Origin of the sequence: Noviherbaspirillum sp. (assembly GCF_035254685.1) — a bacterium.
In the GTDB taxonomy this organism is placed as follows: Bacteria; Pseudomonadota; Gammaproteobacteria; order Burkholderiales; family Burkholderiaceae_D; genus Noviherbaspirillum.
Genome location: NZ_DATFAI010000037.1, coordinates 113,130 through 170,170 on the forward strand (window position 1 = coordinate 113,130; position 57,041 = coordinate 170,170).

56 protein-coding genes (2 of these 56 cut by a window edge) are annotated in these 57,041 nt (G+C 58.5%); 36 read left to right on the forward strand and 20 right to left on the reverse strand.

Annotation, left to right across the window (positions count from 1 at the left end):
* From VJ698_RS16620 to dapC, 10 genes are all read right to left on the reverse strand, one after another.
* A protein-coding gene (locus tag VJ698_RS16620) for a Rossmann-like and DUF2520 domain-containing protein (RefSeq protein ID WP_324103900.1) crosses the window boundary here: on the reverse strand, positions 1–514 show its 5' portion. It extends 332 nt beyond the left edge of the window; 514 of the gene's 846 nt are visible here — the first part of the coding sequence; the start codon lies at positions 512–514; the stop codon falls past the left edge of the window.
* Positions 515–534: 20 nt separating this feature from the next.
* Positions 535–1,101 carry a GNAT family protein gene (locus VJ698_RS16625; RefSeq protein WP_324103901.1) on the reverse strand — a complete coding sequence of 189 codons (567 nt, stop codon included), beginning with the start codon at positions 1,099–1,101 and terminating at the stop codon, positions 535–537.
* A 26-nt stretch (positions 1,102–1,127) separates the two neighbouring features.
* Positions 1,128–2,216, reverse strand: coding sequence for a CaiB/BaiF CoA-transferase family protein (locus VJ698_RS16630; protein ID WP_324103902.1), 1,089 nt, complete (start codon positions 2,214–2,216; stop codon positions 1,128–1,130).
* 25 nt (positions 2,217–2,241) lie between these two features.
* Entirely contained in the window at positions 2,242–4,218 is a 1,977-nt protein-coding gene (locus VJ698_RS16635) for an ATP-binding cassette domain-containing protein (RefSeq protein ID WP_324103903.1), read from the reverse strand.
* Positions 4,215–5,102 (reverse strand): 50S ribosomal protein L3 N(5)-glutamine methyltransferase, encoded by an 888-nt coding sequence (gene prmB, locus VJ698_RS16640; RefSeq protein WP_324103904.1) that lies wholly within the window; start codon positions 5,100–5,102, stop codon positions 4,215–4,217. The genes VJ698_RS16635 and prmB overlap by 4 nt, the downstream gene beginning before the upstream one ends.
* 82 nt (positions 5,103–5,184) lie before the next feature.
* Positions 5,185–6,312: a succinyl-diaminopimelate desuccinylase gene (gene dapE, locus VJ698_RS16645; protein ID WP_324103905.1), complete on the reverse strand. Its 1,128-nt coding sequence runs from the start codon at positions 6,310–6,312 to the stop codon at positions 5,185–5,187.
* Positions 6,313–6,315: 3 nt separating this feature from the next.
* Positions 6,316–6,669 (reverse strand): ArsC family reductase, encoded by a 354-nt coding sequence (locus VJ698_RS16650; protein ID WP_324103906.1) that lies wholly within the window; start codon positions 6,667–6,669, stop codon positions 6,316–6,318.
* Positions 6,670–6,673: 4 nt separating this feature from the next.
* The gene (locus VJ698_RS16655) at positions 6,674–7,810 is read right to left on the reverse strand and encodes a PilT/PilU family type 4a pilus ATPase (RefSeq protein WP_324103907.1); all 1,137 of its coding nucleotides are present in this window, start codon (positions 7,808–7,810) and stop codon (positions 6,674–6,676) included.
* Positions 7,811–7,916: 106 nt separating this feature from the next.
* Positions 7,917–8,741: a 2,3,4,5-tetrahydropyridine-2,6-dicarboxylate N-succinyltransferase gene (gene dapD / locus VJ698_RS16660; RefSeq protein ID WP_324103908.1), complete on the reverse strand. Its 825-nt coding sequence runs from the start codon at positions 8,739–8,741 to the stop codon at positions 7,917–7,919.
* A 26-nt stretch (positions 8,742–8,767) separates the two neighbouring features.
* Positions 8,768–9,985, reverse strand: a complete 1,218-nt coding sequence (gene dapC, locus VJ698_RS16665; RefSeq protein ID WP_324103909.1) for a succinyldiaminopimelate transaminase — start codon at positions 9,983–9,985, stop codon at positions 8,768–8,770.
* Between the two features lie 189 nt (positions 9,986–10,174).
* Between dapC and smc the strand changes: the two genes are divergently transcribed.
* Complete coding sequence (gene smc, locus VJ698_RS16670) at positions 10,175–13,705, forward strand: chromosome segregation protein SMC (RefSeq protein WP_324103910.1); 3,531 nt, start codon at positions 10,175–10,177, stop codon at positions 13,703–13,705.
* A 69-nt stretch (positions 13,706–13,774) separates the two neighbouring features.
* On the opposite strand, the gene VJ698_RS16675 is transcribed toward smc, so the two are convergent.
* Positions 13,775–14,140, reverse strand: coding sequence for a hypothetical protein (locus VJ698_RS16675; RefSeq protein ID WP_324103911.1), 366 nt, complete (start codon positions 14,138–14,140; stop codon positions 13,775–13,777).
* Positions 14,141–14,268: 128 nt separating this feature from the next.
* Positions 14,269–14,526, reverse strand: coding sequence for a hypothetical protein (locus tag VJ698_RS16680; RefSeq protein WP_324103912.1), 258 nt, complete (start codon positions 14,524–14,526; stop codon positions 14,269–14,271).
* Between the two features lie 115 nt (positions 14,527–14,641).
* Between VJ698_RS16680 and VJ698_RS16685 the strand changes: the two genes are divergently transcribed.
* From VJ698_RS16685 to def, 4 genes are read left to right on the forward strand one after another with little or no spacing between them, the layout of a single operon-like run.
* Positions 14,642–15,724 (forward strand): cell division protein ZipA C-terminal FtsZ-binding domain-containing protein, encoded by a 1,083-nt coding sequence (locus tag VJ698_RS16685; protein WP_324103913.1) that lies wholly within the window; start codon positions 14,642–14,644, stop codon positions 15,722–15,724.
* A 3-nt stretch (positions 15,725–15,727) separates the two neighbouring features.
* Positions 15,728–17,800, forward strand: coding sequence for an NAD-dependent DNA ligase LigA (gene ligA / locus VJ698_RS16690; RefSeq protein ID WP_414691179.1), 2,073 nt, complete (start codon positions 15,728–15,730; stop codon positions 17,798–17,800).
* Positions 17,797–18,672 (forward strand): UTP--glucose-1-phosphate uridylyltransferase GalU, encoded by an 876-nt coding sequence (gene galU / locus VJ698_RS16695; protein WP_324103914.1) that lies wholly within the window; start codon positions 17,797–17,799, stop codon positions 18,670–18,672. The genes ligA and galU overlap by 4 nt, the downstream gene beginning before the upstream one ends.
* On the forward strand, positions 18,669–19,205 hold the full coding sequence (def, locus tag VJ698_RS16700) for a peptide deformylase (protein WP_324103915.1): 537 nt from the start codon (positions 18,669–18,671) through the stop codon (positions 19,203–19,205). Before galU ends, def begins: the two co-directional genes overlap by 4 nt.
* Positions 19,206–19,226: 21 nt before the next feature.
* Here def and VJ698_RS16705 read toward each other — a convergent pair whose 3' ends face one another.
* From VJ698_RS16705 to map, 3 genes are read right to left on the reverse strand one after another with little or no spacing between them, the layout of a single operon-like run.
* Positions 19,227–19,973: a pseudouridine synthase gene (locus VJ698_RS16705; RefSeq protein ID WP_324103916.1), complete on the reverse strand. Its 747-nt coding sequence runs from the start codon at positions 19,971–19,973 to the stop codon at positions 19,227–19,229.
* Positions 19,974–19,990: 17 nt separating this feature from the next.
* Positions 19,991–22,543: a [protein-PII] uridylyltransferase gene (locus VJ698_RS16710; protein WP_324103917.1), complete on the reverse strand. Its 2,553-nt coding sequence runs from the start codon at positions 22,541–22,543 to the stop codon at positions 19,991–19,993.
* A 2-nt stretch (positions 22,544–22,545) separates the two neighbouring features.
* Positions 22,546–23,379, reverse strand: a complete 834-nt coding sequence (gene map, locus VJ698_RS16715) for a type I methionyl aminopeptidase (protein WP_324103918.1) — start codon at positions 23,377–23,379, stop codon at positions 22,546–22,548.
* A 241-nt stretch (positions 23,380–23,620) separates the two neighbouring features.
* Here map and rpsB point away from each other — a divergent pair, with 241 nt between their 5' ends.
* The 16 genes from rpsB (at position 23,621) to VJ698_RS16795 (ending at position 39,166) form a co-directional block, all read left to right on the forward strand.
* Positions 23,621–24,370, forward strand: coding sequence for a 30S ribosomal protein S2 (rpsB, locus tag VJ698_RS16720; RefSeq protein ID WP_324103919.1), 750 nt, complete (start codon positions 23,621–23,623; stop codon positions 24,368–24,370).
* A gap of 127 nt (positions 24,371–24,497) precedes the next feature.
* Entirely contained in the window at positions 24,498–25,379 is an 882-nt protein-coding gene (tsf, locus tag VJ698_RS16725) for a translation elongation factor Ts (protein ID WP_324103920.1), read from the forward strand.
* Positions 25,380–25,653: 274 nt separating this feature from the next.
* The gene (gene pyrH, locus VJ698_RS16730; RefSeq protein WP_324103921.1) at positions 25,654–26,370 is read left to right on the forward strand and encodes a UMP kinase; all 717 of its coding nucleotides are present in this window, start codon (positions 25,654–25,656) and stop codon (positions 26,368–26,370) included.
* Positions 26,371–26,394: 24 nt separating this feature from the next.
* On the forward strand, positions 26,395–26,955 hold the full coding sequence (frr, locus tag VJ698_RS16735; protein WP_324103922.1) for a ribosome recycling factor: 561 nt from the start codon (positions 26,395–26,397) through the stop codon (positions 26,953–26,955).
* A 211-nt stretch (positions 26,956–27,166) separates the two neighbouring features.
* Positions 27,167–27,925 carry a polyprenyl diphosphate synthase gene (uppS, locus tag VJ698_RS16740; protein ID WP_324103964.1) on the forward strand — a complete coding sequence of 253 codons (759 nt, stop codon included), beginning with the start codon at positions 27,167–27,169 and terminating at the stop codon, positions 27,923–27,925.
* Positions 27,925–28,743, forward strand: a complete 819-nt coding sequence (locus VJ698_RS16745) for a phosphatidate cytidylyltransferase (protein WP_324103923.1) — start codon at positions 27,925–27,927, stop codon at positions 28,741–28,743. The genes uppS and VJ698_RS16745 overlap by 1 nt, the downstream gene beginning before the upstream one ends.
* Before the next feature lie 13 nt (positions 28,744–28,756).
* A complete protein-coding gene (ispC, locus tag VJ698_RS16750; RefSeq protein WP_324103924.1) occupies positions 28,757–29,926 on the forward strand; it encodes a 1-deoxy-D-xylulose-5-phosphate reductoisomerase in 1,170 nt (389 codons plus the stop codon).
* 11 nt (positions 29,927–29,937) lie between these two features.
* Positions 29,938–31,299, forward strand: a complete 1,362-nt coding sequence (gene rseP / locus VJ698_RS16755; RefSeq protein WP_324103925.1) for an RIP metalloprotease RseP — start codon at positions 29,938–29,940, stop codon at positions 31,297–31,299.
* A 59-nt stretch (positions 31,300–31,358) separates the two neighbouring features.
* Positions 31,359–33,698 (forward strand): outer membrane protein assembly factor BamA, encoded by a 2,340-nt coding sequence (bamA, locus tag VJ698_RS16760; RefSeq protein ID WP_324103926.1) that lies wholly within the window; start codon positions 31,359–31,361, stop codon positions 33,696–33,698.
* A gap of 29 nt (positions 33,699–33,727) precedes the next feature.
* Positions 33,728–34,258: an OmpH family outer membrane protein gene (locus VJ698_RS16765; protein WP_324103927.1), complete on the forward strand. Its 531-nt coding sequence runs from the start codon at positions 33,728–33,730 to the stop codon at positions 34,256–34,258.
* A gap of 18 nt (positions 34,259–34,276) precedes the next feature.
* Positions 34,277–35,326 (forward strand): UDP-3-O-(3-hydroxymyristoyl)glucosamine N-acyltransferase, encoded by a 1,050-nt coding sequence (gene lpxD / locus VJ698_RS16770; protein ID WP_324103928.1) that lies wholly within the window; start codon positions 34,277–34,279, stop codon positions 35,324–35,326.
* Complete coding sequence (gene fabZ / locus VJ698_RS16775) at positions 35,326–35,796, forward strand: 3-hydroxyacyl-ACP dehydratase FabZ (protein ID WP_324103929.1); 471 nt, start codon at positions 35,326–35,328, stop codon at positions 35,794–35,796. Before lpxD ends, fabZ begins: the two co-directional genes overlap by 1 nt.
* Positions 35,796–36,584, forward strand: coding sequence for an acyl-ACP--UDP-N-acetylglucosamine O-acyltransferase (gene lpxA / locus VJ698_RS16780; RefSeq protein WP_324103930.1), 789 nt, complete (start codon positions 35,796–35,798; stop codon positions 36,582–36,584). Before fabZ ends, lpxA begins: the two co-directional genes overlap by 1 nt.
* 13 nt (positions 36,585–36,597) lie before the next feature.
* The gene (gene lpxB, locus VJ698_RS16785) at positions 36,598–37,734 is read left to right on the forward strand and encodes a lipid-A-disaccharide synthase (protein WP_324103965.1); all 1,137 of its coding nucleotides are present in this window, start codon (positions 36,598–36,600) and stop codon (positions 37,732–37,734) included.
* A complete protein-coding gene (rnhB, locus tag VJ698_RS16790) occupies positions 37,731–38,381 on the forward strand; it encodes a ribonuclease HII (protein ID WP_324103931.1) in 651 nt (216 codons plus the stop codon). Before lpxB ends, rnhB begins: the two co-directional genes overlap by 4 nt.
* Positions 38,378–39,166 (forward strand): RNA methyltransferase, encoded by a 789-nt coding sequence (locus tag VJ698_RS16795; RefSeq protein WP_324103932.1) that lies wholly within the window; start codon positions 38,378–38,380, stop codon positions 39,164–39,166. Before rnhB ends, VJ698_RS16795 begins: the two co-directional genes overlap by 4 nt.
* 48 nt (positions 39,167–39,214) lie before the next feature.
* On the opposite strand, the gene VJ698_RS16800 is transcribed toward VJ698_RS16795, so the two are convergent.
* On the reverse strand, positions 39,215–39,577 hold the full coding sequence (locus tag VJ698_RS16800; protein ID WP_324103933.1) for a hypothetical protein: 363 nt from the start codon (positions 39,575–39,577) through the stop codon (positions 39,215–39,217).
* A gap of 183 nt (positions 39,578–39,760) precedes the next feature.
* Complete coding sequence (gene ppsR / locus VJ698_RS16805; RefSeq protein WP_324103934.1) at positions 39,761–40,609, reverse strand: posphoenolpyruvate synthetase regulatory kinase/phosphorylase PpsR; 849 nt, start codon at positions 40,607–40,609, stop codon at positions 39,761–39,763.
* A 244-nt stretch (positions 40,610–40,853) separates the two neighbouring features.
* Here ppsR and ppsA point away from each other — a divergent pair, with 244 nt between their 5' ends.
* The 3 genes from ppsA to VJ698_RS16820 all read left to right on the forward strand — a co-directional run bounded on the left by ppsA (position 40,854) and on the right by VJ698_RS16820 (position 44,877).
* A complete protein-coding gene (ppsA, locus tag VJ698_RS16810) occupies positions 40,854–43,211 on the forward strand; it encodes a phosphoenolpyruvate synthase (protein ID WP_324103935.1) in 2,358 nt (785 codons plus the stop codon).
* Between the two features lie 279 nt (positions 43,212–43,490).
* Positions 43,491–43,934: an NfeD family protein gene (locus VJ698_RS16815; RefSeq protein WP_324103936.1), complete on the forward strand. Its 444-nt coding sequence runs from the start codon at positions 43,491–43,493 to the stop codon at positions 43,932–43,934.
* A gap of 22 nt (positions 43,935–43,956) precedes the next feature.
* Positions 43,957–44,877, forward strand: a complete 921-nt coding sequence (locus VJ698_RS16820) for a stomatin-like protein (RefSeq protein ID WP_324103937.1) — start codon at positions 43,957–43,959, stop codon at positions 44,875–44,877.
* A gap of 18 nt (positions 44,878–44,895) precedes the next feature.
* Here VJ698_RS16820 and smpB read toward each other — a convergent pair whose 3' ends face one another.
* On the reverse strand, positions 44,896–45,345 hold the full coding sequence (smpB, locus tag VJ698_RS16825) for an SsrA-binding protein SmpB (RefSeq protein ID WP_324103938.1): 450 nt from the start codon (positions 45,343–45,345) through the stop codon (positions 44,896–44,898).
* A 67-nt stretch (positions 45,346–45,412) separates the two neighbouring features.
* On the opposite strand from smpB, the gene VJ698_RS16830 reads away from it, so the two are divergent.
* Positions 45,413–45,844 carry a type II toxin-antitoxin system RatA family toxin gene (locus VJ698_RS16830; protein WP_324103939.1) on the forward strand — a complete coding sequence of 144 codons (432 nt, stop codon included), beginning with the start codon at positions 45,413–45,415 and terminating at the stop codon, positions 45,842–45,844.
* Positions 45,837–46,133 carry an RnfH family protein gene (locus tag VJ698_RS16835; protein ID WP_324103940.1) on the forward strand — a complete coding sequence of 99 codons (297 nt, stop codon included), beginning with the start codon at positions 45,837–45,839 and terminating at the stop codon, positions 46,131–46,133. Before VJ698_RS16830 ends, VJ698_RS16835 begins: the two co-directional genes overlap by 8 nt.
* A gap of 37 nt (positions 46,134–46,170) precedes the next feature.
* On the opposite strand, the gene VJ698_RS16840 is transcribed toward VJ698_RS16835, so the two are convergent.
* Positions 46,171–46,827, reverse strand: coding sequence for a DUF4124 domain-containing protein (locus tag VJ698_RS16840; protein ID WP_324103941.1), 657 nt, complete (start codon positions 46,825–46,827; stop codon positions 46,171–46,173).
* A 1-nt stretch (position 46,828) separates the two neighbouring features.
* Here VJ698_RS16840 and guaB point away from each other — a divergent pair, with 1 nt between their 5' ends.
* The 9 genes from guaB (at position 46,829) to ldcA (ending at position 55,352) form a co-directional block, all read left to right on the forward strand.
* Positions 46,829–48,289, forward strand: coding sequence for an IMP dehydrogenase (gene guaB / locus VJ698_RS16845; RefSeq protein WP_324103942.1), 1,461 nt, complete (start codon positions 46,829–46,831; stop codon positions 48,287–48,289).
* A 54-nt stretch (positions 48,290–48,343) separates the two neighbouring features.
* Complete coding sequence (locus VJ698_RS16850) at positions 48,344–49,348, forward strand: GGDEF domain-containing protein (RefSeq protein ID WP_324103943.1); 1,005 nt, start codon at positions 48,344–48,346, stop codon at positions 49,346–49,348.
* Positions 49,349–49,365: 17 nt separating this feature from the next.
* Positions 49,366–50,946 carry a glutamine-hydrolyzing GMP synthase gene (guaA, locus tag VJ698_RS16855; protein WP_324103944.1) on the forward strand — a complete coding sequence of 527 codons (1,581 nt, stop codon included), beginning with the start codon at positions 49,366–49,368 and terminating at the stop codon, positions 50,944–50,946.
* The gene (gene queE, locus VJ698_RS16860) at positions 50,943–51,578 is read left to right on the forward strand and encodes a 7-carboxy-7-deazaguanine synthase (protein ID WP_324103945.1); all 636 of its coding nucleotides are present in this window, start codon (positions 50,943–50,945) and stop codon (positions 51,576–51,578) included. Before guaA ends, queE begins: the two co-directional genes overlap by 4 nt.
* Before the next feature lie 5 nt (positions 51,579–51,583).
* Positions 51,584–52,030 carry a 6-carboxytetrahydropterin synthase QueD gene (gene queD / locus VJ698_RS16865; protein WP_324103946.1) on the forward strand — a complete coding sequence of 149 codons (447 nt, stop codon included), beginning with the start codon at positions 51,584–51,586 and terminating at the stop codon, positions 52,028–52,030.
* Positions 52,031–52,036: 6 nt separating this feature from the next.
* Positions 52,037–52,531 carry a tRNA adenosine(34) deaminase TadA gene (gene tadA, locus VJ698_RS16870; RefSeq protein ID WP_324103947.1) on the forward strand — a complete coding sequence of 165 codons (495 nt, stop codon included), beginning with the start codon at positions 52,037–52,039 and terminating at the stop codon, positions 52,529–52,531.
* Positions 52,532–52,659: 128 nt separating this feature from the next.
* A complete protein-coding gene (locus VJ698_RS16875) occupies positions 52,660–53,445 on the forward strand; it encodes an esterase/lipase family protein (protein WP_324103948.1) in 786 nt (261 codons plus the stop codon).
* Between the two features lie 33 nt (positions 53,446–53,478).
* Positions 53,479–54,390 carry an alpha/beta hydrolase gene (locus VJ698_RS16880; protein ID WP_324103949.1) on the forward strand — a complete coding sequence of 304 codons (912 nt, stop codon included), beginning with the start codon at positions 53,479–53,481 and terminating at the stop codon, positions 54,388–54,390.
* 56 nt (positions 54,391–54,446) lie between these two features.
* Positions 54,447–55,352 carry a muramoyltetrapeptide carboxypeptidase gene (gene ldcA, locus VJ698_RS16885; RefSeq protein WP_324103950.1) on the forward strand — a complete coding sequence of 302 codons (906 nt, stop codon included), beginning with the start codon at positions 54,447–54,449 and terminating at the stop codon, positions 55,350–55,352.
* On the opposite strand, the gene VJ698_RS16890 is transcribed toward ldcA, so the two are convergent.
* Complete coding sequence (locus VJ698_RS16890; protein ID WP_324103951.1) at positions 55,335–56,231, reverse strand: aldose 1-epimerase; 897 nt, start codon at positions 56,229–56,231, stop codon at positions 55,335–55,337. The two genes, ldcA and VJ698_RS16890, sit on opposite strands and share 18 nt — an antisense overlap.
* A gap of 277 nt (positions 56,232–56,508) precedes the next feature.
* Between VJ698_RS16890 and VJ698_RS16895 the strand changes: the two genes are divergently transcribed.
* On the forward strand, positions 56,509–57,041 hold the beginning of the coding sequence (locus tag VJ698_RS16895) for an ABC-F family ATPase (RefSeq protein ID WP_324103952.1). Its footprint extends 1,069 nt past the window's final position; the window shows 533 of its 1,602 coding nt (coding positions 1–533); the start codon lies at positions 56,509–56,511; the stop codon falls past the right edge of the window.

A 57,041-nucleotide genomic window follows, 5' to 3' on the forward strand; every position in this document is an offset into this window, starting at 1 on the left:
CGCTCTTGAATTCGGGATCGATTTCAACCGGCTGCGCGCCGACCGCAGCAAATGCCGGACCGAGGACATCGAGCGCAAGCTTGTCACCCTCCATGCCGCAGAACGTACCGGCAAAGCTGGACACCAGCATTTCCGGGACGGCGAAGCTCCGTATCGGATGAATGCTGGCGACCGACGCACCGCAAGCGGACGCCGGTGCCAGTTCCGCCGCGAGCAGGGCGCCGCTGCAATGGAAGACGATGGTTTCTCCCGTGAGCAGGCCGGTCTTTGCCAAGGCCGCGCAGGTGTTGGCAATTGCATCGTCCGGCGTAGCGATCAAGTAAATATCGGCTGTCCGCATTGCATCGAATCCGGCGACGGCTTCGCCTGCTTCCATGAACGCTACGGCGCGCTCTCCGCTTTCCGGCGAACGGTTCAAGACCTGCCGGATGTCGAAGATGCCATTGGTGGCCCAGAGCTTTCCGAGGACCTTTCCCACGTTGCCGCAGCCGATGATGTTGAGTGTCCTGGGCATGATCCGGTTCCGTTCGTTCGTCATGATCCATCGGCGACGGCTCGCCATTCCTGTTCAAGAAGCGAATAGCAACGCAGGTCGTGGAACTTGCCGGCCCAGTAGGCCTGCTCCCGGTGCAGGCCTTCGAAGCGAAAGCCGAGCCGTGTCGCAAGGCCTATCGATGCGTGATTGTCGGGATGCGTTTCGGCTTGCACGCGATGCAGGTGCATGGTGTTGAAGCCATAACCGAGCACCGCCGTCAGCGCCTCGCGCATGTAGCCCTGGCTGGCGGAGGCGCGCTCGATTTCATAGCCGATCACGCAATTGCGCCAGCTCTTATTCCAGCGAAACAAACCGCAGGTGCCAATCAGTTGCCGATCTTCCAGCCGTTCCAGCGCCCAGCGGAAACCAGTGCCGGCATGAAACCAGCCGGCGAACAGCTCCGCGAGCTGGTCGGCTTGGGACAGGTCGGTAATCGGGTCCACGCCGTACCAGCGCATCCACTCGACATCCGAATGAATGGCGAACAGTGCCGGCGCGTCGGAAGAGCGTACTTCCCGCAGATGCAGGCGTGGCGTATGCAGGCGGGGAAAGTGTTGGATCATCATGGATGCTTGCGTTGATTGCAGCCGGCCTAGGGCCTGAATCTGACGGCCGGGCCGGTCGACCAGTATTCGCCCTCGGTCGGATGCATCTTGTGCTCAATCATGCCGCGCGCGCGGAATAGCGGGTGGTCGATCGCCTCGTCGGCGCGCAGTATCGGGGTCACACAGCAATCGGCTGCGGCAAAGCGCTCGGTCCATGTCGACATGGTTTCGGCGGCAAAGATAGCGTCGAGCTCCGCTTTCACCGTCATGGCATCCTCGCCGCCAACGTGCTGACCGAGGCTCCAGTGCCTTGACTTCAGATCCGGGCGGCCCAGCACGTCGCAGCACGCTTCCCAGAATTTCAGCTCGAGCGCGCCCACTGCCATGAAGCGGTTGTCGCTAGTGCGATAGACGTTGTAGCAGGGTACGCCGCCGGTCAGCAGGTCGCGGCCGGGAGGTGCGGTGCGGCCAAAGTTGTTCACCGCCACGAGAGGCATGACGTTGTGCGCGAACACGGCATCCGTCATCGAGACATCGACAAAACGCCCTTTGCCGGTCGCCTTTGCGCCGATCAATGCAGCCAGGATGCCTTGCACCGCTGCCTGCGCGCCGCCGAGCAGGTCGCCGACCTGCAGGTTGCCCAGCGCGGGCACGCCATCCGGTCCGACATTCTGCTCCAGCATGCCAGCGAGGCCGACGTAATTGATGTCATGACCCGCCAGTTGCGCGAAAGGCCCGTCCTGGCCGTAGCCGGAAATCGCGCACATCACCAGCTTGGGATTACGTTCCTTCAGCACTTCCCAGCCCACGCCAAGCTTGTCCATCACGCCCGGCCGAAAGCTTTCTACGACGACATCGGCGCTCTCTGACATGGTGAGTAATTCCTCGCGCTGCGCAGAGTTCTTCAAGTCGAGCCGGATGCCGTGCTTGCCGCGGTTGACCGCGATGAAGAACTGGGACACTTCCTTGCGCACCGGCCCCATCGTCCGCGCGTAGTCGCCAGCGCCGGGATCTTCGATCTTGATGACTTCCGCGCCCATGTCGGCGAGGTGCATGGTCGCCATCGGGCCGGGTAGCAGACGTGTGAGGTCCAGAACGCGAATGCCTTGCAAGGGTTTGTCGATCAATCCAGTCATGTGTGCCGCCTTTGTGATGGGGGTGTCAGATACTGATCTGCTCCAATGCTTCCTGTTGCTCCAGCCACTCGGTTTCCAGTTGCTCCAGTTCTTTGGCCAGGTAGGCCTGGTCGAGGATCAAGGTTTTCAACTGCTCCTTGTTGGCGTCATCATAAATCGCGGGATCGGCCAGCTTGCCGTCGACTTCGGTTTTCCGCTGGTTCAGTTTTGCCATCTGCTCGTCCAACCGCTTGATACGCGACTCGATGGGTTTCTTCAATGCGGACAGACGCTGGCGCTCCTCGGCTTCAAGGCGGCGTCGTTCCTGACGGTCTTCGCGCGACTCAGAGACGGGTGCGCTTGCGGCAGCCGCTGTCCTTGCTTGCACGGGAGCCGCTTCGGCCTTGCCGAGCTTGGTCTTGAACAGCCAGTCGCGGTAATCGTCCAGGTCGCCGTCGAACGGCTGCAGCTTTCCTTCGGCGACGATCATGAACTGATCTGTTGTCGCGCGCAGCAGATGCCGGTCGTGCGACACCAGCACCAGCGTGCCTTCGAACTGGGCCAGCGCCATCGTCAGGGCTTCCCGTGTTTCGAGGTCGAGATGGTTGGTCGGTTCGTCGAGCAGTAGCAGGTTGGGGCGCTGCCAGACGATCAGCGCCAATGCCAGCCGTGCCTTTTCGCCACCGGAGAAAGGAGCGATCTTGCTGGTCACCATATCACCGCCGAAGTTGAATCCGCCGAGGAAATTGCGCAATTCCTGTTCGCGGGTGGTCGGTGCGATGCGGGAGAGATGCCACAGCGGCGATTCATCATGACGCAGCATCTCTACCTGGTGCTGCGCGAAATAGCCGATCACCAGGCCTTTGCCAAGTCGCACTACGCCGGCCAAGGGGCTCAATTCGCCGGCGATGGTCTTGACCAGTGTCGACTTGCCCGCGCCGTTCACGCCAAGCAGGCCGATGCGCTGGCCGGTTTGCAGCGAAAAGTTGATGCGGGAAACAATGGGCTTGTCGACGCTGGTGTGATCGACAGGGTTTTCGACACGATAGCCGGCCACCACGTCTTCCATCACCAGCAAGGGATTGGGCGCACTCAACGGCTCGCGGAATTCGAAGGAGAATTCAGCCGCAGCCCGCAGCGGCGCGAGCTCCTCCATCTTGGACAGCATCTTCATCCGGCTCTGCGCCTGGCGCGCCTTGGTCGCCTTGGCCTTGAAGCGGTCGATGAAGGACTGCAGGTGGGCGCGTTGCCGTGCCTGCTTTTCGTAAGTGGCTTGCGTCAGCGCGATTTGTGCGGCACGTTGGCGTTCGAACGCGGAGTAGTTGCCGCTGTAGCGCTTGAGCTTGCGATCATCGATATGCACGATCACATTGACGACGCCATCGAGGAAATCGCGGTCGTGCGAAATGATGATCAGCGTACCGGGGTAACGCTTGAGCCAGTCCTCCAGCCAGATGATTGCATCCAGGTCGAGGTGGTTGGTCGGTTCGTCGAGCAGCAGCAGGTCGGACGGGCACATCAGTGCCTGCGCGAGATTCAGGCGCATGCGCCAGCCACCGGAAAAACTTGCAACCGGCTGTTGCATCTGCTCCTCGGAGAAGCCGAGGCCGGTCAGAAGCTGCTCGGCCCGCGAGCGTACGGTGTAGGCGTCGGCATCCGCCAGCGCGGCGTGCAACTCGGCGATGCGAACGCCTTCCGTCGCATCATGTGGAACGCCTTCCAGTTGCAATAGTTCGGCTTCCAGCTTGCGCAGGGTAACATCGCCATCTATCGCGTACTCGATGGCCGGACGTTCCAGCGCTGGCGTTTCCTGCGCTACGTATGCCATGCGCCACTTGGCGGGAAAATCGACCTCGCCGAGGTCGGCGTGCAGCTCGCCGCGCAGCAGCGCGAACAGGCTTGACTTGCCGGCGCCGTTGGCACCGATGAGTCCAATCTTTTCGCCGGGATTGAGCGTCAGGTCGGCATTTTCCATCAGCGGCTTGATGCCGCGCGTGAGGCTGACTTGCTGAAAACGAATCATGCTTTGAGTTGGTCTGCGGTCAGCAGGAATACCATGTCATCACCGGCGCTGGTCGATAGCCAGGTCAGTTCCAGTTCGGGGAAGGCGGCTTCCGCGAATTCGCGTTCGTTGCCGATTTCGACCACCAGCACACCGTTTTTCTTCAATCGTTCTCCCGCGCCGGCTACGATCTTGCGCACCAGGTCCATGCCGTCGGTGCCGCCGGCCAAGGCCAGTTGCGGCTCGTGCCGGTATTCCTGCGGCAGTTTGCTCATTGAGCCGGCGTTGACATAGGGGGGATTGCTGACGATCAGGTCGTACGTCTTTTTCGGTAGTCCGGCGTACAGATCGGATTCGACCAGGTTGATGCGATCCTGCAATTGATAGTCATCGACATTCCGATGCGCAACGGCCAGTGCGTCGGGTGAAATGTCGACGGCATCGACCTGCGCGTGGAGGAAGGCATCTGCCAGCATGATCGGCAGGCAGGCGGATCCGGTGCACAGATCAAGAATGTCCGTCACGGATTCCGCATCAGCGATCCACGGCGTGAATTGCTCCGGAATCAGTTCCGCAATGAAAGAGCGCGGCACGATGACACGCTCGTCCACATAAAAGCGGTAATCGCCGAGCCATGCTTCATGCGTAATGTAGGCGGCCGGTACGCGTTCCGCGGCGCGACGCTCGATCATGTGCAGCACGGCTGCGGTTTCTTCCGGCAACAGGCGTGCATCAAGGAAGGGGTCGAGCTTGTCCAGCGGCAGCTTGAGCGTGTGCAGGATCAGGTAGGCCGCCTCATCAAAGGCATTGCTGCTGCCATGGCCGAAAAACAGCCCGGCGCTATTGAAGCGCGTGGTGGCGTAGCGCAACAGGTCGCGAATGGTAGTGAAATTGGTTGGAGTCATGGCAAGAGTTTGATTGTTGGCGCTGGCGTGTCTGCGCCATTATCCTCTCCCGGGGTGGGAAAGGAACCGGACGCAGGGGCAATCAGAGCAACAGATTTTCCAGGGTACGGCGATAAATGTTCTTCAGCGGATCGATATCTCGCACATCAATGTGTTCGTCGATCTTGTGAATGCTGGCATTCGGCGGACCGAATTCGACCACGTGCGGGCAGATCTGCGCAATGAAGCGTCCGTCGGACGTGCCGCCGGTGGTGGAGAGGTCAGCGTCGATGCCGGTTTCTGCCTTGATGGCCGCCGTCAGCGCATCGCTCAGGGTGCCACGCGGCGTGAGGAACGGCAGGCCGCTGATGACCCACTTCAGGTCGTAGTCGAAATCGTATTTGTTCAGGATCGCATGCACACGCTGCTGCAGGCCTTCCACTGTGCTGGCTGTCGAAAAACGGAAATTGAAATCGACCACCACTTCACCCGGGATGACATTCGATGCGCCGGTGCCGCCATGAATGTTCGACATCTGCCATGAGGTAGGCAGATAGTACTCATTGCCGTCATCCCATTTTTCCGCGGCCAGCTCGGAGAGTGCGGGAACCGCGAGATGAATCGGGTTCTTCGCCATTTGTGGATAGGCGATGTGGCCTTGCACGCCCTTGATGACCAGTTTGCCGGACATCGACCCGCGTCGCCCGTTCTTGATGACGTCGCCCAGTTGGTCGGTGGAGGTCGGTTCGCCGACGATGCAATAGTCGAGCTGTTCGCCGCGCTCCTTCAGTGCGGCGCATACCACTACGGTGCCATCCGTGGCCACGCCTTCCTCGTCGCTGGTCAGCAGAAAACCGATGGAGCCGTTGTGCTTCGGATGAGCAGCGACGAATTCCTCGACGGCCACCGCCATGGCTGCCAGCGACGTCTTCATGTCTGCGGCGCCGCGGCCGTACAGCTTGCCATCGCGCAGGGTGGGCGTGAAGGGATCGGAATGCCATTGATCGAGCGGGCCGGTCGGTACGACGTCCGTGTGGCCGGCAAACACCACCAGGGGTTGTGCCACTCCCCGGCGTGCCCAGAGGTTCGTGACCTTGCCTGACTGGATCGACTCGCATTGAAATCCGAGTGGTTTCAGCAGTTCGATGATGCGCTGCTGACATCCCTTGTCGTCGGGCGTGACTGATGGGAGCGCGATCAGCTCTTTGGTCAGCGCGAGAGTTTTGCTCATGGCTTACTTCTTGAAAATCTGTTGGTAAAGTTCGTCGGAGAAGCCGACATGCGTGTGGCCGCCGATGCTCAGTACAGGTCGTTTGATCACGGAGGGAGATTCGAGCATCAGGTCGGCCGCGCTTGCGCCATCCTTGACTGCAGTCTTGCGTTCATCGCTCAGGCCGCGCCAGGTGGTGCCTTTCCGGTTGACCAGCACATCCCAGGCCACGTCGGTGAGCCAGCCCTCGATCACGGCGCGGTCGATGCCAGCCTTTTTGAAATCATGGAACGAATACGCAATGCCATTCCGCTCAAGCCAGGTGCGTGCTTTCTTGACCGTGTCGCAATTGGGGATGCCGTAGAGGATGGTCGCCATTGCATCAAACGTTCAGCGTGAATTCGGTGAAGGTCGGGCCCTCATCCTTCTTCGGTTCGGGCTCGGGCGGCGCCTGTTTCGTGGTCTCCGCATTGTTGAGCAACCAGTAGAGATTGGTCGCGGAATCGGCGTTTGCCAGGCCTTCTTCCTGCGTGATCACGCCATCCTTGATCATCTGCATGAGCGCCTGCTCGAAGGTCTGCGAGCCGGGCGACATACTCTTTTCAAGCGCTTCCTTGATCTGCCCGATCTCTCCCGCCTCGATCAGTTCGGCGATATGCCGTGTGTTCACGAGCACTTCGACTGCCGCGCGGCGCGACTGGTTGACCGCCATCACGAGACGCTGGGAAATGATCGCCTTGATGGTCGCAGCCAGGTCGGGAAGCAGCGACGGACGGTTTTCCAGCGGGTAGAAATTGATGATGCGGTTCAGCGCATGGTAGCTGTTGTTCGCGTGCAGAGTCGCGACAACCAGGTGGCCCGATTGCGCATAGGCGAGCGCGGAAGCCATCGTGTCCTTGTCGCGAATTTCGCCGATCAGGATGCAGTCCGGCGCCTGGCGCAGCGCGTTCTTGAGGGCGATCTTCAGGCTTTCCGCATCGATGCCGATCTCGCGCTGGTTCACGATCGACTTCTTGTTGGAAAACAGGAATTCGATCGGATCCTCAAGCGTCAGGATGTGACCGGTCTTCATCGCGTTGCGATGGTCGAGCATCGCCGCAATCGTGGTCGACTTGCCCGAGCCGGTGGCGCCGACCACGAGGATCAGGCCGCGCTTCTCCATGATGATGTCCGCCAGCACGGGCGGAACATGCAGGTCGGCCAGCCTGGGGATATCGCCCGGAATGTAGCGGAACACGGCGGAGATGCTGCCGCGCTGGCGGAATGCCGAAAGGCGGAAGCTGCCGAGGCCCCTAACCGGAATACCCATGTTCAGTTCGTTGTGGGCTTCCAGTTCCTGCATTTGCGCTTCGGACACGACCTCGCCGAGCAGCGTCTTGATGGTCGCGTTGTCCATTGCCTGCTGGTTGATCGGGAGCAGGTGGCCGTTGATCTTGATGTGGATCGGCGAGGCCACGGTCATGAACAGGTCCGATGCCTTCTTGTCTTTCATCAACTGGAACAAGCGGTCCATTGCCATGATGCGCTCCATCTAAAATTTTGCGGAAGGGCGCATGCCGCTTCCGCATCGGTGTCGGCCTCTCCCAAGAGGGGCTTGGGGAGAAGCTACTGCGCCTGATTAAAAATTACGCTTCACGCAACAGCTCGTTGATGCCGGTCTTCGCACGCGTCTGCGCGTCGACGCGCTTCACGATGATCGCCGCATACAGGTTGTACTTGCCGCCGTCTCGCGGCAGGGAGCCGCTGATCACAACCGATCCTGCAGGCACGCGGCCATAGGTGGTTTCGCCGGTGGTGCGATCATAGATCGGCGTGCTCTGGCCGATGTACACGCCCATCGAGATCACAGAATTTTCTTCGATGATGACGCCTTCCACGATTTCCGAGCGCGCGCCAATGAAGCAGTTGTCTTCGATGATGGTCGGGTTGGCCTGCATCGGTTCGAGCACGCCACCGATGCCGACGCCGCCGGACAGGTGCACATTCTTGCCGATCTGCGCGCAGGAACCGACGGTGGCCCAGGTGTCGACCATCGTGCCTTCGTCCACGTAGGCGCCGATGTTCACGTAAGAAGGCATCAGCACCACGTTCCTGCCGATAAAGCTGCCGCGCCGAGCCACCGCCGGCGGCACCACGCGGAATCCGCCCTTGGCGAAGTCTTCAGCGGTGTAGTTGGCGAACTTGGTCGGCACCTTGTCGTAGAACTGCATGCTGCCGGCCGGCATCGGAACATTGTCCTCGAGGCGGAACGACAACAGTACTGCCTTCTTCACCCACTGATTGACGTGCCAGCTGCCGCCGTCTTTCTGCGCCACGCGCAGCGTCCCGTGGTTCAGTTGCTCCAGCACCTGGGCGACGGCGTCGCGCACTTCGGCGGGTGCCGACTTCGGGGAGAAATTGGCGCGGTCTTCCCACGCCTGGTCGATGATCTGTTGAAGTTGCTGAGTCATGTCGAGTATTTTTTGAAGTTGAAGGATTACGATAATTTTCTTGTGAATGCGACAATGCGGCGCGCAGCTTCCAGACATTCGTCGACTTCGGCCACCAAGGCCATGCGAATGCGGTTCTGCCCGGGATTCACGCCGTGCGCCTCGCGGGCAAGATAGCTTCCCGGCAACACGGTCACATTATATTCGGCGTACAGGCGTCGGGCGAATTCTGTATCGGAGATTCCACCGTATCTGTCGACCTTCGCCCACAGGTAGAAACCAGCGTCCGGCAGGGACACGTCCAGGACTTCGGCCAGCACCGGGGTTACCTGGTTGAACTTCGCGATGTACTTCGCGCGGTTCTCGATGACGTGCTGTTCGTCGTTCCAGGCAGCGACCGATGCGGCCTGGATCGCGGGGCTCATCGCGCTGCCATGGTAGGTGCGGTACAGCAAGAATTTCTTCATGATCTCCGCGTCGCCGGCGACGAAGCCCGAACGCATGCCGGGAACATTGGAACGCTTGGACAGGCTGGAAAACGAGATGAGTCGCGGATAGCCGGTGCGACCCAGCTTGTGCGCCGCTTCCATCCCGCCGAGCGGCGGTTCGGATTTGAAATAGATCTCCGAGTAGCACTCGTCCGAGGCAATCACGAAACCGTAACGGTCCGACAGGTCGAACAGTTCCTTCCAGTCATCCAGATTCAGTACCGCGCCGGTCGGATTGCCCGGCGAGCAGATGTACAGGAGCTGCACGCGCGGCCAGATATCTGCGGGAACGCTCTTGTAGTCCGGCGCAAAATTGCGTGTCGGATCGGAATTGACGAAATATGGCTCTGCACCTGACAGATACGCTGCACCTTCGTAAATCTGGTAGAAGGGATTCGGGCACATGACGAGCGGGCCACCGCTCTCCGCGCGCCTGGTTGGGTCGATGATGGTTTGCGCCAGCGCGAACAGGGCTTCGCGCGAGCCATTCACCGGCAGGACCTGGGTCGCAGGATTCAGTGTTGGCAAGCCATAGCGGCGCTCCAGCCAGCCGGCAATTGCCGTCCTTAGCGCGTCCGAACCTGCCGTGCTCGGATAACTGGCCAGTCCGGCCAGGTTCTCGGTCAGCGCCTTCTGGATGAAAGGCGGCGTCGGATGCTTCGGCTCACCGATCCCGAGGCCGATAGGCGAATAGTCGGGATTGGGCGTCACCTGTGAAAACAGGAGCCGCAGCTTTTCGAATGGATAGGGTTGGAGCTTGTCTAAGAGCGGGTTCACGTTGATGGGAACGGAAGAAATGGATGGAAATGCAAATGGTAAAGGGCGAATTATACCGTTCGGGCATTGGCTACGCCTGTGAGTTACCGGTTCGAAAGTGCTGGTCCGCGAAGCTGAAATGATATGATAGGACGCTTTCGCGTGGGCAAATTCTCCGTCTGCCAACCCTAGTCAAGAACTGTCGATAACGTGCGTCTAACTTCTATCAAATTATCGGGATTCAAGTCGTTCGTTGATCCCACGAATTTCCAGGTTCCGGGCCAGTTGGTGGGCGTGGTTGGCCCGAACGGCTGCGGCAAGTCCAATATCATGGATGCGGTACGCTGGGTGCTCGGCGAGTCCAAGGCGTCGGAGCTGCGCGGCGAGTCGATGCAGGACGTCATCTTCAACGGCTCGACCAGTCGCAAGCCGGCCGGCCGCGCGTCGGTGGAACTGGTGTTCGACAACGCCGACGGACGTGCTGCCGGGCAATGGAGCCAGTATGCGGAGATTGCAGTCAAGCGTACGCTGACGCGCGACGGCACATCAACTTATTACATTAACAATCAGGCGGTGCGCCGGCGCGATATCCAGGATATCTTCCTGGGCACCGGCCTCGGCCCGCGCGCTTACGCGATCATCGGGCAGGGCATGATCTCGCGCATCATCGAAGCGCGCCCCGAAGACCTGCGCATTTTCCTCGAAGAAGCTGCCGGCGTATCGAAATACAAGGAACGCCGGCGCGAAACCGAAAACCGGCTGCAGGACACCCGCGAAAACCTGACGCGCGTCGAAGACATACTGCGCGAGCTGGGCGCCAATCTCGAAAAGCTGGAAGCACAGGCTGCCGTGGCACAGAAATTTCGCGAGCTGCAGGCCGACCAGGAGGAAAAGCAGAAACTGCTGTGGCTGCTGCGCAAGAACGAGGCGAAGGGAGAACAGGAGAAATTTTTCCGCGATATCGAAAGGGCGCAGACCGACCTCGAAGAGCAGACCGCCAAGCTGCGTCATATCGAAACCGAACTCGAGCACACCCGCCAGGCGCACTATGCAGCCGGCGACCGCATGCACACTGCGCAAGGACATCTGTACCAGACCAACTCCGAAATCGGCAGCCTGGAAGCGCAGATCAAGTTCGTCATCGAATCACGCAACCGCCTGCAAACGCAGCTCAATTCACTGTCCGCACAACGTGACCAGTGGCAGCGACAGGGGCAGCAACATCAGGACGACCTCGCCGAAGCCGAAATGCGCCTCGAAGAGCACGGCATGCGCGTCGAGCAGGCGCAGCACGCGGCACAGACACAGCACGACAATCTGCCAGCGCTGGAGCAGGCATGGCGCGAAGCGCAGCTCAGGACGACCGAATCGCGCGGCGCCATCATGCAGATCCAGCAGCAGATCGAACTTGAGTCCGCACATCAGCGCAATGCGTCGAACATCCTTGCCAACCTTGCCGCGCGGCGCGAGCGGCTGGCGCAGGAAAAGAATGGCATGGCCTTGCCGGATACGGCTCACCTGGCCAACCTGACGATGCAGTTGGAGGAAAAGCAGGCTGCGCTGGAAGAGGCGCGCGAGCAGCTGGAAGCCGCGCAGGAGCAGCAGCCCAGACTGGAAGAGGAACGACGCTCGGCCCAGGAGCAGCTGAACCGGGAAACCGCCAATAATGCGCAGCTCGAAGCGCGCCTCGCTGCGCTCAAGCAGCTCCAGGAAAACGTGCAGACCCAAGGCAAGGTCCAGCCCTGGCTCAAGAAGCACGAGCTCGGGGAACTGCCCCGCCTGTGGCAGAAACTGCATATCGACCAGGGCTGGGAAACGGCGCTGGAATCCGTCCTGCGCGAGCGCACGTCGGCGTTGGAAATGTCCAACCTCGACTGGGCGAAATCCTTTTTCAACGACGCGCCGCCGGCCAAGCTTGCGCTGTTCTCTCCGGGCGCCGCCGGGGTTGTCGTCGATATCGAGGCGCCTGTCGGCCTGAAGCCGTTCATCAACCTGCTGCAACTGAACGACCCCGGCCTGCGTGCCCTGATGCAGGACTGGCTGCACAACGTATTCATTGTGGAGGACTTCGTCGCGGCATTCGTCGATCGCGCCAAACTTCCGGTCGGCGGCTATTTCGTGACGAAGCAGGGGCATGTCATCAGCAAGTCGAGCGTGCGTTTCTATGCCTCGGATTCCGAGCAGGATGGCATGCTTGCGCGCCAGCAGGAAATCGACAACATCACCAAGCAGCTTCGTGCGCAGCACATGCTTGCCGAAGAGGCGAAGTCGCGCGCCGTCCGCGCCGAAGCCGTCTTGTCGCAAGCCATGCAGCGGCTGCAGGAGCTGCGCCAGCGCGTCACGCAGCTGACCCAGACCGCGCACAGCCTGCAGATCGACGTGATGAAACTTTCCGAGGTGCAGGAGCGGTTCAAACAACGTAGTTCGCAAATCGAATCCGACCTGGCCGAAATCGCTGCCCAGGAGGCCGAACAGCAGCAGGTCAAGGCCGAGTCGGAGGCGAAGTTCGAACAATTGGACATCGAACTGGCCGAGTTGCAGGAAAGCCATGAAAACGGTCAGACGGACTACCTTGCCAAGGAGCAGCAGCTCAACGATGCCCGCCAGCGCTTGCGCGATCTCGAGCGTGCGGCGCAGGAAGCCGAGTTCGCCGAGAAAGCGCATCGCAACAAGATCGAAGAACTCAAGCGCAGCATCGCCACGGCGCTGGAACAGTCGGCACAGTTGTTCGCCAGCATGGAGCAGGGGCAGCTGGAGCTGGAAAGCCTGGATGACCAGGCGGCGCAGGCAGGGCTGCAATCATTGCTGGAGAAGCGCACCGATCAGGAGCGCGCCCTGGCGGATGCACGGCATGAGCTGGACCAGCTTACGCAGAAGTTGCGCCATACGGAGGAAACGCGCCTGCAGGCAGAGCGCAGCCTCCAGCCGCAACGCGACCGCATCATGGAACTGCAGTTGAAGGAACAGGCTGCGCGCCTGAATTTCGAGCAATATGCGCAGCAGCTTGCCGAAGCGCAGGCGGACGAGGCTGCATTGTCGGAAAAACTCAATCCGGATACCCGGCCTTCATATCTGCAGGGGGAAGTGACACGCCTGACCAATGCGATTACGGCACTGGGGCCAGTCAATCTCGCGGCGCTGGACGAACTCGCCCAGGCCTCCGAGCGCAAGAATTTCCTCGACGCACAGCACGCCGACCTGACGGAGGCCATTACCACGCTGGAAGATGCCATCAACAAGATCGACAAGGAAACGCGCGACTTGCTGCAGGATACCTTCGACAAGGTCAACAGGCATTTCGGCGAGCTGTTCCCGGTCCTGTTCGGCGGTGGTAATGCGAAGCTGATCATGACCGGCGAAGAGATCCTCGATTCCGGCGTGCAAGTAATGGCGCAGCCGCCGGGCAAGAAGAATGCGACCATTCATTTGTTGTCGGGCGGCGAGAAGGCGCTGACGGCAACCGCGCTGGTGTTCTCCATGTTCCAGTTGAACCCCGCGCCGTTCTGCCTGCTCGATGAGGTGGATGCACCGCTGGACGATGCCAACACTGAGCGCTTCTGCAACATGGTCAAGCGCATGTCTTCGCAAACGCAGTTCCTGTTCATCTCGCACAACAAGATTGCCATGGAGATGGCCCAGCAGCTGATCGGCGTGACGATGCAGGAGCAGGGCGTTTCCCGGATCGTGGCCGTGGATATGGAATCCGCAGCGAACTTTGTGAGTGAAGCCCAGGCGGCGTAGCCGAGGAGTCGTTGACAGGTGATGGCGGGCGCGTTGGAACTGCAGCGGCCCGGTGCAGGGCCGAGTGAATCAGTTGCGGGCGGAACGGGCGAGCGCGGCACGCTTTTGGTAGTAAGCAACGTTCATCTGCGCCTCGCGTGCGCGTTGTTGTTCGACATCTGCACAGATGAGGTAATGTTCCTCCGCGCGCTGCAGCCACCAGTGATGGATGGAGCGGACAATTGGGGCGATCGAAAGCATGGCAAGCTCCTGAAGTTTGAATTCTTTCGTGCCGGAAATGTCAAACCGGTTTTGCTTCACGCGCATGGTCGTGCCGGAAGCGCGCGTCGGATGGCTGCTGCTGGCGGCTGCCTGGGCGCACACAGACGCTTCGGTTTGCTCGGCAGAGTTCCCAAAGGCGCGGGACATGGTTGCTGTTCCATGATCGAGTTCCATGCGTTTCTCCAGGTAGAAAGGACGTTTGATACGTTTCGTTCTCGTTTTGCCCAACGCGGGGGTGGCGGCGCAATACTTTGTTTCAAGAAATGTTTGCGTGCGGCTCCGGGGTTGTTGTTATTCTTTAGTCACCGAATGTGCCTTGCATTGATGATCGTCAACGGCCGGAATCCGGCAACACGGAAACGATCAATGCCTGGTGTACATTTTTCTTTGGAGCACGGTTTGATGGGGCTTCCGGCGTGGTGAGCGAGGCTATCCGGCTTGACAACTTTTCCAGTGACCACTACCCTGAGTCCCGGATTTCGACGGGCATCGCGCAGTCGCGATTTCGCCCCTTTTGCTTTTGTCCTGATGTTTTGATGGCGATGGATCAGAATCGTCATCTGTTAGCTGGATTTTCTAAATGATCCGATCTCTTTCCGCGGGATGGGCATGCGCCCATTCCTTCACCCGCGGCATCAACCGCGTCGTGATTTTTGACACTGGGGTACTAGCGGCATGACAGACCTCCAGGCAAGCTTGATGGCTATCGGCGGCGCGATCGTCGTCGGCGTCATCACCTACAACAAGTGGCAGGAATACAAGGCCAGGAAGAGCGTGCAACGTGCCTTTTCCTCCGAACACGACGACGTGCTGATGCATCCCGGCCCGACTCCGGTGGAAACCGACGGCGAGCGCCACGAGCCGACCTTTGTAGCAGAGTCGGCAGAGTCGGCGGAGCCCGCCGGTGTGACGGATGCCGGCGACGCTCCCGAGACAACCGTGCGGGAAGAAAAGCCGGCGCCAAGGGAACTGCCCATCGATGAACTGATCGATTGCGCGATTTCACTTGTGATCGAGGCTCCGGTGCGAGCTGAAAAAATTCTTTCCAAACTCCAATCATTGCGACATGTCGGAAGCAAGCCGGTGCATTTCATCGCGCAGCGGGAGGACGGCGAATGGGAGTCGGTCACCCACGGCGGCGTGTACTACGGCCTGTATGCGGGAGTGCAGCTTGCCAATCGCGGCGGTGCGCTGAACGAACTGGAGTATTCCGAACTGATCATGCGCCTGCGCCAGGTATGCGATGAAATCGACGCCGAGCCTGATGTGCCCGACATGACGGAAGTGATGGCACGCGCACGCAGCCTGAGCCAGTTCGTTTCGGAGTATGACGCACAGCTCAGCGTGAATGTGCAGGCAAAGAGCACTCCCTGGGCGATCAGCACCCTGCTCGCTGCGCTGGAGCGTCAGGGGTTTGATCTGCGGCCGGATGGCAGGTTGGTGATGCCCGATGGTGAAGGGGATATCCTGTTTTCCCTGTCGACCAATGTGACCTTGGCCGCCGAAACCACCTCGCGGCTCACCCTGCTGCTCGACGTGCCGCGCGTTGCGCCTTCGCGTGACGGCTTCGGAGCGATGATCGCCTGCGCGAAAATGCTCGCGGCGCGGCTGGATGGCGTGGTGGTCGACGACGGCAACCAGCCCTTGTCGGATGACGCATTGACGGAAATCGCCGATCAGGTCCGTGATTTCTACACGCAGATGGAAGCGGCAGGAATTACTGCCGGTTCGACCCGGGCCTTGCGCTTGTTCAGTTAAGCCATGGAGCCAGATCTGTCTTCAACCCCGGGCACGTCGGACATGCCGCCGAACCCGGAAGCAAATCACTGGCAGGAGCGCGCGGCCTGGCTGAAGGCGGAGCTCAACCGGCACAGCCATGCCTACTACGTGCTCGACAATCCGACCATTCCGGATGCCGAATACGACAAGATGTTCCGCGAACTGGTTGCCCTTGAGCAGGCACATCCGGACCTGATTACTTCCGATTCTCCCACGCAACGCGTCGGAGGCAAGCCCTTGCCGCAATTCGAACAGGTGCGGCATTCGGTCCCGATGCTGTCATTGAATAACGCGTTTGACGACGAAGAGGTCATCGGTTTCGACCGTCGCGTACGCGAAGGACTGCAAGCCACAGGGGAAGTCGACTACTCGACAGAACTCAAGTTCGACGGACTTGCCATCAGCGTTCGCTACGAAGACGGCGTCCTGGTGCAGGCGGCCACGCGCGGCGACGGCATGACCGGAGAGAATGTGACGCCCAATATCCGTACCGTGCGCGCCATGCCGCTTCGCCTGCATACTAAGCATCCGCCAAAAGTCCTTGAAGTGCGCGGCGAAGTGCTGATGTACAAATCCGATTTTGCAAGGCTCAACGAACGGCAGCGCGATGCCGAGCAAAAGGAGTTCGCCAATCCACGCAACGCAGCGGCTGGCAGCCTGCGTCAGCTTGATTCCAGGATTACTGCGCAACGCGCGTTGCGGTTTTTCGCGTATGGCATCGGTGCCCTGGAAGGCGCCGAGATGCCCGCTTCACATTCCGGGTTGCTGGATTGGTATGCTACGCTCGGCCTGCCGGTCTGCCAGGAGCGTGCGGTGGTGAAGGGCGCGCATGGTCTGCTCGAGTTTTTCAGGAGCATTGGGGCCAAGCGCAAGGATCTGCCCTACGACATTGACGGTGTCGTGTACAAGGTGAACAGGATCGAGCAACAGCGCACACTCGGCTTTGTGTCGCGCGCACCGCGCTTTGCGCTGGCGCACAAGTTTCCGGCCGAAGAGGCGATGACCGTGTTGCAGGACATTGATGTGCAGGTCGGACGCACCGGAGCGATTACGCCGGTTGCACGCCTCGCGCCGGTATTCGTCGGCGGCGTGACCGTAACCAATGCGACGCTGCATAATGAGGACGAGGTCCATCGCAAGGATATCCGGATCGGTGATACCGTCATTGTGCGCCGCGCGGGTGACGTCATTCCCGAAGTGGTTTCCTATGTTCCCGAGTTGCGCCCGGCGCATACCCGCAAGTTCGTGATGCCGTCAGCATGTCCGGTCTGCGGCTCACCGATCATCCGCCCCGAGGACGAAGCGATTGCGCGCTGTTCCGGCGGTTGGGTGAAGTGCCCGGCGCAGCGCAAGGGCGGTCTGCTGCATTTTGTGTCCCGTCGCGCCATGGATATCGAAGGCTTCGGCGAACAATTGATCGATCAACTGGTCGACAAGCACATCATCACGACGGCAGCCGACCTGTACAAGCTCGGCTTCACGGCGTTGGCCGAACTCGACCGGATGGCGGAGAAGTCGGCTCAGAACGTTCTGAATGCGCTGGAAAAATCCAAGTCGACCACGCTTGCCCGCTTCGTCTACGCATTGGGGATTCGCCATGTCGGAGAAGCGACGGCAAAGGAACTGGCGCGCCATTTTGGCAGCCTTGATGCCTTGCTGGGCGCGTCGGAGGAGCAGTTGCTGGAGGTGGCGGATATCGGCCCGGTAGTGGCACGTTCCATCATGACGTTCCTGTCCGATCCGATGAATCGCGAGCTGATCGAGCAACTGCGCGCGGCCGGCGTCCACTGGAGCGAAAACGCAGGTTCTGCCAGCGAGGCCAAGCCTTTTCAGGGTAAGACCTTTGTCCTTACCGGAACGCTTCCGACCATGACGCGTGACGAGGCTGCCGCAAAGATCGAGGCAGCAGGTGGCAAGGTGGCGGGTTCGGTGTCGAAGAAGACGAGCTACGTTGTCGCAGGCGAGGAAGCCGGGAGCAAACTGGCCAAGGCGCAGGAACTTGGCGTGAACATTCTTGACGAGAAGGGTTTATTGCGATTGCTGGAAGAAAGATGAAAACAATCAAGAAAGCCGTATTCCCCGTCGCAGGACTAGGAAGCCGTTTCCTTCCCGCGACAAAGGCGCAGCCGAAGGAGATGCTTCCCATCGTCGACAAGCCACTGATCCAGTACGCGGTGGAAGAAGCGGTGGCCGCTGGCATCACCGACCTTGTGTTCATTACCGGCCGAAACAAGCGCGCCATCGAAGACCATTTCGACACGGCATATGAACTCGAAGCCGAGCTTGAGGCAAGCGGGAAGACGGCATTGCTTGAAGTGGTTCGTGGCGCCATTCCAAAGGGGATCAAGTGCATCTACATTCGCCAGTCGGCCCCGCTCGGGCTTGGGCATGCGGTGCTATGCGCACGGCCGGTAATCGGTGATGACCCTTTCGCCGTATTGCTTGCCGATGACCTGATGGATGTCGATGCCGGAGAAAAACCGGTGCTGGCGCAGATGACCGAGATCTACAAGCAGGAAAGGACCAGCCTCCTGGCCGTGCAGGAAGTGCCGCGCGCGGAAACCTCGCAATACGGTATCGTCAGTGTCACGCCATACAAGCCAAACCTCGATCGCGTCAACAACATCGTGGAGAAACCCTCTCCCGAAACCGCACCGTCGACCCTTGCCGTAGTCGGCCGCTATGTCCTGGACAACAGGATTTTCGACTTCCTTGAAGGCCTGGGCAAGGGTGCTGGCGGAGAGATACAGCTCACCGATGGCATCGCTGCATTGATGAAATCGGAGCAGGTACTGGCGTATCGCTATGCTGGCCGTCGTTTCGATTGCGGCTCGAAACTCGGCTACCTCCAGGCAACCGTGTCCATGGGATTGAAACACCCCCAGATGGGCAAGGCGTTTGCAGATTACCTGGACCAGCTGAAATGAGCGTCAGGGAAATTCTGCGCATGGGCGATCCGCGACTGCTGCGGCAGGCCGAGTCGGTATCGCAGTTCGGCACGCGTGAGCTGGATCAGCTCATCGAAGACATGTTCGATACGATGCACGCTGCAAATGGTGCAGGGCTCGCGGCACCGCAGATCGGCGTCAACCTGCAGCTCGTGATTTTCGGATTCGGACAGAATGCGCGCTACCCCGACGCGCCGTCGGTGCCGGAGACTGTGCTGATCAATCCGAGCCTCAAACCTCTCTCGGAAGAAATGGAGGAGGGTTGGGAGGGATGCCTGTCCGTACCTGGTCTGCGAGGCGTGGTGCCGCGCTGGACCCGGCTTCATTACGAGGGCGTCGACCAGCATGGCCATGCCATCGTCCGCGACGTGGAGGGCTTTCATGCACGCGTGGTGCAGCATGAATGCGATCATTTGGCAGGGATCCTGTATCCGATGCGGATCAGGGACTTTTCACGTTTCGGCTACACCGATATCCTGTTTCCGGGGCTGGACGCTGCAAAAGAGGACTAGCATCGCACTAACTGCCCCCGGCTAGAATTTTTCATCCGGGCGAAGATAGCGCCACTGCCCGGTTGGCAAGTCGCCCAGGCTGACCCGACCGATACGGACGCGTTTCAGTCCGAGCACCTTCAGTCCGACCGCTTCGCACATGCGGCGGATCTGCCTTTTCTTTCCCTCGCGCAGGATGAAGTCGAGCTGGTCGTCATTTTGCCAGCGCACCTTCGCCGGCAGCAGTTTCTTGCCATCCAGCGACAAGCCGTGATTCAGCAGCTTGAGGTCGGCGTCCGGCAGCCTGCCCGGCTTCGTGTACTGAACGCGCACCAGGTATTCCTTCTCCACCGACGTATCTTCGCCAATCAATTGCTTCGCAATGCGACCATCCTGCGTCAGCACCAGCAAGCCCACTGAATCGATGTCGAGCCGTCCGGCTGGAACCAGGCTGCGCAACTGGCTCGGTTGGAATTTCAACGGCGCCTTGTCTTCTTTCCAGCGTGTGCCGGCATTGACGAGCGTGACAGCGGGCTTGTAACCATCCTCAGCCTGCCCGCTGACGTAACCGACCGGCTTGTTGATGAGGATCGTGACCCGGCGTGCCTGTTCTGCGCTCGCTTGGCGTTCGACCGTAATCCGTTGATTCGGCAGGACCTTGCTGCCGAGTTCCGAAACAATTACGCCATCCACACGCACCCAGCCCCGTTCGATCCACTCGTCGGCCTCGCGGCGCGAGCAGAGGCCGAGTTCGGACATGCGTTTGGACAATCGGACAAGTTCAGTCATGGCATTGGAATTAAAAGCTAGACGCGCAGTGCTTCGAGCAGATCCGTCTCGAGCTGGATCTGACTGCGCGCATTGTTCAGCACCGGCCCGTCGACCAAGAAAACGTCTTCGACGCGTTCGCCCAGTGTCATGATCTTGGCGGTATGAAGGTTGATCTTGTACTTCGCCAGCACGTTCGCAATCGAATACAGCAACCCGTTACGGTCATTGGCGGAGACTGAAAGCAGGTAGTACTGCCCTCGCTCGTCTGGACGCAGATCCACTGTCGGCGTGATCGGAAAGGTACGCGACAGGCGTGACAGGCGACCCTTGGTCGGCGGCGGAAGTTCCGCGTGCGACTTCAGCAATTCGGTCAGCTCATGTTCGATCAGGCTGATGATGTCGCGATAACTGTTTGCGAAAGCCGGCTCGGTAACGAGGAAGGTATCGAGGGCATACCCGTTCTTCGTGGTATGGATCTTCGCATCGAGGATGCTGAAGTTTTTCCTGTCGAAGTAGCTGCAGATGCGCGCGAACAGGTCCGGCTGATCCTTCACGTAGACGGCAACCTGCACGCCTTCCCCGATCGGCGCAAGGCGACACTTTACGACCGGGTGAGCATTGTCGGTCTTGTTGAACAGCGAACGCGTCTGCCACGCGATATCCGATGCGTCATGACGCAGGAAGTAGGCAACATCCAACTGGCGCCACAAGCGCTCGTGAGCGCTCTCGGGCAAGCCATACAGGCGCAGGGTCTTGAGGGCGGCCTCCTGTCGGTTCTTCAGCTCGTGATCCGTCGACGGGTGTTCGCCGCCGATGACACGCAGGGTCATCCTGTAGAGGTCTTCCAGCAGCTTGCCTTTCCATGCATTCCAGACCTTTGGGCTGGTGCCGCGGATATCGGCGACCGTCAGCAGATAGAGCGCGGTGAGATGCCGTTCATCCTTGACCAGGTTTGCGAAATTCCGGATGACATCGGGATCTGACAAGTCCTGTTTCTGCGCGACCTGTGACATCGACAGATGATGCTGCACGAGGAATACCACGAGCGCGGTGTCTTCCCTCGACAGCCCATGGTCCTTGCAGAAACGCCGCGCATCGGCCATGCCAAGCGTGGAATGGTCGCCCTTGCGCCCCTTGGCGATGTCATGGAACAGTGCGGCGATGTACAGCAGCCAGGGCTGCGCGAAGTTGGCCATCAGCTGGCTGCAGAATGGGTATTCGTGCGCATGCTCCGTCATGGTGAAACGACGTACATTGCGCACCACCATCAGGATATGCTGGTCGACCGTATAGACATGGAACAGATCGTGCTGCATCTGGCCGACGATGCGACGGAAATTCGGCAGGTAGCGCCCGAGGACGCTGGTCTGGTTCATGCCGCGCAACGCATGGGTGATTCCCTGTGGTGCCTGCAGTATCTGCAGGAAGAGTGACCTGTTGGCCGGATCCCGCCGGAATTTGCCGTCGATCTTGAAGCGGGCATGCCAGAGCGCGCGCAGGGTTCGCGCTGTCATGCCTTTCAGTTCGGCATGCTGGGCGATCAGCAGGAAAACCTCGAGCATGGCCGAAGGCGTCGCCTCGAAGGTATTGTCCTGGGCGATGTCGATCAGGCCATTGATCGCGTTGAAACGTTCGTTGATCGGCTGCAGCGAGCCATGCTGCGGAAACAGTTGGGCTTCGATGTTCTGCAGCAGGATCGTATTGAGCTGGGTAACCGCCTTTGCTGCCCAGTAGTAGTGCTGCATCAAGTATTCGCTGGCGCGGCGTGTTTCGGTCGTCTTGAAGCCGAAGGTCTCAGCGATGGGCGTCTGCACGTCGAAGACGAGCCGGTCTTCGCGTCGCTGTGCGTGAATATGCAACCGGATCCGAATGTCTTTGAACACGCGCTCGTTCTGCATGAGCTGGCGCGCTTCCGTGGACGTGACCAGGCCGCGTTCGGCGAGCTTGCGCCAAGAATCGCCAAGTCCCGCGGCCTTGGCGACCCAGATGATCACCTGCAGGTCGCGCAGGCCACCCGGGCTTTCCTTGCAATTTGGTTCGAGGCTGTACGGCGTATCCTCGTACTTGGCATGGCGCTGCCGCATTTCCAGGGTTTTTGCCTGGAAAAACGCCTGCGGATTGATGGCAGCCGTGTGCCGGTCCTGGAGGAATTGGAACAGTTTGCGATTCCCGGTAACGAGCCGGGCTTCCAGCAGGCTGGTCTGGACAGTGATGTCGGCAGCGGATTCCGTCAGGCATTCATCCACTGTCCGGATGCTGTGCCCCATTTCCAGCCCGATATCCCAGAACAGCTGGACCAGTTCCTCCAGTGTGCCCTGAAGCTGCGCGTCCGCAGCGGATTCCAGCAGGATGAGCACGTCCACGTCGGAATGCGGAAATAGCTCTCCACGTCCGTATCCGCCAACGGCCACGAGTGCCGCGCTGGAAGGCATCCCAAACGCTTCCCAGGCGTGAATCAGGGCAGCGTCGACGTTATGGCGAAGCTGCTTGAGCAGTTTTTCCGGTTTTCCGTCGGCCTGGAAGGCGTGGATGGCTGCTTGGCGCTCGCTCTTCAGCTGCTCTTTGAGCGTCAATGCAAGAGACGCCATCGCTAGATTTCAATAGTTTGGGGCGCGGAGGATTGCGGGATGAAGGCGGGCGGCGCAGGCATGCCGGGCGAAATCGTCAGGACTTCGTACCCGGTTTCAGTCACCAGCACGGTATGCTCCCACTGTGCGGACAGGCTGCGATCCTTGGTCTTGATCGTCCAGCCGTCACCCATTTCGCGGATCTCACGGCGTCCGGAGTTGATCATCGGCTCGATCGTGAAAATCATGCCGGCGCGCAATTCTTCCAGGGTACCTGGGCGACCATAATGCAGCACTTGCGGTTCCTCATGGAACACCTTGCCGATGCCATGGCCGCAGAATTCACGGACCACGCTATAGCCAGCCTTCTCTGCATATTGCTGGATGACATGGCCGATATCGCCGAGATGTGCTCCCGGCTTCACCTTGGAAATACCCAGCCACATGCACTCGAACGTGATTTCCGTCAGCCTCTTGGCAAGAATTGACGGCTCGCCCGCGTAGAACATACGGCTCGTGTCGCCGTGATATCCATCCTTGATGACTGTGATGTCTATGTTGACGATATCGCCGTTTTTCAGCACCTTGTCGCCCGGAATTCCATGGCACACCACGTCATTGACCGAGGTGCAGGTTGCCTTCGGATAGGGGGTGTAGCCGGGAGGGCAGTAGTTGAGGGGGGCAGGGATGGTGCCCTGTACATTGACCATGTATTCATGGCAAAGACGGTCAAGTTCACCAGTTGTCACGCCAGGCTTGACATGCGGCGCGATAAAATCGAGCACCTCCGCCGCGAGTCTCCCCGCGATACGCATGCCTTTGATATCGTCTTCAGTTTTGATGGAGATGGAACCCATAGAGCAAGCCACACACGCCAGAAGGCGTAAATAATAATTAATCTCAGATTATAGACGACCTGCGCGCTGTTCGCTTGGATTGGGTGGTCGCACAGCTTGAATAAGTACGCAAATCTGGGGTAGAATCTTGGGTTAGCTTGAAACGACTTCAAGTGAAACACTTTTCTGAAATCGCGAATCCGGTCCCAAAGGGTGCCCGAAGGGTGACTGACCGGATTCCAGACCTAACCCTGGAGATATTATGTCCGTTACCATGCGTGAAATGCTGGAAGCCGGTGTTCATTTCGGCCACCAAACCCGCTTCTGGAACCCCAAGATGGCCCCGTACATTTTCGGTCATCGCAACAAAATTCATATCGTCAACCTGGAAAAAACCCTGGGGATGTACCAGGAGGCGATGAAATACGTTCGCCAGCTGGCGGCCAACCGCGGCACCATCCTGTTTGTCGGCACCAAGCGTCAGGCACGCGAAATCCTGGCTGCAGAAGCACAGCGCGCAGGGATGCCCTACGTTGATCAACGCTGGCTGGGCGGCATGCTGACCAACTTCAAGACCATCAAGACTTCAATCAAGCGCCTGAAGGACATGGAAGCCGCGATCGAAGACGGTTCGGTTGAGAAGATGAGCAAGAAAGAAGGCCTGATGTTCCAGCGCGAGATGGAAAAACTGCAGAAGTCCATCGGCGGCATCAAGGACATGAACGGCATCCCGGATGCGATCTTCGTGATTGACGTCGGCTACCACAAGGGCGCAGTCACCGAGGCAGGCAAGCTCGGCATCCCGGTTATCGGTGTAGTCGACACCAACCATTCTCCCGAAGGCGTGACCTACGTCATCCCGGGCAACGATGACTCCTCCAAGGCGATCACCCTCTACGCACGTGGCGTGGCTGACGCGATCCTTGAAGGTCGTGCGAATGCGACCAGCGAAGTCCTGGAGGCCGTGAAGGGCGGAGCGGACGAATTCGTCGAGGTCAACGAACAGGCATAAGGCCCTGTGCCCTGAATGTCGGGCTTCAAAAAGGGGCAACAGAGGTTCGCCCCTTTTTTTTAGGCGGCTTGAACGTATTTTGATTGAACGCGTCGGATATGACGCTCACTGAATTGAGGAGAAAGACATGGCGGCAATTACCGCAGCGATGGTTGGCGAACTGCGCGCAAAGACTGACGCGCCGATGATGGAATGCAAGAAGGCATTGACCGAAGCCGATGGTGACATGGTGCGTGCCGAAGAAATCCTGCGCGTAAAGCTGGGCAGCAAGGCTTCGAAGGCGGCTTCCCGCGTGACCGCGGAAGGCGTCGTGGCAGTTCATATCTCGGGCGGTGTCGGTGCGATCATCGAAGTCAACTGTGAAACCGATTTCGTGACCAAGAACGACGATTTCATCGAGATGACAAAATTGGCAGCCAAGCTGGTTGCCGAGAAGAACCCGGCCGACGTGGCGGCTCTGGGAGCGCTGCCGGTTGATGGCAAGACGCTGGAAGAAGTCCGCTCTGCGCTGGTCGGCAAGATCGGTGAAAACATGACTTTCCGTCGCTTCAAGCGTTATGAAACCGGCGCCAAACTGACCTCCTATCTGCACGGCACCCGCATTGGTGTGATGGTCGAGTATGAAGGTGCGGACGAGCAGGTCGGTAAGGACGTCGCAATGCATATCGCAGCGATGAAGCCGGTTGCCTTGTCGAGCAGCGACGTGCCGGCCGACTTGATCGAAAAAGAGCGTTCGATCGCAACGCAAAAAGCAGCAGAATCCGGCAAGCCGGCCGATATCGTTGCGAAGATGGTTGAGGGCTCCGTGCAGAAGTACCTGAAGGAGGTTTCGCTTCTTAACCAGCCGTTCGTCAAGAACGACAAGCAGACCGTCGAACAGATGCTGAAGTCAGCCAACACGACTGTGAAAGCGTTCACGCTGTATGTGGTCGGCGAAGGCATCGAGAAGAAACAGGATGACTTTGCCGCAGAGGTTGCAGCACAGGTTGCAGCAGCCAAGCAGGCATAAGCAAAAAGAAGCGGGCCGAAAGGCCCGTTTTTCTAGGTAATCCAAATTACCTGGAGGCGAAGTTTTCGTATTTTAGAACGCCAGACTTAATGTTGCTTTATTGGGAATATAGATATTTTCACCGAGAAACATAGTTTTACGTTTAGTCAATGCGAAAATGCGCCGGGAATACCGGATTTCATCTAATCTTTAGTCTCGGGATGGCTATCTGACGATGAAAACGGGCAATAACCGATTACGATCGTGAATCGGACACTGATTAGGAGTCTAGCCCATGTCAAAACCCGCTTATAAACGCGTCCTCCTGAAACTCTCGGGCGAAGCGTTAATGGGCGACGATGCCTATGGCATCAATCGAGCCACCATCGAACGGATGGTGGCAGACGTCGCGGAAGTATCGAAGCTGGGTGTGGAATTGGCAATCGTGATCGGCGGCGGCAATATTTTTCGCGGTGTGGCACCAGGTGCACAGGGCATGGACCGGGCGACGGCGGACTACATGGGCATGCTGGCGACCGTGATGAATTCCCTGGCACTGGCCGACGCCATGCGGCAGGCCGGCATAACCGCACGCGTCATGTCAGCGATCAGCATTGAACAGGTCGTCGAACCCTATGTACGGCCTAAGGCGTTGCAGTACCTCGAAGAGGGCAAGGTGGTGATATTCGCAGCGGGTACCGGCAATCCGTTCTTTACGACTGACACGGCAGCTGCCTTGCGCGGCTCGGAAATCGGCGCCGAGATCGTACTGAAGGCGACGAAAGTCGATGGTGTGTATAGTGCGGATCCGAACAAAGACCGCAACGCGACGCGTTATGCGACCATTACCTTTGATGAGGCCATTTCCAAGCATCTTCAGGTCATGGACGCAACAGCATTTGCGCTTTGCCGCGACCAGAAGTTGCCGATCAAGGTGTTTTCCATCGTCAAACCGGGCGCCCTCAAGAATGTGATTATGGGCGAGGACGAAGGTACACTGGTTCATGTATAACTCGTAGCAATAGAGGAGAGCAGTATGGCAGTCGCTGAAGTCAAGAAAAATGCCGAACAGAAGATGCAGAAATCGATCGAGACCCTGAAGACGGATCTCGCAAAGGTCCGTACCGGCCGGGCGCATACGGGTATCCTCGATCATGTTCTGGTTGATTACTACGGCACACCGACGCACATCAACCAAGTGGCAAACGTCACTTTGCTGGACGCGCGCACAATTGGTGTTCAGCCATGGGAAAAGAAGATGGTTTCCGTCGTCGAAAAAGCGATTCGTGAGTCCGATCTTGGCCTGAATCCTTCCACGCAGGGCGACATGATCCGCGTGCCGACGCCGCCGCTGACGGAAGAGCGCCGCAAGGAAATCGTCAAGCTTGTAAAGGGCGAGGGCGAAGATTCCAAGGTCGCTATTCGCAACATTCGCCGCGACGCGAATGAAGCCCTGAAAAAGATGTTGAAGGATAAGGTTTGCTCGGAAGATGATGAGCGTCGCGCACAGGACGACGTTCAGAAACTGACGGACAAGTTTGTTGCCGAAGTGGATAAGCTGATTTCCGAAAAAGAAAAAGAGCTGCTGACTGTTTGATTCTGCAATTCCTTCTCAGCAGCGTTTTTGTGTCAATCAGGTTCGTCCGGAGTCGGACATCTGGCCAGGATGAACCATCCTGCGCGTACTGCAGGCAATACGGCCGGGGCTACCATGCTCCGGCGTAAGTTGTTGCACAATAGGGTATGCTTTGCAGGTCCCACCCGGTAAAGCACGTCAAAATAACCCTCTTTCAGGCTCTGCCCACCTCATGAAGCATCTGAGTTCAACCCTGGCGATACCCAACGCCTCGTCCGTACCTCGACATGTCGCCATTATCATGGATGGCAACGGCCGGTGGGCAACCAAACGCTTCATGCCACGCGTGGCAGGCCACGGAAAAGGCGTTGAATCCGTACGAGCCATCGTGGAGGCTTGTGTCGCCCGCGGTATCGAATATCTGACCTTGTTTGCATTCAGTTCCGAAAACTGGCGCCGTCCCGCGGACGAAGTGTCACTTTTGATGCGCCTGTTTGTCACTGCGCTTGAGCGTGAAGTCTCGAAGATGCACGCCAATGGCATCCGGCTGAGGGTGGTCGGTGACTTGAGCCGTTTTGATGTGAAGCTGCAAAAGCTGATCACCGACGCGCAGCGCAGGACTGCGGAAAACCGTCGCCTGACGGTCACGATCTGCGCCAATTACGGCGGACGGTGGGACATCATGCAGGCGATGAACAAGATGATCGCCGCCAATCCCGATGCGAGCGATTTCACGGAAGAGCAGCTTGCACCGTATCTGTCGATGGCCTATGCGCCTGAACCGGACCTGTTCATCCGTACCGGCGGCGAAGAGCGCATTTCAAATTTTCTGTTGTGGCAGCTTGCTTACACGGAACTCTATTTCACAGAAACATACTGGCCGGACTTTGACGCCGCGGCGCTGGATCGTGCCATTGAATCGTACCAGCAGCGGGAACGTCGCTTCGGCCGCACCAGCGAGCAGTTGGTCGAACAGAAAAAGGCCTCGTGATGCTAAGAACGCGTGTCATTACCGCGTTGGTCTTGCTGGCGATACTGGTGGCTGTCGTTTACTCGGAATCCTATCCGTTTTTCATTGCTGTGGCGGCGCTATTTTTCGGTGCTGCATCGTGGGAAAGCTTCAGGCTTTTCCAGTATCGTCAGCCATTGTTCGGCACTGCCGTCTGGGCTGTGGCATTCCTTCTTCTCGTCTTCCAGGGCGTATCCGATTCGGTGAAACTATTGTTTGCCCTGTGCGCTGCCATCTGGGCAATCAGACTGGCGCCATCCTTGGCGTTGGGCTTGCCGCCGCTGGAAGGCTTCGCCAATCGCCTGCTCAACGGGATTTATGGCATCGCCATACTCGGCTGCTTTCTGGCGATTGTTGTCCTATACGGGCATTCGCCGCTTTACCTGCTCTCGGTGATGGCGATCGTCTGGGTTGCTGACATTGGCGCGTATTTTTCCGGAAAGGCATTCGGCAAGCACAAGCTTGCGCCGTCCATTTCGCCAGGCAAGTCGTGGGAGGGGGCGATTGGCGGTTGGCTTGCGGTATTGGTCCTCGCGGGAGTATCTGCTGAGATGCCGGCATTGGCCGACACGTTCGCCGCGCGCACCCTGGCGAAAGCAGGATGGCCAGGGTTGTGCCTCGTGATGACGATCATGGTTGCCGCCAGCATTGTCGGCGACCTGTTCGAATCGCAGCTCAAGCGCCGCGCCAGCATGAAGGACAGCAGCAATCTGTTGCCGGGGCATGGCGGCGTCCTCGATCGGATCGACGCCTTGATCCCGGCCCTGCCGCTTGCGGTCCTGTTTGATTCATGGTTTTAAGTAGGTAGCCAGGATGCAGCATATTACAATTTTGGGGTCGACAGGCTCAATTGGCGTTTCCACGCTTGATGTGGTTGGGCGCCACCCCGATCGTTATCGTATCTACGCACTCACCGCGCATCATCGTGTCGAGGAACTGGCGGCACAATGCGCGCAATTCCGTCCGCAGGTTGCAGTGGTCGGCTCCGCACAGGCTGCCGAAGCCTTGGCACGGCTTCTCGTCGAGAAGGGCGTGAAGACGGAAATCGCCTACGGCGAAGCGGCATTGAGCGAGGTTGCGAGCGCTGCCGGTTGTGACGTTGTGATGGCCGCGATTGTGGGAGCGGCGGGGCTTGCGCCGACCTTGGCGGCGGCAAAGGCAGGCAAGAAGATTTTGCTGGCAAACAAGGAGGCATTGGTGATGTCCGGCCGCTTGTTCATGGACGCCGTCAGTGCCAGCGCCGCGACGCTGCTGCCCATCGACAGCGAGCACAACGCAATTTTCCAGTGTCTGCCGCCGTCCTATGCGCGTACACCTTCAGGACATGGTGTTGCAAAGATTCTCCTCACAGCATCCGGCGGGCCATTCCTCAAGCGCGCGGTCGAGACGCTGGAAAATGTGACTCCCGAAGAAGCTGTGGCGCATCCGAACTGGGTGATGGGCCGCAAGATTTCTGTCGACTCTGCCACCATGATGAACAAAGGGTTGGAAGTCATCGAGGCACATTGGCTGTTCGGCGCTGCGGCAAGCGAAATCGAAGTTGTGATCCATCCCCAGAGCGTGATCCACTCGATGGTCTCTTACATCGATGGTTCGGTACTGGCGCAACTCGGAAATCCCGACATGCGAACGCCAATCGCCCACGCACTGGCCTATCCGGAGCGCATCGTTTCCGGTGTGGGGGCAATGGACCTGGCCAAGATCGGCCAGCTGGTTTTCCAGCGGCCGGATTTCGAGCAGTTTCCCTGCCTGAAACTGGCCTATGATGCATTGTTGGCGGGTGGAAGCGCCCCGACTATACTGAACGCGGCAAATGAAGTTGCTGTCCAAGCATTCCTGGACAGGAAAATTGGCTTCCGCGCAATAGACCGGTTAATTGCCCGGGTCATGGACGCAGTGCCGCATGGCGAGATAGGCGACATTGCCTCCCTGCTCGAGCAGGACCGGCGGGCGCGGGAGGTTGCGGGCTCCCTCATTTCATAGATAGCGAAAACATGACTCTGCTGCAGACAGTGATAGCGTTCCTCGTGGCGCTCGGCGTGCTGGTTGTGGTTCATGAGCTTGGTCATTACTGGGTAGCCCGCTGGTGCGGCGTCAAGGTATTACGTTTTTCGTTGGGCATGGGACGGATCATCTACTCCCGGCGCATCGGCCCAGACCAGACGGAATGGGCCTTGTCGGCCTTGCCGTTCGGCGGCTACGTCAAGATGCTGGATGCGCGTGAACAGGATTTGAGCAACCTGCCTGCCGAAGACCTGAAGCGCGAATTTACGCGTCAATCGGTATGGAAGCGCATTTCGATCGTGGCCGCCGGACCGCTTGCCAATTTCCTTCTGGCCATCGCCGTATTCGCGGGCCTGTACAGCTACGGCATTCCCGAACCAACGACACATGTACGGACCGTGCCCGAACATTCAGCAGCGCATCAGGCAGGGATGCGAGGCGGGGAGCTGATTACTTCGGTCAATGGCGAGCCCGTTCGCGTCTGGTCTGACCTGCGCTGGAAGATGATGCAGGCTGCAATTGAAAAGAAGCCGGCACGGCTTGAGGTCGAGCGTCCGAATACTACGGGCGGCAAATCGCTCGATACGGTCAGCGTCCGTCTTGATGGGCTGTCCACGGAAGACCTCGAAGGCGACTTCCTGGCAAAGCTGGGAATCGACCTCGCCCGCCCGCCGGCAATGATCGGCAAAGTGCTTCCCGACGGCCCGGCAATGTCCGCCGGTTTGCACGACGGCGATCTCATCACCAGGGTGAATGGCAAACCTGTCGCAGACGGGCTCGCTTTTGTCGAACTTGTGCGCGCATCTCCGGGACGAGTCCTCGATCTCGAAGTCATGCGGAATGGGCAGATATTCCACATCAGGGTAACGCCTGAGTCATACAGCAAGAATGGCCAGACCATCGGGCGTATCAAGGCCGAAGTGCCTCTTGCCCCGGAAATGACTGTGGCTAGCGAAGCGCCACCGGCGGCACTGGCGAAGGCAGTCAGGAAGACCTGGGATACCAGTGTCCTGACGTTGAAAATGCTTGGTAAAATGATCGTTGGCGAAGTTTCCTGGAAGAATATTACAGGGCCGATCACGATTGCCGATTACGCAGGGCAGACAGCTCGTATCGGCGCCATCAGCTACCTGACGTTCATCGCGTTTATCAGCATCAGCCTGGGCGTGATGAATCTGCTTCCCATCCCAGTGTTAGATGGGGGGCTTTTACTGTATTATTCGCTGGAACTTTTGACCGGGCGGGCCATTCCCGAGCGGGTCGGAGAAGTGGCCCAGCGAGCAGGCGTGGGCATTCTGATGGCGTTGATGGCGGTCGCCATCTTCAATGACATCGTTCGGCTCATGTCCTGAGTTTTCGCCAGCTGTCAGAGGATGGGCGGCCGGCGGAAATATTGATAATAAAATAACCGATGAAATTATATTCCGAGCGTTTCCCCCAGCCTTTTTCCCCTCGCCGCTTCATCGCCATTGCCGCTTTCACCCTCATCGCGGGCCATGCGCTGGCTGTCGAGCCCTTCGTCGTCAAGGACATTCGCGTTGAAGGGATTCAACGTACCGAAGCGGGTACCATTTTCAGTTATCTTCCCGTACGAGTCGGAGAAACCTACACGGATGAAAAGGGTGCCGCCGCCATCAAGGCGCTCTATGCTACTGGCTTTTTCAAGGACGTACGCATTGAAGTTGAAGGCGACGTGCTCGTCGTCAGTGTTGAGGAACGTCCTGCAATTGCCAGCGTGGACTTCACCGGCGTCAAGGAATTCGACAAAGAGCAGTTGACCAAGGCACTGAAGGACATCGGACTCGGCGAGTCCCGAATCTACGACAAGGCGCTGCTCGACCGCGCGGAGCAGGAGCTCAAGCGGCAATATCTGTCGCGCGGCCTCTATGGCGTCCAGATCACGACGACGGTAACGCCGATCGAACGCAACCGCGTCAACATCACCTTTGCGGTTGATGAAGGCGAAGTGTCGCGCATCAAGCGGATCAATATCGTCGGCAACAAGGTGTTCTCCGACAAGGAACTGCTGGGCCTGCTGAATCTTTCCACGCCTGGCTGGTTCACCTGGTATACCAAGGCCGACCAGTATTCCAAGCAAAAGCTGACTGGTGACATCGAAACCTTGCGCTCCTTCTACCTGAATCGCGGCTACCTGGAAATGCAGGTTGAATCGACACAGGTGTCGATCTCGCCGGACAAGAAGGACATCTACATCACCATTAACATTAACGAGGGTGAGAAATTCACGGTCGGAGATGTCAAGCTGGAAGGCGAGATGTTCGGTCGGGAACAGGAACTGAAGTCGCTCGTGCAGCTCAAGCACGGGGATGTCTATTCGGGCGAGAAGCTGGCCGAAAGCGTCAAGAAGATTTCTGAACGCATGGGGAATTTCGGGTACGCATTCGCCAACGTCAATGCGAATCCGGAAATCAACCGCGAAAAGAAGGAAGTCGGTTTCACGATCCTGATCGACCCGGGCAAGCGCGTTTATGTGCGCCGGATCAATATCGCCGGCAATACGAAAACGCGCGACGAAGTCATCCGGCGTGAATTCCGGCAATTTGAAGATTCCTGGTATGACGGCGAGAAGATTCGCCTGTCGCGCGACCGCGTAGACCGCCTGGGCTACTTCAAGGAAGTGAATATCGACACGCCGGAAGTGTCCGGTACGACGGACCAGGTTGACGTCAACATGACGGTGGCGGAAAAACCCACTGGCAATATCCTGCTCGGCGCGGGCTTTTCGAGCAGCGACAAGCTTATGCTGACCGGTTCCATCCAGCAGGCAAATGCTTTTGGCAGCGGCAATACGCTCGGCCTGGACGTCAATACCAGCAAACTCAACAAGACGATTGCACTGTCCCAAACCACCCCGTATTTCACGGATGACGGTGTCAGCCGCAGCTACGAAGTTTTCCTGAGGACGATGCGTCCGCCGGAGGTGAATACCGGTGATTACATGGTGCAGACAACCGGCGCGAATATCCGTTTCGGTGTGCCGTTTTCCGAGCTCGACACGGTGTTCTTCGGTGCCGGCCTTGAGCACACCAACGTGACGACCTATACCGGCGTGCCGGGGCATAATGACAGTCCGGAGCTTTACAAGCGTTACGTAACCGACTTCGGCGACGGCACCGTCGCGAAAACAACCAGCTTCCCACTCACAGCGGCGTGGCAGCGTGACAGCCGTGACAGTGCACTCGTCCCGACCGTAGGGCGTTACCAGCGCATCAACTTCGAGGTGGCGCCAGTGGGCACATTGCGGTATTACCGGGCCGTGTACCAGCATCAGTATTTCCGTCCGCTGTTCCGCGCGGTGACGCTCGCGCTGAACGGCGAGTTCGATTACGGCCGTGGCATGGGCGGCAAGCCTTACCCGATCTTCAAGAACTTCTATGCTGGCGGTATCGGATCGGTTCGCGGATACGAGGGCTCGTCGCTTGGTCCTCGCGCAGCCAACGGCGACCCGCTGGGCGGCACATCGCGTATCATCGCGAATGCCGAATTGCAGTTCCCGTTCCCGGGATCCGGCAATGACCGGACATTGCGCTGGTTCACCTTTGCCGACGCCGGCAACGTGTTTGCGGAAGGAGTCAGACCGGAGCTCGGAGAGATGCGTTATTCCGCCGGCCTCGGCATCAGCTGGGTATCGCCGATCGGCCCATTGAAGCTGAGCTACGGCATGCCGCTGAATGCGAAGACTGGCGATCGCAAGCAGCGGTTCCAGTTCCAGCTTGGGACTGGCTTCTAATGGCATAATAGTAATTTGTTTTGCGGAGAATGACCTTGAAGTCTCTAACTACAGCATCGGTATCGCTCAAGTGCGTAGCGCTCTGCGCGGCGCTTCTGTTACCGCTGACGAGTGCACAGGCGCAGGAATCCAAAGTCGGCTTCGTCAGCACGGAACGTATTTTCCGCGAAGCCGCGCCGGCCAAGGCCGCGCAGGCAAAAATCGAACAGGAATTTTCCCGTCGCGACAAGGAACTGCAGGAAATGGCCAGCAAGCTGAAATCTATGTCGGAGAAGCTCGACAAGGATGCGGCTGTTCTGTCGGAGTCGGACCGGATCAAGCGTCAGCGCGATCTCGCGGATCTGGACAAGGATTTCCAGCGCAAGCAGCGCGAGTTCCGTGAAGACCTGAACCAGCGGCGCAACGAGGAATTGGCGGTCGTCCTGGAGCGTACGAACAAGGTGATCAAGCAGATCGCCGAAACCGAAAAGTACGACATCGTGTTTCAGGAAGCTGTCTACGCAAGCCCGCGTATCGACATCACGGATAAAGTGCTCAAGGCGCTCAATAACGGCAAGTAATTTTTGAAAAGGGCCGCAATGAGCACTCGGCTGCAACAACTGGTCGAACGCTTGGGAGGCCAACTGATCGGTGACGCCGACACGGAAGTTGTCGGCATCGCGCCGCTGGATACCGCAGACACGTCGCATGTGACGTTTCTCTCCAACCCCAAACTGCGCGCGCAGGCCGCACAGACCAAAGCCGCCGCACTGATTCTTTCACCGGCGGACGACCCCGCGATCAGCGGGATCTACAAGGGCGCGCGCATCGTCACCAGTAATCCGTACGCATATTTCGCGCGTGTCGCGCAGTTCTTCGCAGAACTCGCTGCCATACCGGTTATCCCCGGAATTCATCCAAGCGCAAGCGTTCATCCTGATGCGAAGGTCGATCCTGGCGCGTATGTCGGACCGCACACAAGCATCGACGCAGGCGCGAGTATTGCCGATGGAGCCGTCATCGACGCGGGATGTTTTATCGGACGTGATGCCAGGGTCGGGAAGCATACGCACTTCTTTGCCAATGTCTGCTTTCATGCCGGATGCGAGATCGGCGAGCGCGGCATCATTCACTCAGGCGCGGTAATCGGCGCGGACGGATTTGGTTTTGCCAATGACAAGGGGACGTGGGTCAAGATCCCGCAGACCGGGAGGGTGGTGATCGGCAATGATGTCGAAATCGGCGCCAGTACCACCGTCGATCGCGGTACGCTGGCGGACACGATCATCGAGGACGATGTCAAACTGGATAACCAGATCCATATCGGGCACAACTGCCACATCGGCGCCCATACCGCAATGGCTGGTTGCGTCGGCGTTGCCGGGAGCGCCAAGATAGGGAAATATTGCACCTTTGGCGGAGCGGCCATGGTGCTGGGGCAGTTAACGATTGTCGATAACGTTCATATCTCGGCTGCGAGCATGGTGTCGCGCTCCATCCTCGAGCCGGGCCATTACACAGGCTTCTACCCGCTGGCGAAGAATGCCGACTGGGAAAAATCCGCGGCGATTGTGCGCAACCTGGGAACCATGCGTGAGAAAATCCGCGAGCTGGAAAAAACGATTAAAACGCTCACTGAAAAAAAGTAATGAAAACTCTCGATATAACTCAAATCAAAGAATATCTGCCGCATCGATACCCGTTGCTGCTCGTTGACCGTGTGCTGGAATGGGAGTCCGGCAAATCGATTACGGCGATCAAGAACGTGACCGTGAACGAAGAATTCTTCAACGGTCATTTTCCGCACAAGCCGGTGATGCCCGGCGTGCTGATGATCGAAGCGCTGGCACAAACAGCCGCACTGCTATCGTTTCTGACCATGGGGCAGAAACCTGACCACAACAGCGTGGTCTACTTTGTCGGCATTGATGGCGCGCGCTTCAAGCGGCCCGTCGAGCCGGGCGACCAGCTCAAGATGCAGGTGGAGATCCTGCGTACCGCCCGTGGTATCTGGAAGTACAAGGCGCAGGCAAGTGTTGACGGTCAGGTTGCGGTCGAAGCCGAGCTCATGTGCACCATGCGTAGCGCGACAGACCCAAGCCAGCCAGCGGGGCAGTAATGACGATTATCCATCCGACCGCGATTGTCGATTCGAAGGCGGAACTCGATGATTCGGTCGAGGTTGGCGCCTATTCGATCATCGGTCCGCACGTCAAGATCGGGGCACGGACCAGGATCGGCCCACATGTGGTCATTGACGGCCATACCACGATCGGATGCGACAATAGGTTTTTCCAATTTTCCTCTATCGGCGGTGCACCGCAAGACAAGAAGTACGCGGGCGAGCAGACGCGCCTGGAGATTGGTGACCGCAACCTGATCCGCGAGTTCTGCACCTTCAATCTCGGTACTGTGCAGGACGAGGGCGTCACCCGCATCGGCAACGATAACTGGCTGTTGGCTTACGTGCACATCGCGCACGATTGCGTTGTCGGCAGCAACACGATCTTTTCCAATAACGCCAGCCTGGCGGGGCACGTCCACATTGGCGACTGGGTAATCCTGAGTGGGTTTGCCGCGGTCCACCAGTTCTGCCAGATCGGCGACCATGCCTTCGTCGGAATGAACACCAGCCTCACCCAGGATGTCCCGCCATTCGTCCTGCTTTCCGGCAATCCTGCTGCCGCTCATGGCATCAACATTGAAGGCCTCAAGCGCCGGGGCTTCAACAGGGAGCAGATCGGCGACCTTCGCAAGGCTTACAAGCTGATCTACAAATCCGGACTGACAGTGGAAGAAGCCAAGGCCGAAATCGCCAAGGAGGAAGCAGCTTCTCCGCGATCGGCTGACTGCCTGCGCCTGGTCCGCGAATTCCTCGATCGTACGACTCGTGGCATCGTCCGATAAACTTTCCATTGCGATGGTCGCTGGAGAAAGTTCGGGTGACCTGCTTGCGAGCCGCCTGCTGTCGGGTTTGCGGCCGCACATCCCCGATGCGTTGATCCATGGCATCGGCGGTCCCCGAATGGCGGAGTATGGGTTTCGTAGCGACTGGCCGATGGAAAAGCTGTCGGTGCGGGGCCTGTTTGAAGTTCTTGCGCATTACCGGGAAATCAAGGGAATCCAGAACAGCCTGCGCGACCAGTTGCTGGCGGAAAAACCGGCAGCCTTCATCGGTGTGGATGCTCCGGATTTCAATTTCGGGCTGGAGTCCCAGTTGAAGCAGGCCGGAATTCCGACCATGCATTTCATCAGTCCGTCGATCTGGGCCTGGCGCGGTGGACGGATCAAGAAAATTGCGCGTGCGGTATCGCATATGCTGGTCGTGTTTCCGTTCGAGGAAGAGATTTATCGTAAGGCCGGTATTCCTGTGACCTACGTCGGCTATCCGCTCGCGGAAGTAATTCCGATGGCACCGGACGTGACCGCTGCGCGCCTCGAACTCGGGTTGCCACCCGACGCGCGCGTTGTTGCCATTCTTCCGGGCAGCCGCATGTCCGAACTGAAGTACAACACAGTTGCGTTCATCGGCACGGCACGCTTGTTGTCGCAGCGAGATCCTTCCATTCGTTTTGTCGTGCCTATGGCGGGCGACAGGCAAAAGGCCTATTTCGAGGAACTGGTTTCGAAGGCAGGACTGGCAGATGTGCCTGTTCAGTTGCTTGCAGGCCGCTCGCACGCTGCAATTGCAGCGGCCGACAGCGTGTTGGTTGCATCCGGTACCGCGACCCTTGAAGTGGCGTTATTCAAGAAACCGATGGTGATTGCCTACAAGATGATGCGCGCTTCCTGGGAGATCCTGCGGCACATGGGCTACCAGCCGTGGGTGGGATTGCCCAATATTCTTGCCCGGGAGTTTGTTGTGCCTGAATTCCTGCAGAATGCAGCAACACCCGAGGCGCTTGCGGACGCGCTATGGAAGCAGCTTGAAGACCCTGCGCTGTGTGCACGCCTTCACGAACGCTTTACCGAAATGCACCACGCGTTATTGCGCGATACCGCCCGGGAAAGCGCTCAGGCGGTCCTGAAACTGATCGGACGTACGGCGGACGTATGAAAATGGATATTTCAAGTCTGCCGCTTTTCGATTATTCCGGTGAGTTGATATGTGGCGTGGATGAAGCCGGACGCGGGCCTCTGGCCGGAGCTGTCTTCGCGGCCGCCGTCATCCTTGATCCTGCAAAGCCGATCGAAGGCCTGAGAGACTCTAAAAAACTGACAGAAGCGCGGCGCAATATTCTCGCCGGCCAGATCAAGGCGGATGCATTGGCCTGGTCGATCGCACAATGCTCCGAAAGCGAAATTGACACGCTCAATATCCTTCAGGCGTCCATGCTCGCCATGCGGCGTGCCGTCGAAGGGCTCAAAGTTGTGCCGACACTGGCCCTGATTGATGGCAATCGCTGCCCCGTGATGCCGATCCGTTCGGAGGCCATCGTCAAAGGCGACGACAAGATTCCCGCTATTTCTGCCGCCTCCATCCTTGCCAAGACCGCGCGCGATGCTGCGCTGATGGCCTTGCATCTGGAATATCCGCAATATGGCTTTGACCAGCACAAGGGTTATCCTACGCCCTTGCATCTGGAACGCCTGCGTATTCACGGTGTATCACCCGTACACCGCAAATCGTACGCGCCGGTACGTGAGTTGATCGTAAACGCGCAGGAGCGGGCATACGAGCGCCGCGCGCGGATCCAGACATGAAGACGATTACATCGCGGGACAACCCACTGTACAAGGAGCTGAAACTCCTGGCGACCAGCTCACAGGCACGTCGCAAGGCAGGGCGCACGCTGCTGGATGGAACGCACCTGTGCCAGTCCTATCTGGAATGTATCGGCATGCCTCCGATATGCATTGTCAGCGAGAATTCGCTGACACATGCAGAAGTGGCAGAAATAGTTGAGCGTTGCGAGGCGGCACGTGTGACATGCATCAGCCTGCCCGAGCCGATGTATCAAGCAGTGAGCCAGGTCGAGCATGGTATCGGTTTGCTGTTTGTTATTGAGACGCCACAAGCTGCAATGCCTGAAAAGCTGTCCGGCTCAGCGGTCCTTCTGGACAATCTGCAAGACCCGGGTAATCTCGGTTCGATTCTCCGCAGCGCGGCCGCGGCCGGAATCGAGAGCGTGTTTTGCAGCAAGGGCACGGCGCTCGCATGGTCGCCAAAGGTACTGCGCGCAGGAATGGGAGCGCATTTTCTGCTCAGGATTAATGAAAACGTCGATCTTGCTTCGCTGGTGCGCTCTGCCACGATTCCGGTGCTTGCTACCAGTTCGCACGCGGAGCAGCGCATTTATGATGTCAATCTGGCTAGGCCGGTTGCGTGGCTGTTCGGCCATGAAGGGCAAGGCGTGTCCGATGAGTTGCTCGGGCTGGCGACCTCCCGAGTGTCGATTCCGCACCTTGGGCAGGTTGAATCGCTGAATGTTGCGGCGAGTGCCGCGGTCTGCTTTTTTGAGCAGGTGCGGCAAAGAGTTGTGGGCTAGGGGGCGCTGCGGTACTTCTCCGATCCTTCTGCGGCCTCGGACTCGCAGTCAAATGGCGTCTGCTGACGTCTCGCGGCACTCCTGATAAACCAACCCCGGCGCAACGTAGCGCTCTCCAGGCTCCAGCTTCATTTCACTTTCGAGCGGGCAAATCCGGTCAAACTGATACATACGTCCCTGAATGACCGCATAACGGTAGATGGCGCTGTCGCGATAGCTTCCGATCGGATCGGACACCCGTTCCGGTCGGATGATCCCGGAGTCTTGCTGGGCTTGCTCCGCGCGCTTGTTCTTTGACAAGAGTCCAAGCGACTCAATGTCCGACTCAACGTTTCCCAAGCCGTCTTTTAATGCCCAGAAGAAAAACAACAACCCGCCCCACAAAACCAGTTCAAGTAGCATGAAATCCATTCGTGCCTCCATTCTCCTTCGTTTATTTATACCCAATTTGTAAGCTTTGTGTAAGCTTTTTCTCTGAAGTTCCTGATCGAAATCGCGAGGAAACAAAAAAGCCGTTGCGCGTGAGCGGAACGGCTTTCGTAAGACAAAGGAAAAAAGATAATTTGTGCGCGAGCAACGCTCCTGGCACAGGATCTAATACGAGGGATTCTCCGACTTGATTTCCTGCAAGATCATTGTTGCAATTTCCTCAATGGATTTTGCAGTTGAAGACATCCACCGGATGCTTTCATGCTGCATCATTTTCTCGGCCTCATTCACTTCATACCGGCAATTTTCCAACGAAGCATATTTGCTCCCTGGTCGCCGTTCATTCCGGACCTCAGACAAGCGGTCGGGAGCAATGGAGAGACCAAAAATCTTTCTCTTGTAAGGCAGCAGGTCGCGAGGCAGTTTGCCACGCTCGAAATCTTCCGGGATCAGAGGGTAATTTGCTGCTTTTACCCCGTACTGCATGGCCAGATAAAGACTGGTTGGCGTCTTGCCCGAACGGGAGACACCGACCAGGATCACATCTGCCGCAGCAAGATTCTGGTTCGATTGCCCATCATCATGCGCCAGCGAGAAATTGATCGCCTCGATCCGATTCTTGTAGTCCGCGGAGTCGGCAATGTTGTGGCTTCGCCCAATCGTATGGGTCGACTTGACGCCGAGTTCCTGTTCCAGCGGTTCGACAAACGTCTGGATCAGGTCCATGTGCATGGCCTTCGAACGACGGATGACAGTGGACAACTCCGCCTTGACCAACGTGGAAAAAACGATTGCGCGCTTGCCGTCGCGTTCACATGCTTCATTGATTTCCTGAAGCGCTTCGTAAGCCTTATCGAGGGTGTCGATAAATGGCAGGCGGATCTGCCTGAAACGCAATTCGAATTGCGTCAGCACCGAATGGCCAAAGGTTTCCGCAGTAATTCCGGTCCCGTCCGAAACAAAAAATACGGTGCGATCGGCAGGTGGCAGGTGAGGTGCGGACAAGTCTGGCATAATGTTGACCAAATATAAAGCATGAAAAGTTCTTCAGTGTGCGACAGGATTCTGCCGGGCACTGTAAAATGACAATCAATTCGAATACATCACTTCGCGCCCACGAAGAATAACAAAAAGAACCGGGTGGCGACGACGGATATGAAGATTTTCCATCATCAAAACAGAGGTAGTTATGTCAACGGTACTCTCAACCGGGGCGACCCAGGAGGCTACGTACGTAGCTTCATTTGAAAATTTGCGTATGACGGACGTCGAGTCCGTCGGCGGCAAGAATGCGTCGCTCGGTGAAATGATCAGCCAACTGGCTGGCGCTGGCGTTCGCGTTCCTGGCGGCTTTGCAACCACCGCACAAGCGTTTCGTGACTTTCTTGCATATAGCGCCGGCAGCGGGGCGACGCTCGGCCAGCGCATTGCCGACCGTCTGGCTTCGCTGAACATCGACGATGTACGCGCGCTGGCACAAGCCGGTGCAGAAATCCGCCAGTGGATTTGCGAGACCCCGTTCCAGCCGCGGCTTGAACAGGAGATCCGCGAGTTTTACCAGCGCCTGGTGGCAGATTCGACCGCCGAAATGTCGTTTGCTGTTCGGTCTTCCGCCACAGCGGAAGACTTGCCTGATGCGTCGTTCGCGGGGCAGCAGGAGACTTTCCTGAATGTGGTTGGCATCGACAATGTTCTTGAGGCGATCAAGCACGTCTTCGCGTCGCTGTACAACGACCGCGCGATCTCGTATCGGGTGCATAAGGGTTTCACGCATTCCGAGGTGGCGCTTTCGGCCGGCGTGCAGCGCATGGTGCGCTCCGACGTCGGAGCTGCCGGCGTGATGTTTACGATCGACACCGAATCCGGCTTCAAGGATGTAGTCTTCATTACGTCCAGCTATGGCTTGGGTGAAACCGTCGTGCAGGGTGCAGTGAATCCGGACGAGTTCTATGTTCACAAGCCGATGCTGGAGCAGGGCAAGTCGCCGGTCATTCGTCGCAATATCGGCTCCAAGCTGATCAAGATGGAATTCACCGGCGAGGCCAAGGCTGGCCGCTCCGTGAAGACGGTGGACGTACCCATCGAGATGCGCAATCGTTATTCGCTGAACGACCAGGAAGTGGTCGAACTGGCGAAATATGCCGTCATCATCGAAAAGCATTATGGCCGTCCGATGGATATCGAATGGGGCAAGGATGGCCGCGACGGGAAGTTGTACATCCTGCAGGCGCGCCCCGAAACGGTAAAGTCGCAGCAGAAATCGACCGATGCGCAGCAGCGCTTCAAGCTGAAGAGTACCGGAACCGTGCTCGCGTCCGGCCGCGCCATCGGCCAGAAGATCGGTGCGGGCCCGGTCCGCGTCATTCACGATCCGTCGGAAATGGAGCGAGTGCAGCCTGGCGACGTGCTGGTGGCGGATATGACCGATCCCAACTGGGAGCCGGTGATGAAACGGGCATCGGCGATTGTCACCAATCGTGGCGGCCGTACCTGCCATGCAGCGATCATCGCGCGTGAACTGGGCGTTCCGGCAGTTGTCGGCTGCGGCAATGCGACCGACATGCTGAAAGATGGCACGCTGGTGACCGTGTCCTGCGCCGAGGGGGACGAAGGCAGGATTTATGACGGCCTGCTGGAGACCGAAGTGTCGGAAGTGTCTCGTGGTGAACTGCAGGAATTGCCGCTGAAGATCATGATGAACGTCGGTAATCCGCAACTCGCTTTCGACTTCCAGTCGATTCCGAATGGTGGCGTCGGTCTCGCACGTTTGGAGTTCATCATCAACAACAATATCGGCGTGCATCCGAAGGCTATCCTGGAGTATCCAGGGATCGACCCTGACCTGAAGAAGGCAGTCGAATCGGTGGCGCGCGGCCATGCTTCACCGAAGGCGTTCTATGTCGACAAACTCGCTGAAGGAGTGGCGACGATTGCCGCCGCGTTCTGGCCGAAGCCCGTTATTGTTCGTTTGTCCGACTTCAAGTCGAACGAGTACAAGAAGCTGATTGGTGGATCACGTTACGAGCCGGACGAGGAAAACCCGATGCTCGGCTTCCGCGGTGCGGCACGTTACCTCGCTGCAGATTTCGCCGAGGCGTTCGAACTGGAATGCCAGGCGATGAAGCGCGTGCGCAATGAGATGGGATTTACCAACGTGGAGATCATGGTGCCGTTCGTGCGGACGCTCGGCCAGGCCGAAAAGGTGGTGAATCTGCTTGGGAAAAATGGACTGCGTCGCGGCGAAAACGGTCTGCGTCTCATCATGATGTGTGAGGTGCCGTCCAACGCAATTCTGGCCGATCAGTTCCTCGAATTCTTTGATGGCTTCTCGATCGGTTCGAATGACCTGACCCAGCTCACACTCGGTCTTGACCGCGACTCCGGCATGGAATTACTGGCCGCGGATTTCGATGAGCGCGATCCGGCAGTACGCGCCTTGCTCTCGAAGGCAATTGCAGCCTGCCGCGCACAAGGCAAGTACATCGGTATTTGCGGACAGGGACCTTCCGATCATCCTGACTTCGCCGAATGGCTGATGAAGGAAGGCATTGCCTCGATTTCGCTGAACCCGGATACCGTGATCGATACATGGCAAAAGCTGGCATCAGCACGCTGATTCTAGAGAGCGCGTAAGGGTTTTTCCTACGAGAACGCGGGCGCACTGCCCGCGTTTTTCATTTTGGCAGTCTGCTGTTGTGCGACGGCAAAAGCGGGTGGAAAACCGTTTGAAGCCAAGGCATTTTGGATTAGACTTGAGCCAACTTGTCATCGAACAACAACCAACAAAAACAGCAGTACTTGTGTGTATTGCGCCCCTGTTTCCCTTTGGGTCACAGGGGCTTTTTGTTTTTGGAATATGATTGAAAAACAATAATAGAGAACGAGAGGGCGTGATATGGCCGATTGGATGGTGTGGTTCATACTGATGGGCGTGATGGTGATCCTCGAGATGTTCACCGGGACGTTCTACCTGCTGATGATCGGTATTGGCCTTGCCGCTGGTGGTGTCGCTACATTGGCCGGTCTTGCGGGTAACATTCAAATGGTGGTCGCGGCGCTCGTCGGCATTTTTTCCACCGCTGCGCTAAGGCGCAGCAAGTGGGGAAGGCTTCCGCGAAGCCACGCGGCCCGCGATCCCAATGTGAATCTCGACATCGGACAGACACTTCACGTCGATGCCTGGTCCGGCGTCGCGGGAGAGGCAAGAACGTCCCGGACCATGTACCGTGGCGCGCTTTGGGACGTCGAACTCGAACACGGCGCCCGCCCTGAGGTAGGGACGTTTGTGATCCGTGAAGTCAGGGGCAGCCGCCTTATCGTTGCCAACCACGAGAAATAAGAAGAAAGGATGGGTAGGAGAAATGAGCTTCGGGACCTTGAGCCTGGTTATTTTCATTGTGGCCGTGGTATTCGTCGTGAAGACCATCAACGTTGTGCTGCAACAGCATGCTTGGGTGGTGGAGCGTCTTGGCAAATATCATGCGACTCTCGGGCCGGGACTGAACATCGTCCTGCCGTTTATCGATCGCATCGCCTACAAGCATTCGCTCAAGGAAATTCCGCTCGATGTACCGAGCCAGGTATGCATCACCAAAGACAATACCCAACTTCAGGTGGATGGAATCCTGTACTTTCAGGTTACAGATCCGATGCGCGCATCGTATGGCTCATCCAACTATATCGCCGCCATCACGCAACTGGCACAGACGACGCTGCGGTCCGTGATCGGCCGGCTGGAGTTGGACAAAACATTCGAGGAACGAGACTACATCAACCGTGCGATCGTGAATGCCATCGATGAATCGGCCGCCAACTGGGGCGTGAAGGTGCTGCGCTACGAGATCAAGGACCTGACACCGCCAAAGGAGATCCTGCATGCCATGCAGGCGCAGATCACCGCGGAGCGTGAGAAGCGTGCGCTGATCGCGGCATCGGAAGGTCGAAAGCAGGAGCAGATCAACATTGCGAGCGGCGAGCGTGAAGCCGCAATTGCCAGGTCAGAAGGCGAAAAGCAGGCGGCGATCAATCGCGCGCAAGGCCAGGCCGCATCCATCCTCGCCATTGCTGAAGCGAGTGCGGAAGCCTTGCGCAAAACTGCGGCGGCGATTCGCGAACCGGGTGGGGCCGACGCCGTCAACCTGAAAGTGGCGGAGCAGTATGTCAGCGCTTTTTCGCAGCTCGCCAAGACCAACAATTCCATCATCGTGCCCGCCAACATGAGCGACATCAGCGGCCTGATTGCCAGCGCAATGCAGGTGGTGAAGTCGCAGCAGCGGGTGTGAGCCTGCGGCCGATAACGATCAGCGGCGGTTCTGTTTCAGGATCGTCTGTTGCTCGCGCTGCCAGTCGCGCTGTTTTTCGCTCTCGCGCTTGTCATGCTGCTTCTTGCCTTTGGCAAGGCCGATCTCGCATTTGATACGGCCCTTGCTGTAATGCAGATTGATTGGAACCAGCGTGTAGCCTGCGCGCTCTACCTTGCCAATCAGTTTCTTGATTTCGTCAGCATTAAGCAGCAGTTTGCGGGTCCGGACCGGATCCGGATTGATGTGTGTCGAAGCGGTGGGCAGGGGGCTGATATGGGCGCCGAACAGGAAAACTTCTCCCTGGCGAACGATCACATACGATTCCTTGAGCTGGACACGCCCTGCTCGAATCGACTTGACCTCCCACCCTTCCAGAACCATCCCTGCCTCGAAGCGCTCCTCGATAAAGTAATCATGGAAGGCTTTTTTATTGTCAACAATGCTCATGAATGTGGGAAACAGGACAGGTCAGTTAAAATTCGAATCTCGTATTTTATCAAACGGTTTATTTCCAATGGCTGTCGTACATAAGTCCGTATTGCTCGGTTACAGCGCCGAGCAGATGTTCGCACTGGTGAGCAAGTTCGACGACTATCCAAAGTTCCTGCCGTGGTGTGGCGGCGCGGAAGTCAAGCACCAGGAAGGCGACAAGGTGATTGCTTCGATGACCATCAACTATCATGGTGTCAAGCAATCCTTCTCCACCGAGAACATCAATACGCCGCCGACATCCATCAGCATGCTGCTGATCGAAGGGCCGTTCAAGCATCTCGATGGGAAATGGACATTCAAGCCCTTGCGGTCGGATGCGTGCAAGGTTGAATTCGACTTGCAGTATGAGTTTTCCAGCAAGGTGCTGGAGCAAATCATCGGCCCGGTGTTCAACATGATTGCGAACAGTTTCGTCGATTCCTTCTGCAAGCGGGCGGAGACGGTATATGGCTGATATCAGGGTGCAGGTCTGCTATGCAAGACCGGAAGCGCAGACGTTGCGTGATGTGGTGGTGCCGGAAGGCGCAACCTTGCAGTCTGCCATCGAACACAGCGGGGTGTTGCACGACTGGCCGGAAATCGACCTGTCGCGCTTGCGCGTCGGTGTGTACGGAAAGCTCAAGGCGCTTGACACGTTACTGCGGGACCGTGACCGGATCGAGATCTATCGGCCCCTGATTGCTGACCCCAAAGAGTCACGCCGCAAGCGTGCCGTGAAAAAGGAAGAGGCAAAAGGGCGCTGATTTTCCCTTGCCTGAGTCCGCTGCGCAGACTCGTGGCTTACTTGCAGTTCGTGAGCACCTGCCTTGCGTCGCGCAGTTCCCGTTCGCGTTGCTCATCCGTCAAGTAGGCGCGCTCCCCGTTCTGGTCGACGCGCGCAATACGTGCGCCGGATTCCAGCGTCCGGATGTATTCGCGTGCCCGATCGCACTGCTTGGTCTTTTCCGCAGCAACGCGCGCTTCGTCGGCCGCTTTTTTCTCCTTTTCAGCCTGCTCGGCCATCCGTTTCCGGTAATCGGCATTCTTCTCTGCGACGGTCATCTCGGGCTTGCCCGGTGCGACGTTGGCGGCATGATCGGCTGGTGCGGATGTAGGTGCCTGTGCGTCTTTGGGTTGCTTGAGGATGCGATTCGCTGGCACTGAAGCTGGGGGCGGCATGTCGGAAAACTGCTTGATACCTTGTTCGTCTAACCATACGTATTGCGCAGCAGCGGCACCAGCCATGCCAAGCATAATGGAAACAATTGCCGACGCGGCCAGGCGTCGAAGTGGAAAGTGCGTCATTGGCATCCTTGCATCAGGAACATATTGGGGATTTCGCCATGCTTTGCCGGGGATGTCAATCGGCGAAAGGGGCGATTCAGGCGAAAAAAGTACGCAAAAACAACGCCTTCCGTGGATTACTGTATAATCCGCTTTTGCGCCTATAGGAATCACTATGCGTCTACTCCAAAAAGCACTCACATTCGATGACGTGCTGCTCGTTCCGGCACATTCGGACATTCTCCCCAAAGACACTTCCCTCAAAACGCGCCTGACGCGGAACATCACGCTGAACATTCCGTTGCTGTCGGCGGCGATGGACACGGTCACCGAATCGCGGCTCGCAATCGCAATGGCGCAAGAGGGCGGCATCGGTATCGTGCACAAGAATCTCAAGCCCAGGGAGCAGGCGCGTGAAGTGGCGAAGGTCAAGCGCTTCGAATCCGGTGTAGTGCGCGATCCGATCACGATTCCCCCCACGACGCGTATTCGCGATGTGATCGCGCTGTCGGAACAACATGGCATCAGCGGATTCCCTGTGGTCGAGGGCAAGACCGTAGTAGGCATCATCACCAACCGTGACCTGCGGTTCGAGGAAGAACTGGATGCGGAAGTGCGCGCCAAGATGACGCCGCGCGAGAAGCTGGTCTACGTGAAAGAAGGCGCCGGCCTCACCGAAGCGAAGCGGCTGATGAACAAGCATCGGCTGGAGCGTGTGATTGTGGTGAACGACGAATTTGAGCTTCGCGGCCTGATCACGGTGAAGGATATTCAGAAGGCCACATCCCATCCGAATGCCTGCAAGGACGAGCATGGCAAGCTGCGCGTCGGCGCGGCGGTCGGTGTTGGTCCGGACAACGACGAGCGCATCGACCTGCTGGTCAAGGCGGGTGTGGACGTCATCGTGGTCGATACGGCGCATGGACATTCCCGCGGCGTGCTTGAGCGCGTCAAATGGGTCAAGGCGAATTATCCGCAAGTGGACGTGATCGGCGGCAATATCGCGACGGCGGCCGCTGCGCGGGCGTTGGTCGAACATGGTGCGGATGGCGTCAAGGTCGGTATCGGCCCCGGCTCGATCTGCACGACGCGTATTGTGGCAGGTGTCGGCGTGCCGCAGATCACGGCAATTTCCAATGTTTCGGAAGCACTCAAGTCAGCTGGCGTCCCCTGCATCGCGGACGGCGGTGTTCGCTTCTCCGGCGATATCGCCAAGGCACTGGCCGCTGGCGCGTCGAGCGTCATGATGGGCAGCATGTTCGCCGGCACCGAAGAAGCGCCGGGTGAAGTGATCCTGTATCAAGGCCGCAGCTACAAGTCCTATCGCGGCATGGGCAGCCTGGGCGCGATGAGCGAAGGCTCTGCCGACCGCTATTTCCAGGACGTTGCAAGCAATGCCGACAAGCTGGTGCCCGAAGGCATTGAAGGGCGCGTGCCTTACAAGGGCAGCGTGTTGGCGATCCTGTACCAGTTGGTCGGTGGCGTGCGTTCTTCCATGGGCTACTGCGGCTGCGCGACGATCGATGAGTTCCGGGAGAAGGCCGAGTTCGTCGAAATCACGTCGGCGGGCATGCGCGAATCGCATGTCCATGACGTGCAAATCACGAAAGAAGCGCCGAACTACCGTGCGGAATAATTTCCGCACGCATTCAGCGCGATGACGCACGTGGATAGCGCCAAGCGGACAGACATGTCGATCCTGCGTCCGGGGCAGGCCGATATCCAGAATGGCGAAGCTGATCCGGAAATGCTGCGGATCAGCCGCATCGGAAAGACGCTTTTCGACGTGGCGAATTGCGTGATCAAGTTCGGCGACGCGCCGCCGACGTTTGCCGACGGCGGCCGTTCCATCGAGTCCATCGAGACGGCATTCTGCTACAGCCTGCCGCTGCAGGAATCACCAGTAGTGGTGCAGGACGCGCGCAATCATGCTTCGCTAGGGCAGCACCGCTCGGTGGCCGGTGCCCCGTATATCCGCTTTTATGCAACGCACCCGGTCTACAATGTGGACCGGACGCTGGCGGGCAGTGTGAGCCTGGTAGACTATTCGACGCGGCCGGCATTTCGCGAGCGTGAGCTGCTGTTGCTGGCGGACCTGGCAGCGCTGGTCGAGCGGGAACTGCATTTGCGCCACGCCAACGCGTCGCAACTCGACCTGCAGAAGAAGAACAAGAACCTGCGGCGCAGGTCGCTGATCGATCCGCTGATCGGAACCTGGAACCGGGGCGCTATCATGCGCATCCTGACGATCGAAGCCATCCGGTGCGACAAGGCCGGCGAGCCTTTGTCACTGATCGTGGTCGATCTTGATTTCTTCAAGAAGATCAATGACACCTACGGTCACCCGGCCGGCGACACGGTGCTGGTCAAGGTGGCAAGCCGCCTGCGTTCCTGCATACGGCCACAGGAAGCGCTCGGGCGATATGGCGGCGAAGAATTCCTGATCGTGCTGCCTGGGTCTTCGCATTCGACGGCCATGGCGGTCGCGGAGCGGATGCGGGTGGCGATCGCATCGCAGCCGGAAGCCATTGCCGGCACAAGCTTGAACCTGACGATCAGCGCAGGTGTTGCGTCGACGGACTTGTTCCCGACCGCAACGACGGAAGAATTGATCAGCCGAGCCGACATGGCGCTCTATGCCGCGAAGGATGCGGGGCGCAACCGGGTCGTCAAGGCAACACCAGATTTATCCTGATTTTTTATACGCTCTCCATGCACTCAAAAATCCTCATTCTTGATTTCGGTTCCCAAGTGACTCAGCTGATCGCACGCCGCGTGCGCGAGGCCGGTGTATTCTCGGAAGTTTTTCCCTACGACGTCAGCGACGACTTCGTGCGCAATTACGGCGCCGCCGGCGTCATCCTGTCGGGCGGACCGAACTCGGTGACGGAAGGCGACACGCCGCGCGCGCCGCAGGCAGTGTTCGAGATCGGCGTGCCGGTGCTCGGCATCTGCTACGGCATGCAGACGATGGCTGAGCAACTTGGTGGCAAGGTGGAATCCGGCAAGGTGCGCGAGTTCGGCTATGCCGAAATCCGCGCACGCGGTCACACCGCTCTGCTGAACGGTATCAGCGATTTCGTTACTCCCGAGGGCCATGGCATGCTGAAGGTGTGGATGAGCCACGGCGACAAGGTCAATGATATGCCGCCGGGATTCAAGCTGATGGCATCGACTGATAATTGCCCGATCGCAGGAATGGCTGACGAGGAACGCAAGCTGTATGCGGTGCAGTTCCATCCCGAAGTGACGCACACCCAGCAGGGCAAGGCGATCCTCAGTCGTTTCGTGCACGAGATCTGCGGCTGCAAGTCGGACTGGAACATGCCTGACTACATTGCCGAGGCGGTCGAGGCGATCCGCAAACAGGTCGGCGATGATGAAGTGATCCTCGGCTTGTCGGGCGGCGTCGACAGCAGCGTTGCTGCAGCGTTGATCCATCGCGCGATCGGCGACCAGCTCACCTGCGTATTCGTCGATCACGGCCTGCTCCGTCTCAACGAAGGCGAGATGGTGATGAACATGTTCGGCAAGAACCTCGGCGTGAAGGTTATTCATGTCGACGCGACCGAGCAGTTCATGGGCAAGCTGGCCGGTGTCACCGATCCCGAAGCCAAGCGAAAGATCATCGGGCGCGAGTTTGTGGAAGTCTTTCAGGCCGAGGCCGGCAAGCTGAAGAATGCGAAATGGCTGGCGCAGGGCACGATCTATCCGGACGTGATCGAGAGCGCCGGTAAGGGCAAGAAGACGGCGCATACCATCAAGAGCCATCACAACGTCGGCGGCCTGCCCGAAACGCTCAACCTCAAGCTCCTCGAGCCGTTGCGTGAATTGTTCAAGGATGAAGTGCGCGAGCTCGGCGTAGCGCTCGGCCTGCCGCATGACATGGTCTACCGTCATCCGTTCCCCGGGCCGGGGCTGGGCGTGCGTATCCTCGGTGAAGTGAAAAAGGAATTTGCGGACCTGCTGCGTCGCGCCGATGCGATCTTTATCGAAGAATTGCGTGCGATGAAGGACGAGGAAGGCAAGTCCTGGTATGACAAGACCAGCCAGGCGTTCGCAGTGTTCCTGCCGGTGAAATCGGTGGGCGTGATGGGCGACGGCCGCACCTATGAATACGTGGTGGCCTTGCGCGCGGTGCAGACGCAGGATTTCATGACGGCGCATTGGGCGCACCTGCCGCATGACCTGCTGGGCAAGGTATCGAATCGCATCATCAACGAAGTGCGCGGCCTGAACCGCGTGGTGTATGACATTTCCGGCAAGCCGCCGGCGACGATCGAGTGGGAATGATTTACAGCGTCAAGGAAATCTTCTACACGCTGCAAGGCGAAGGCACGCATGCCGGGCGACCGGCGGTGTTCTGCCGGTTCTCGGGCTGTAATCTGTGGACCGGTAGGGAAAGCGATCGTGCCAGCGCCATCTGCAAATTCTGTGACACGGACTTCGTCGGCACGGATGGCGAACTGGGCGGCAAATTCAGGGACAGCGAAAGCCTCGCACAAGTCATCGACGCCTTGTGGCCTTCGAGCTACGCGGCAAGCAAGTTCGTGGTGTTTACCGGCGGCGAACCACTGCTTCAGCTGGACGAAGCGCTGATCAGCAGCATGCACGAGCATGGCTTCGAGATTGCTATCGAAACCAACGGAACGCTGCCGGTGCCGGCTGGCGTGGACTGGATTTGCGTCAGCCCGAAAATGGGCTCCGAATTATGCGTGCGCAAGGGGAACGAGCTGAAGGTCGTCGTGCCCCAAGAGGGTCAGTCACTCGCAGATTACGAATCGCTTGCGTTTGGCCATTTTTATGTGCAGCCGATGGACGGCCCTGAACTGAAGCGTAATACCCGCCTTGCCATCGATATCTGCAAGTCGAATCCGAAATGGAAGCTCAGCCTGCAAACGCACAAGCTGCTTCAAATTCCCTGAAGGCCATGTTGACCATTACCCGCAAACTTGAATTCGATGCAGGACATCGCATCCCGGACCATAAGAGCCAGTGCCGCAACCTGCACGGCCATCGCTATACGCTCGAGATCACGCTCGTCGGTGCGGTGATCCAGGAAGAGGGCAGTTCGGACAACGGGATGATCATGGATTTTTCCGATGTGAAGGCATTGGCCAAACAGCATCTGGTCGATGTCTGGGACCATGCATTCCTCGCCTACGAAAAAGATGCGGTGGTGCGTGAATTCCTGGAGTCGATTCCCGGCCACAAGACGGTGATCATCAGCACCATTCCGACCGTCGAGAACCTCGCGCAGACCGCATTCAATATCCTCAAGACCGCCTACCAGGACCGTTACGGTACGGGGCTACGCCTGCAGAAGCTCGTTCTGCACGAGACGCCCAACTGCTGGGCGGAAATCACAGAGGGTTGATCCTTCATGCAAGACGCCATTTTCATGCGGCAAGCGATCTCGCAAGCGCACAACGCCTGGGCATTGGGCGAGGTGCCAGTGGGCGCTGTCGTTGTGAAAGATGGCACGGTGATTGCAACAGGATTCAATCAACCGATCGGCACGCATGATCCGACCGCGCATGCGGAGATCATGGCCTTGCGGGCGGCTTCATCCATCCTTGGGAATTACCGCCTGCCGGGCTGTGAGCTCTACGTGACGCTGGAGCCATGCGCCATGTGTTCCGGCGCGATGATGCATGCGCGCCTTGCACGCGTGGTGTATGGCGCTCCTGATCCGAAGACTGGAGCATGCGGTTCCATCGTTAACCTGTTCGAGCAGGAAAAACTCAATCACCACACGGAAGTCGTCAGTGGCGTGCTGGCGGAAGAATGCGGCATGCTGCTCAAGGAGTTTTTTGCGGAGCGTCGACGTGCGGTGCAACGCATTGTCGATCCGGCACTGGAGTCCGGCAAGGATTGAGAACGGCGTGCACAGTTGCCGGCAAAGAACCGGTGGCTCGTGTAGAGTGAATGCTTGTTTCAAGCACCTTGCTTTATGTTCCATCCATCATGTCATCCAGTAAACTGACAAGGCGACAAGCCGCTTCAGTGCGTCGTATTCCAAGCGATCCCGACTTGCAGGACATGAAACCTCCTGGCTGGTTCCTGCTTGCACTCGAAGGCCGCGCAGTCTGGGAGCTTGGAGCATCGTTTTTTGCAGCGCCGGTGCTGCGGAGTGCGCCAGCGGGCGACGGCCATCCCGTGCTCGTATTTCCCGGCTTGGTGATGGGAGATTTTTCCACGACGGTTTTGCGAAATTACATTGCGCAGCGCGGTTACGCGTCCTATGCGTGGGAGCAAGGATTGAACTTTGGGCCACGCCCTGGGGTGATTGAAAGCTGCCTGGAGCGCGTGCAGGAGCTTCACGCGCGTCATAAGGAGCGTGTCAGCCTGGTCGGATGGAGCCTGGGCGGAATCTATGCCCGCGAGATCGCCAAGCAGATTCCCGACCATGTCCGCATGGTGATCACGCTAGGCACGCCGTTTGCTGGCAATCCGAAAGCCAATAACGCCTGGCGGCTCTACGAGCTGGCGAGCGGGCAAAGCATCGAGGAAGACATGCGGGCCCGGCATCTGCCGACAACGCCGCCCGTGCCTACGACGTCGATTTACAGCCGGACCGATGGCGTTGTGGCGTGGCGCTGCAGTGTGGAGCGGGAATCATCGCGCTCGGAAAACATCGAGATTCAGTCCAGCCATGTCGGCATGTGCATGAATCCGACCGCCCTGTATGCAGTCGCCGACCGTCTCGCACAATCGCGCGAGGAGTGGAAGCGATTTGATGCGGGCGGACTGAAGGGTGTGAAGAAATTGTTGTATCGAAGCGCGCCTTGACCGCAGGCGCTGCGCAACGTGAAGGAACTTGACTTGCCTACCATCCAGGCGAACGGAATCAATCTGGCCTACGATCTGCAGGGCGACCCGAAGGGGGAGTCGATACTGCTGATAGCCGGCCTCGGGCTACAACTCATTTCATGGCCCGATGCATTCTGCAAGGGTCTGGCAGACCATGGCTTTCGCGTCATCCGATTTGACAATCGCGATAGCGGGCTGTCGACCAAGATGGACCATTTCGGCAAGCCCAACCTGCATCTGGCGTTTTTCAAGTCACTGTTCAACATGCCGCTGTTCGGCGGCTATACCCTCTATGACATGGCAAAGGATGCAACGAGCCTGCTGGACGAGCTCGGTATCGACAAGGCGCACGTCGTCGGCGCATCGATGGGCGGAATGATCGCTCAGATCATCGCGGGACGCTATCCGCACCGCACCTCGACCCTTACTTCCATCATGTCGACCAGTGGACGCCCCGGATTGCCGGGGCCGACGATGGCCGCCAACAATGCCCTGTTTTCGCGGCCGGATAATCCCCGCGACATGAATAGTGTGATCGATCATTTCGTGCGCATGTTCAAGGTGATCGGAAGCCCGGTGTATCCGACGCCGGACGAGGTCTTGCGCAAGCGCGTGGCCGACAGCGTGCGGCGCAACGTCTGTACGAGCGGAACCGCACGGCAGATTATGGCGGTAGCATCGTCCGGTGACCGTGGTGCGCTGCTGCGCACGATCAAGGTACCGGCGCTGGTCATCCACGGAACGGATGATCCGCTGGTGCCCGTCGCTTGTGGGCGCGATACGGCGCGCCTGATACCGCGATCCATCCTGCATGAGGTCGAAGGAATGGGGCATGATTTCCCTCCTGCGCTGGATGGTGTATTGTCCGGATTGGTTGCGGCGCATTGCAAGGGCGAACTCGAGCCGGAAGCGCGCCGCGCGTGACAGAATCATTTTCCGGGCAAGGGATGGGAGCAGAGCTGGCACTTTCAGGCGTCAGCGTGGCAATCGTTGCACCGGGCGGCTATGCAGCGGATGCGAATGCCGTCGAGCGTGCGACGGCACGATTGGAAGCATTCGGATGCCGCGTACGTAATTTTTACAATCCCTCGGCGGTGTTTCAGCGATTCGGCGGCACCGACGCAGCGCGCCTGGAGCAATTGCACCAGGCGGCTGCAGATCCGGACGTGCGCGTGGTCATCGCATTGCGCGGCGGTTATGGCATGTCGCGATTGTTGCCGGAACTTGACCTTGCCGCGCTGGGGGCGAGCGGCAAATTGTTCGTCGGCCATAGCGATGTCACTGCTCTGCACATGGCCATGCTCGCGCAAGGCGGTGCAATCAGTTTTGCCGGGCCGATGATCTGCGATGATTTCTCTCGTGTCGAGGCGAGCGACTTCACGCTGCAGAATTTCTGGCAGTGCGTGACGAGCCCGACGCATATATTGCCCTTCGAAAGCGAGGGAAGCCCGGCTGTCGATGTCTCGGGAATCCTCTGGGGCGGAAACCTGACCATGCTCGCGCACCTGGCCGGAACAGAGTACATTCCGCGCGTGGATGGCGGCATCCTGTTCATCGAGGATGTGAACGAACACCCGTATCGCGTTGAGCGCATGCTGCTCCAGCTTTTCCATGCAGGGCTGTTGAACCAGAAGGCGATCGTGCTCGGCGATTTCTCCAATTACCGTTTAAGCGAATACGACAACGGCTACGACTTCGCGGCGATGCTTGACTATCTGCGCGAACGCCTGGGCGTGCCTATCCTGACCGGGCTGCCATTCGGGCATACGCGGGACAAGGCCACACTTGCGGTCGGCAGCCAGGCCCGGCTCATATCCGATGGCACGTCCGCATCGCTCACCATGAGCGGCTACCCCAACCTGCGCAACTCAGCGCATCGCGCCTGAAGGGGCAACCAGGAACTTCGTTCTCAAGGCAAGGCTGTCGCCGTGCCCAAGGTGCGCCAGGCCCGGCTGTCCGGTCATGTGAAATGCATCGATCGGATGGGTGACGGGTTCGAGGCAGAAAAAATCCCCGCGCGGCGGCCGGAAAAGCAGGACATAGCCATTACAGTCGGGCATGACCATCGTGAGCGACAGGTTGCGGTCGGGATAATCGATGATCGCCTTCCCGTTCCAGCCGGTGTAGCAGTTGTCGATCAGCGGGCCGTCGAGCGATGACGGCATGTTGTAATCCCAAGTGGGCGGGAACACGGTTGCATGCTCGGTGGGAATCGGATCTCCACCCGACAGCCACACGCCTTCCGCCTTGAACTGCAGTCGCGTGCGTGCCGTGCGCGCGAAGTAGGGATGCAGCCCGAGACCATAGGGCAGCGTCTGTTGTCCTGTGTGAGTGACGGTGAGATCGATTTGCAGACCGTCCTGCAGGAGCAGGAAGGTCTGTGTGCTGCGGTAATGATAGGGACTGTGATCGAAGCCATGCGATTCTAGCGAGAGCTTCAGCCGGTTGTTGGCATGCTCTGTCACCTGCCATTGCTGCAGCCAGCCGTCGCCATGGATCGGGTAATGTTCCTCGGCCCGGTTCGCATGGATCGGATAGAAGTGGCCGTCGTGTTCAAAACCGCCATGCGTGATCCGGTTGGACCATGGCACCAGCGGAAAGCAGGCCATGGTATAGCGGTCGCCGGATGCGCCGTTCCAGGGCCGGAACAAGGGTATCCACTGATCTCCAGCTTTCCATTCCCAGGCCGTAACGCTTCCGCCCAGCTCCGGAGCCAGTTGCAGGCGTTGCGTTTCCGATTCCAGCGAAACAGGTTTTGCTGTCATGGCGAACTTTCATCCGTGGTCTAGCGCAAATAGACCGCATGCCGGCACTTCGTGTTCCCCTTGCTGCGTCGACAGCACGGTCAGGAGCGCTCGATGTGATTCACGCAGAATATTCGTTTCGATTTTGCCGGCGAGGAAATCCAGGGCTGCGGCCCGGAACGTGCGCCCATGCTGCCTGCGTCTTGCATCATCGATAACAGGGGGAGAGGCATGGCGCTCGTCCGCGGAATGGTAAAATGTCGGGTTTCGTTGTTCACTCCGCAAAAGGCTTTTTCCTGTGCTTTCCACCGCAAACATCACAATGCAGTTCGGCCCCAAGCCGCTGTTTGAAAACATTTCCGTCAAATTCGGCGATGGCAACCGCTACGGCCTGATCGGCGCAAACGGCTGCGGCAAGTCGACTTTCATGAAGATTCTTGGTGGCGATCTCGAGCCGAGCGCCGGAACCGTGATGCTCGATCCGAATGAGCGTCTTGGCAAGCTGCGCCAGGATCAGTTTGCGTTCGAGGAAATGCGCGTGCTCGACGTCGTGATGATGGGGCATACGGAAATGTGGGCGGCAATGAATGAACGCGATTCCATTTATGCAAATCCGGACGCAACCGACGACGACTACATGCGCGCCGCCGACCTGGAGGCGAAGTTTGCCGAGTATGACGGCTATACGGCCGAGGCGCGCGCCGGTGAGTTGTTGCTCGGCGTGGGCATTCCGCTCACCCAGCATCAAGGGCCGATGAGCAATATTGCGCCAGGCTGGAAATTGCGCGTGCTGCTGGCGCAGGCGCTGTTTTCCAATCCAGACATCCTGTT

Coding starts and splice junctions, on each gene's coding strand:
- ppsA (WP_324103935.1), top strand. CDS start 40,854: ATGACGGACGTCGAGTCCGTCGGCGGCAAGAATGCGTCGCTCGGTGAA.
- VJ698_RS16830 (WP_324103939.1), top strand. CDS start 45,413: ATGGCTGTCGTACATAAGTCCGTATTGCTCGGTTACAGCGCCGAGCAG.
- smpB (WP_324103938.1), bottom strand. CDS start 45,345: ATGAGCATTGTTGACAATAAAAAAGCCTTCCATGATTACTTTATCGAG.
- VJ698_RS16685 (WP_324103913.1), top strand. CDS start 14,642: ATGACAGACCTCCAGGCAAGCTTGATGGCTATCGGCGGCGCGATCGTC.
- VJ698_RS16820 (WP_324103937.1), top strand. CDS start 43,957: ATGAGCTTCGGGACCTTGAGCCTGGTTATTTTCATTGTGGCCGTGGTA.
- ligA (WP_414691179.1), top strand. CDS start 15,728: ATGGAGCCAGATCTGTCTTCAACCCCGGGCACGTCGGACATGCCGCCG.
- lpxA (WP_324103930.1), top strand. CDS start 35,796: ATGACGATTATCCATCCGACCGCGATTGTCGATTCGAAGGCGGAACTC.
- rseP (WP_324103925.1), top strand. CDS start 29,938: ATGACTCTGCTGCAGACAGTGATAGCGTTCCTCGTGGCGCTCGGCGTG.
- VJ698_RS16850 (WP_324103943.1), top strand. CDS start 48,344: ATGTCGATCCTGCGTCCGGGGCAGGCCGATATCCAGAATGGCGAAGCT.
- tadA (WP_324103947.1), top strand. CDS start 52,037: ATGCAAGACGCCATTTTCATGCGGCAAGCGATCTCGCAAGCGCACAAC.
- rnhB (WP_324103931.1), top strand. CDS start 37,731: ATGAAAATGGATATTTCAAGTCTGCCGCTTTTCGATTATTCCGGTGAG.
- bamA (WP_324103926.1), top strand. CDS start 31,359: ATGAAATTATATTCCGAGCGTTTCCCCCAGCCTTTTTCCCCTCGCCGC.
- dapD (WP_324103908.1), bottom strand. CDS start 8,741: ATGACTCAGCAACTTCAACAGATCATCGACCAGGCGTGGGAAGACCGC.
- guaA (WP_324103944.1), top strand. CDS start 49,366: ATGCACTCAAAAATCCTCATTCTTGATTTCGGTTCCCAAGTGACTCAG.
- VJ698_RS16815 (WP_324103936.1), top strand. CDS start 43,491: ATGGCCGATTGGATGGTGTGGTTCATACTGATGGGCGTGATGGTGATC.
- queE (WP_324103945.1), top strand. CDS start 50,943: ATGATTTACAGCGTCAAGGAAATCTTCTACACGCTGCAAGGCGAAGGC.
- VJ698_RS16800 (WP_324103933.1), bottom strand. CDS start 39,577: ATGGATTTCATGCTACTTGAACTGGTTTTGTGGGGCGGGTTGTTGTTT.
- VJ698_RS16765 (WP_324103927.1), top strand. CDS start 33,728: ATGACCTTGAAGTCTCTAACTACAGCATCGGTATCGCTCAAGTGCGTA.
- dapE (WP_324103905.1), bottom strand. CDS start 6,312: ATGAGCAAAACTCTCGCGCTGACCAAAGAGCTGATCGCGCTCCCATCA.
- VJ698_RS16630 (WP_324103902.1), bottom strand. CDS start 2,216: ATGACTGGATTGATCGACAAACCCTTGCAAGGCATTCGCGTTCTGGAC.
- rpsB (WP_324103919.1), top strand. CDS start 23,621: ATGTCCGTTACCATGCGTGAAATGCTGGAAGCCGGTGTTCATTTCGGC.
- galU (WP_324103914.1), top strand. CDS start 17,797: ATGAAAACAATCAAGAAAGCCGTATTCCCCGTCGCAGGACTAGGAAGC.
- VJ698_RS16705 (WP_324103916.1), bottom strand. CDS start 19,973: ATGACTGAACTTGTCCGATTGTCCAAACGCATGTCCGAACTCGGCCTC.
- pyrH (WP_324103921.1), top strand. CDS start 25,654: ATGTCAAAACCCGCTTATAAACGCGTCCTCCTGAAACTCTCGGGCGAA.
- prmB (WP_324103904.1), bottom strand. CDS start 5,102: ATGACTCCAACCAATTTCACTACCATTCGCGACCTGTTGCGCTACGCC.
- ppsR (WP_324103934.1), bottom strand. CDS start 40,609: ATGCCAGACTTGTCCGCACCTCACCTGCCACCTGCCGATCGCACCGTA.
- ispC (WP_324103924.1), top strand. CDS start 28,757: ATGCAGCATATTACAATTTTGGGGTCGACAGGCTCAATTGGCGTTTCC.
- VJ698_RS16625 (WP_324103901.1), bottom strand. CDS start 1,101: ATGATGATCCAACACTTTCCCCGCCTGCATACGCCACGCCTGCATCTG.
- VJ698_RS16745 (WP_324103923.1), top strand. CDS start 27,925: ATGCTAAGAACGCGTGTCATTACCGCGTTGGTCTTGCTGGCGATACTG.
- lpxB (WP_324103965.1), top strand. CDS start 36,598: ATGGTCGCTGGAGAAAGTTCGGGTGACCTGCTTGCGAGCCGCCTGCTG.
- def (WP_324103915.1), top strand. CDS start 18,669: ATGAGCGTCAGGGAAATTCTGCGCATGGGCGATCCGCGACTGCTGCGG.
- lpxD (WP_324103928.1), top strand. CDS start 34,277: ATGAGCACTCGGCTGCAACAACTGGTCGAACGCTTGGGAGGCCAACTG.
- VJ698_RS16680 (WP_324103912.1), bottom strand. CDS start 14,526: ATGACGATTCTGATCCATCGCCATCAAAACATCAGGACAAAAGCAAAA.
- VJ698_RS16655 (WP_324103907.1), bottom strand. CDS start 7,810: ATGGCAATGGACCGCTTGTTCCAGTTGATGAAAGACAAGAAGGCATCG.
- map (WP_324103918.1), bottom strand. CDS start 23,379: ATGGGTTCCATCTCCATCAAAACTGAAGACGATATCAAAGGCATGCGT.
- uppS (WP_324103964.1), top strand. CDS start 27,167: ATGAAGCATCTGAGTTCAACCCTGGCGATACCCAACGCCTCGTCCGTA.
- VJ698_RS16710 (WP_324103917.1), bottom strand. CDS start 22,543: ATGGCGTCTCTTGCATTGACGCTCAAAGAGCAGCTGAAGAGCGAGCGC.
- tsf (WP_324103920.1), top strand. CDS start 24,498: ATGGCGGCAATTACCGCAGCGATGGTTGGCGAACTGCGCGCAAAGACT.
- VJ698_RS16795 (WP_324103932.1), top strand. CDS start 38,378: ATGAAGACGATTACATCGCGGGACAACCCACTGTACAAGGAGCTGAAA.
- VJ698_RS16890 (WP_324103951.1), bottom strand. CDS start 56,231: ATGACAGCAAAACCTGTTTCGCTGGAATCGGAAACGCAACGCCTGCAA.
- frr (WP_324103922.1), top strand. CDS start 26,395: ATGGCAGTCGCTGAAGTCAAGAAAAATGCCGAACAGAAGATGCAGAAA.
- fabZ (WP_324103929.1), top strand. CDS start 35,326: ATGAAAACTCTCGATATAACTCAAATCAAAGAATATCTGCCGCATCGA.
- VJ698_RS16675 (WP_324103911.1), bottom strand. CDS start 14,140: ATGGAACTCGATCATGGAACAGCAACCATGTCCCGCGCCTTTGGGAAC.
- queD (WP_324103946.1), top strand. CDS start 51,584: ATGTTGACCATTACCCGCAAACTTGAATTCGATGCAGGACATCGCATC.
- VJ698_RS16650 (WP_324103906.1), bottom strand. CDS start 6,669: ATGGCGACCATCCTCTACGGCATCCCCAATTGCGACACGGTCAAGAAA.
- VJ698_RS16835 (WP_324103940.1), top strand. CDS start 45,837: ATGGCTGATATCAGGGTGCAGGTCTGCTATGCAAGACCGGAAGCGCAG.
- VJ698_RS16635 (WP_324103903.1), bottom strand. CDS start 4,218: ATGATTCGTTTTCAGCAAGTCAGCCTCACGCGCGGCATCAAGCCGCTG.
- guaB (WP_324103942.1), top strand. CDS start 46,829: ATGCGTCTACTCCAAAAAGCACTCACATTCGATGACGTGCTGCTCGTT.